Annotated in this window: 50 protein-coding genes (1 of these 50 running past the window's edge); 23 read left to right on the top strand and 27 right to left on the bottom strand. The window is 43.7% G+C overall.

The window, feature by feature from the left end:
- Window positions 1-386: 386 nt before the first annotated feature.
- From ACTRWI_RS08080 to ACTRWI_RS08095, 4 genes are all read left to right on the top strand, one after another.
- A complete protein-coding gene (locus ACTRWI_RS08080; RefSeq protein WP_499130397.1) occupies window positions 387-1,796 on the top strand; it encodes an ATP-binding protein in 1,410 nt (469 codons plus the stop codon).
- The gene (locus tag ACTRWI_RS08085; RefSeq protein WP_499130399.1) at window positions 1,774-2,424 is read left to right on the top strand and encodes a response regulator transcription factor; all 651 of its coding nucleotides are present in this window, start codon (window positions 1,774-1,776) and stop codon (window positions 2,422-2,424) included. The genes ACTRWI_RS08080 and ACTRWI_RS08085 overlap by 23 nt, the downstream gene beginning before the upstream one ends.
- A complete protein-coding gene (locus tag ACTRWI_RS08090; RefSeq protein WP_499130400.1) occupies window positions 2,421-3,239 on the top strand; it encodes a DUF2861 family protein in 819 nt (272 codons plus the stop codon). The genes ACTRWI_RS08085 and ACTRWI_RS08090 overlap by 4 nt, the downstream gene beginning before the upstream one ends.
- Window positions 3,240-3,381: 142 nt before the next feature.
- Window positions 3,382-5,703 carry a glycoside hydrolase gene (locus ACTRWI_RS08095; protein ID WP_499130402.1) on the top strand — a complete coding sequence of 774 codons (2,322 nt, stop codon included), beginning with the start codon at window positions 3,382-3,384 and terminating at the stop codon, window positions 5,701-5,703.
- A gap of 86 nt (window positions 5,704-5,789) precedes the next feature.
- On the opposite strand, the gene ACTRWI_RS08100 is transcribed toward ACTRWI_RS08095, so the two are convergent.
- Window positions 5,790-6,692 carry a LysR family transcriptional regulator gene (locus ACTRWI_RS08100; RefSeq protein WP_499130403.1) on the bottom strand — a complete coding sequence of 301 codons (903 nt, stop codon included), beginning with the start codon at window positions 6,690-6,692 and terminating at the stop codon, window positions 5,790-5,792.
- 127 nt (window positions 6,693-6,819) lie between these two features.
- On the opposite strand from ACTRWI_RS08100, the gene ACTRWI_RS08105 reads away from it, so the two are divergent.
- From ACTRWI_RS08105 to ACTRWI_RS08125, 5 genes are all read left to right on the top strand, one after another.
- A complete protein-coding gene (locus tag ACTRWI_RS08105) occupies window positions 6,820-7,884 on the top strand; it encodes an HlyD family secretion protein (protein WP_499130405.1) in 1,065 nt (354 codons plus the stop codon).
- Window positions 7,885-7,887: 3 nt separating this feature from the next.
- Window positions 7,888-9,438, top strand: coding sequence for a DHA2 family efflux MFS transporter permease subunit (locus ACTRWI_RS08110; RefSeq protein ID WP_499130407.1), 1,551 nt, complete (start codon window positions 7,888-7,890; stop codon window positions 9,436-9,438).
- Between the two features lie 299 nt (window positions 9,439-9,737).
- Window positions 9,738-11,297: a response regulator gene (locus tag ACTRWI_RS08115; protein ID WP_499130409.1), complete on the top strand. Its 1,560-nt coding sequence runs from the start codon at window positions 9,738-9,740 to the stop codon at window positions 11,295-11,297.
- On the top strand, window positions 11,291-11,623 hold the full coding sequence (locus tag ACTRWI_RS08120; RefSeq protein ID WP_499130410.1) for an Hpt domain-containing protein: 333 nt from the start codon (window positions 11,291-11,293) through the stop codon (window positions 11,621-11,623). Before ACTRWI_RS08115 ends, ACTRWI_RS08120 begins: the two co-directional genes overlap by 7 nt.
- A gap of 564 nt (window positions 11,624-12,187) precedes the next feature.
- Window positions 12,188-12,358 carry a hypothetical protein gene (locus tag ACTRWI_RS08125; protein WP_499130412.1) on the top strand — a complete coding sequence of 57 codons (171 nt, stop codon included), beginning with the start codon at window positions 12,188-12,190 and terminating at the stop codon, window positions 12,356-12,358.
- 85 nt (window positions 12,359-12,443) lie between these two features.
- Here ACTRWI_RS08125 and ACTRWI_RS08130 read toward each other — a convergent pair whose 3' ends face one another.
- The 3 genes from ACTRWI_RS08130 to ACTRWI_RS08140 form a co-directional block, all read right to left on the bottom strand.
- Complete coding sequence (locus ACTRWI_RS08130) at window positions 12,444-12,854, bottom strand: phosphate ABC transporter substrate-binding protein (protein WP_499130414.1); 411 nt, start codon at window positions 12,852-12,854, stop codon at window positions 12,444-12,446.
- 9 nt (window positions 12,855-12,863) lie between these two features.
- Window positions 12,864-14,006, bottom strand: a complete 1,143-nt coding sequence (locus ACTRWI_RS08135; protein ID WP_499130415.1) for a hypothetical protein — start codon at window positions 14,004-14,006, stop codon at window positions 12,864-12,866.
- A gap of 116 nt (window positions 14,007-14,122) precedes the next feature.
- Window positions 14,123-15,736, bottom strand: coding sequence for a methyl-accepting chemotaxis protein (locus ACTRWI_RS08140; RefSeq protein WP_499130416.1), 1,614 nt, complete (start codon window positions 15,734-15,736; stop codon window positions 14,123-14,125).
- 703 nt (window positions 15,737-16,439) lie between these two features.
- Between ACTRWI_RS08140 and ACTRWI_RS08145 the strand changes: the two genes are divergently transcribed.
- The 3 genes from ACTRWI_RS08145 to ACTRWI_RS08155 all read left to right on the top strand — a co-directional run bounded on the left by ACTRWI_RS08145 (window position 16,440) and on the right by ACTRWI_RS08155 (window position 18,664).
- Window positions 16,440-17,162: a diguanylate cyclase domain-containing protein gene (locus ACTRWI_RS08145; protein WP_499130480.1), complete on the top strand. Its 723-nt coding sequence runs from the start codon at window positions 16,440-16,442 to the stop codon at window positions 17,160-17,162.
- Between the two features lie 65 nt (window positions 17,163-17,227).
- Window positions 17,228-17,794 carry an EAL domain-containing protein gene (locus ACTRWI_RS08150; RefSeq protein ID WP_499130418.1) on the top strand — a complete coding sequence of 189 codons (567 nt, stop codon included), beginning with the start codon at window positions 17,228-17,230 and terminating at the stop codon, window positions 17,792-17,794.
- Between the two features lie 213 nt (window positions 17,795-18,007).
- A complete protein-coding gene (locus ACTRWI_RS08155; protein WP_499130419.1) occupies window positions 18,008-18,664 on the top strand; it encodes a DUF2057 family protein in 657 nt (218 codons plus the stop codon).
- Window positions 18,665-18,902: 238 nt separating this feature from the next.
- Here ACTRWI_RS08155 and ACTRWI_RS08160 read toward each other — a convergent pair whose 3' ends face one another.
- Complete coding sequence (locus ACTRWI_RS08160) at window positions 18,903-19,403, bottom strand: GNAT family N-acetyltransferase (protein WP_499130420.1); 501 nt, start codon at window positions 19,401-19,403, stop codon at window positions 18,903-18,905.
- Window positions 19,404-19,542: 139 nt separating this feature from the next.
- Entirely contained in the window at window positions 19,543-20,526 is a 984-nt protein-coding gene (locus tag ACTRWI_RS08165) for a DUF2860 family protein (protein WP_499130422.1), read from the bottom strand.
- 287 nt (window positions 20,527-20,813) lie between these two features.
- Here ACTRWI_RS08165 and ACTRWI_RS08170 point away from each other — a divergent pair, with 287 nt between their 5' ends.
- On the top strand, window positions 20,814-20,927 hold the full coding sequence (locus ACTRWI_RS08170; RefSeq protein ID WP_499130481.1) for a fasciclin domain-containing protein: 114 nt from the start codon (window positions 20,814-20,816) through the stop codon (window positions 20,925-20,927).
- Window positions 20,928-21,730: 803 nt separating this feature from the next.
- Here ACTRWI_RS08170 and ACTRWI_RS08175 read toward each other — a convergent pair.
- The 7 genes from ACTRWI_RS08175 to ACTRWI_RS08205 all read right to left on the bottom strand — a co-directional run bounded on the left by ACTRWI_RS08175 (window position 21,731) and on the right by ACTRWI_RS08205 (window position 28,884).
- Window positions 21,731-22,264 (bottom strand): GNAT family N-acetyltransferase, encoded by a 534-nt coding sequence (locus tag ACTRWI_RS08175; RefSeq protein WP_499130423.1) that lies wholly within the window; start codon window positions 22,262-22,264, stop codon window positions 21,731-21,733.
- Between the two features lie 66 nt (window positions 22,265-22,330).
- Entirely contained in the window at window positions 22,331-22,495 is a 165-nt protein-coding gene (locus ACTRWI_RS08180) for a DUF7661 family protein (protein WP_499130482.1), read from the bottom strand.
- A gap of 114 nt (window positions 22,496-22,609) precedes the next feature.
- Window positions 22,610-22,924, bottom strand: a complete 315-nt coding sequence (locus tag ACTRWI_RS08185; protein WP_499130424.1) for a cupin domain-containing protein — start codon at window positions 22,922-22,924, stop codon at window positions 22,610-22,612.
- 50 nt (window positions 22,925-22,974) lie between these two features.
- Complete coding sequence (locus ACTRWI_RS08190) at window positions 22,975-23,478, bottom strand: YgjV family protein (RefSeq protein ID WP_499130426.1); 504 nt, start codon at window positions 23,476-23,478, stop codon at window positions 22,975-22,977.
- 104 nt (window positions 23,479-23,582) lie between these two features.
- Window positions 23,583-24,380 (bottom strand): PhzF family phenazine biosynthesis protein, encoded by a 798-nt coding sequence (locus ACTRWI_RS08195; protein ID WP_499130427.1) that lies wholly within the window; start codon window positions 24,378-24,380, stop codon window positions 23,583-23,585.
- A gap of 723 nt (window positions 24,381-25,103) precedes the next feature.
- On the bottom strand, window positions 25,104-28,112 hold the full coding sequence (locus ACTRWI_RS08200; RefSeq protein WP_499130429.1) for an efflux RND transporter permease subunit: 3,009 nt from the start codon (window positions 28,110-28,112) through the stop codon (window positions 25,104-25,106).
- Window positions 28,113-28,122: 10 nt separating this feature from the next.
- Complete coding sequence (locus ACTRWI_RS08205) at window positions 28,123-28,884, bottom strand: efflux RND transporter periplasmic adaptor subunit (RefSeq protein WP_499130430.1); 762 nt, start codon at window positions 28,882-28,884, stop codon at window positions 28,123-28,125.
- Window positions 28,885-29,067: 183 nt separating this feature from the next.
- On the opposite strand from ACTRWI_RS08205, the gene ACTRWI_RS08210 reads away from it, so the two are divergent.
- The 3 genes from ACTRWI_RS08210 to ACTRWI_RS08220 all read left to right on the top strand — a co-directional run bounded on the left by ACTRWI_RS08210 (window position 29,068) and on the right by ACTRWI_RS08220 (window position 32,177).
- The gene (locus ACTRWI_RS08210; RefSeq protein WP_499130431.1) at window positions 29,068-29,748 is read left to right on the top strand and encodes a response regulator transcription factor; all 681 of its coding nucleotides are present in this window, start codon (window positions 29,068-29,070) and stop codon (window positions 29,746-29,748) included.
- On the top strand, window positions 29,748-31,016 hold the full coding sequence (locus ACTRWI_RS08215) for a histidine kinase dimerization/phospho-acceptor domain-containing protein (protein ID WP_499130432.1): 1,269 nt from the start codon (window positions 29,748-29,750) through the stop codon (window positions 31,014-31,016). The genes ACTRWI_RS08210 and ACTRWI_RS08215 overlap by 1 nt, the downstream gene beginning before the upstream one ends.
- A gap of 219 nt (window positions 31,017-31,235) precedes the next feature.
- Window positions 31,236-32,177, top strand: a complete 942-nt coding sequence (locus ACTRWI_RS08220) for a DUF2860 domain-containing protein (RefSeq protein ID WP_499130434.1) — start codon at window positions 31,236-31,238, stop codon at window positions 32,175-32,177.
- 226 nt (window positions 32,178-32,403) lie between these two features.
- Here ACTRWI_RS08220 and ACTRWI_RS08225 read toward each other — a convergent pair whose 3' ends face one another.
- Complete coding sequence (locus ACTRWI_RS08225; protein ID WP_499130435.1) at window positions 32,404-32,883, bottom strand: hypothetical protein; 480 nt, start codon at window positions 32,881-32,883, stop codon at window positions 32,404-32,406.
- A gap of 791 nt (window positions 32,884-33,674) precedes the next feature.
- On the opposite strand from ACTRWI_RS08225, the gene ACTRWI_RS08230 reads away from it, so the two are divergent.
- The 6 genes from ACTRWI_RS08230 (at window position 33,675) to ACTRWI_RS08255 (ending at window position 39,185) form a co-directional block, all read left to right on the top strand.
- Window positions 33,675-34,061 carry a c-type cytochrome gene (locus ACTRWI_RS08230; RefSeq protein ID WP_499130437.1) on the top strand — a complete coding sequence of 129 codons (387 nt, stop codon included), beginning with the start codon at window positions 33,675-33,677 and terminating at the stop codon, window positions 34,059-34,061.
- A gap of 23 nt (window positions 34,062-34,084) precedes the next feature.
- Window positions 34,085-35,509: a cytochrome-c oxidase, cbb3-type subunit I gene (gene ccoN / locus ACTRWI_RS08235; protein WP_499130439.1), complete on the top strand. Its 1,425-nt coding sequence runs from the start codon at window positions 34,085-34,087 to the stop codon at window positions 35,507-35,509.
- Between the two features lie 3 nt (window positions 35,510-35,512).
- A complete protein-coding gene (locus ACTRWI_RS08240) occupies window positions 35,513-36,124 on the top strand; it encodes a cbb3-type cytochrome c oxidase subunit II (protein ID WP_499130440.1) in 612 nt (203 codons plus the stop codon).
- Complete coding sequence (locus ACTRWI_RS08245) at window positions 36,121-38,277, top strand: c-type cytochrome (RefSeq protein ID WP_499130442.1); 2,157 nt, start codon at window positions 36,121-36,123, stop codon at window positions 38,275-38,277. The genes ACTRWI_RS08240 and ACTRWI_RS08245 overlap by 4 nt, the downstream gene beginning before the upstream one ends.
- A gap of 210 nt (window positions 38,278-38,487) precedes the next feature.
- The gene (locus ACTRWI_RS08250; protein ID WP_499130444.1) at window positions 38,488-38,715 is read left to right on the top strand and encodes a PAS factor family protein; all 228 of its coding nucleotides are present in this window, start codon (window positions 38,488-38,490) and stop codon (window positions 38,713-38,715) included.
- A 284-nt stretch (window positions 38,716-38,999) separates the two neighbouring features.
- Window positions 39,000-39,185, top strand: a complete 186-nt coding sequence (locus tag ACTRWI_RS08255; protein WP_499130446.1) for a hypothetical protein — start codon at window positions 39,000-39,002, stop codon at window positions 39,183-39,185.
- 139 nt (window positions 39,186-39,324) lie between these two features.
- Here the strand turns inward: ACTRWI_RS08255 and ACTRWI_RS08260 are convergent, their stop codons facing one another.
- The 7 genes from ACTRWI_RS08260 to ACTRWI_RS08290 all read right to left on the bottom strand — a co-directional run bounded on the left by ACTRWI_RS08260 (window position 39,325) and on the right by ACTRWI_RS08290 (window position 48,820).
- Entirely contained in the window at window positions 39,325-40,617 is a 1,293-nt protein-coding gene (locus ACTRWI_RS08260; protein WP_499130448.1) for an alpha/beta fold hydrolase, read from the bottom strand.
- A 316-nt stretch (window positions 40,618-40,933) separates the two neighbouring features.
- Window positions 40,934-41,671 (bottom strand): DUF3726 domain-containing protein, encoded by a 738-nt coding sequence (locus ACTRWI_RS08265; RefSeq protein ID WP_499130450.1) that lies wholly within the window; start codon window positions 41,669-41,671, stop codon window positions 40,934-40,936.
- A complete protein-coding gene (locus ACTRWI_RS08270; RefSeq protein WP_499130452.1) occupies window positions 41,668-43,407 on the bottom strand; it encodes a hypothetical protein in 1,740 nt (579 codons plus the stop codon). The genes ACTRWI_RS08265 and ACTRWI_RS08270 overlap by 4 nt, the downstream gene beginning before the upstream one ends.
- A 330-nt stretch (window positions 43,408-43,737) precedes the next feature.
- A complete protein-coding gene (locus tag ACTRWI_RS08275) occupies window positions 43,738-45,345 on the bottom strand; it encodes a BCCT family transporter (protein ID WP_499130453.1) in 1,608 nt (535 codons plus the stop codon).
- Window positions 45,346-45,577: 232 nt separating this feature from the next.
- Complete coding sequence (locus ACTRWI_RS08280; protein WP_499130455.1) at window positions 45,578-46,573, bottom strand: membrane dipeptidase; 996 nt, start codon at window positions 46,571-46,573, stop codon at window positions 45,578-45,580.
- Between the two features lie 201 nt (window positions 46,574-46,774).
- A complete protein-coding gene (locus ACTRWI_RS08285; protein WP_499130456.1) occupies window positions 46,775-48,235 on the bottom strand; it encodes an aldehyde dehydrogenase family protein in 1,461 nt (486 codons plus the stop codon).
- A gap of 186 nt (window positions 48,236-48,421) precedes the next feature.
- Window positions 48,422-48,820: a RidA family protein gene (locus ACTRWI_RS08290; protein ID WP_499130457.1), complete on the bottom strand. Its 399-nt coding sequence runs from the start codon at window positions 48,818-48,820 to the stop codon at window positions 48,422-48,424.
- 157 nt (window positions 48,821-48,977) lie between these two features.
- On the opposite strand from ACTRWI_RS08290, the gene ACTRWI_RS08295 reads away from it, so the two are divergent.
- On the top strand, window positions 48,978-49,862 hold the full coding sequence (locus ACTRWI_RS08295) for a LysR family transcriptional regulator (protein ID WP_499130459.1): 885 nt from the start codon (window positions 48,978-48,980) through the stop codon (window positions 49,860-49,862).
- Between the two features lie 397 nt (window positions 49,863-50,259).
- Here ACTRWI_RS08295 and ACTRWI_RS08300 read toward each other — a convergent pair whose 3' ends face one another.
- The 6 genes from ACTRWI_RS08300 to bla form a co-directional block, all read right to left on the bottom strand.
- Window positions 50,260-50,799: an RNA-binding S4 domain-containing protein gene (locus ACTRWI_RS08300; protein ID WP_499130460.1), complete on the bottom strand. Its 540-nt coding sequence runs from the start codon at window positions 50,797-50,799 to the stop codon at window positions 50,260-50,262.
- 125 nt (window positions 50,800-50,924) lie between these two features.
- Window positions 50,925-52,544 carry a microcin C ABC transporter ATP-binding protein YejF gene (gene yejF, locus ACTRWI_RS08305; protein WP_499130461.1) on the bottom strand — a complete coding sequence of 540 codons (1,620 nt, stop codon included), beginning with the start codon at window positions 52,542-52,544 and terminating at the stop codon, window positions 50,925-50,927.
- Between the two features lie 9 nt (window positions 52,545-52,553).
- Window positions 52,554-53,576 (bottom strand): ABC transporter permease, encoded by a 1,023-nt coding sequence (locus ACTRWI_RS08310; protein WP_499130463.1) that lies wholly within the window; start codon window positions 53,574-53,576, stop codon window positions 52,554-52,556.
- Between the two features lie 32 nt (window positions 53,577-53,608).
- On the bottom strand, window positions 53,609-54,697 hold the full coding sequence (locus ACTRWI_RS08315) for a microcin C ABC transporter permease YejB (RefSeq protein ID WP_061031098.1): 1,089 nt from the start codon (window positions 54,695-54,697) through the stop codon (window positions 53,609-53,611).
- A 12-nt stretch (window positions 54,698-54,709) separates the two neighbouring features.
- Window positions 54,710-56,605 carry an extracellular solute-binding protein gene (locus ACTRWI_RS08320; RefSeq protein ID WP_499130465.1) on the bottom strand — a complete coding sequence of 632 codons (1,896 nt, stop codon included), beginning with the start codon at window positions 56,603-56,605 and terminating at the stop codon, window positions 54,710-54,712.
- Window positions 56,606-56,850: 245 nt separating this feature from the next.
- Window positions 56,851-57,671 carry the 3' portion of a class A beta-lactamase gene (gene bla, locus ACTRWI_RS08325; RefSeq protein WP_499130467.1) on the bottom strand. The gene runs 43 nt beyond the window's last position, so 821 of the gene's 864 nt are visible here — the last part of the coding sequence; its start codon lies off the right edge, out of view — the gene reads right to left on this strand; it ends in the stop codon at window positions 56,851-56,853.

Here is a 57,671-nt window from a genome sequence, read left to right on the forward strand (position 1 = left end):
GTCTTTGCCATTGGGTGGCCTTCTTGAATATCGTTACTCGTTAGTTCAAAAGCGTGAGCTGTCCCTGATGCTACGAAGCTTATTGCCAATACTGATTTAATAATTGTTTTCATGATGGTTCCTCTTATTGGTTTGAATCCAGTATATTCAGCCCCATCGTTTTAAAAGCAACAGTAAGTACACAATTATCTAATATAAACCAAATAACTGATACTTATTGCACTTTTGAGTTTATAGTTAATGAAAACGTCAGTTAAAATGCAATACGCGTTTCGCGACTCTCGGTCACAATTTGATAAAGTGGGGACACTTGTTGACATTGAGGTTACAAATCTCGAGCAAAACTCTTTAGACTCCCGTGAATGACTTTTAATGAGAATAACTGGATGCGCAGGTTCACCTTAGCCCTTTGTTTTTTGTTTTGGCTCCCTACGTTAGCCAATGCACAGAGCTTGCAGGACAAATGGCAAGCACTCTATCAATCGAGCTGGCAAGCATCCCCGATCTTTGTTTCTCAACAAGAGTTGTCCCATTACCCGAAGGCTCTGCTTAAAGAGCGTAGCCGTTACCCAAATTTCAACAAATTCAGTTGGCAAGATATTGCGTCGTTAGCCGTGATACAGCAAACATGCCACGCGATTGAACCTTCTAATTCAGCGTTAAACGATGCCATCGAGTTTGAGCTTGCTTTGTGTCAGCAACAAACCTTAGATTCAATCTGGTTTGCCGATCATTCTAAACAACACCCTGCTGGTGGAAGTTTTGCAGACCGTTATGTGGCGAATTATTCAGAGACAAGCGAACAGATTCACCCATTTTTAACGATTAACAACCCACTGCACCCGCTATACACCAAACTGCAGCCCTTAACTGCAGAAGGAAGAGAAGCGCTGCTTGATGGATACCGAGCCTGGCAACAAGGTGATGTAATATGGTTAAGTGGGGAACAAGGCTGGAAGGCCGTCCCGTCAGACATTTGGGAACCCATTGCACGACAACAAGGCGTAAGCTTATCTGGAGAGAACTGTTCTTTTCGTTACAGTAACCTGTGTCTTAGTGAAACAAGCAATGACACACTCTTGATGAAAGCGATGATCTTTTTATTGCTGATTGTTCTGTGTTCTATACTAGGGCGCTCACTGTATTTAAAAACGAAGCAAAGGAAAGAGAGACAGTTTGTGTTGCAACTTCTGACTCATGAATTGCGTACACCGATCACCAGTTTGGGGTTAACAGTCGAAATGTTCAGAAATCGCTACGATGAGTTCCCAGATGAAACTCAAGGTGCGGTTTGGCGTTTAATATCTGACTATCAAAGGCTGTCTCAGCTTACTGAAAACAGTAAGGTCTACTTAAGCACTGAACAATCTGAACCTTTATTGAAGCAAAACGCTTCGCTTGAAGAGTGGCTTGAACATGTATGTGAGAAGCACAACATAAGCTATCAATATGAGTCCGGAGAAGTCGAGCTTAACCTGCCCTATTACTGGCTAACGATTTGCCTAGATAATTTGGTCAAAAACGCTAAGCAACACGGTCAAGGTGAGGTATTGGTTAAAGTAACGCTCGCGGACAAACTGAGGATCGAAGTGCAAGATCAAGGGCATTTCCCTTCATTATTACAACGTACTTTGTCCCGAGTAACTCCAAACGCCCCACATAAACACGATAACATGGGTATTGGACTCACCATTGTGGAACATTTAATGAAACAGGCAAATGGACGCCTCATTATTCTTCGTAATCCAACCAGATGTATTTTGGAAATAGCTTATGAACACCCTCCTACTGATTGAAGATGACCCGTTACTTGGGCAAGGCCTTGTCAGTTTCTTTGAGTCTAACGGTTATCAATGTCTTTGGGCGCAAGATTCAAGCAACGCCAATAAACTTTGGTTACGCGCCGATCTTGTCGTACTCGATAGACAACTAGAAGACGGTGACAGCTTACAACACCTTCCAAACTGGTTGCTCCTTAAAGCGCTACCCGTGATTGTATTAACCGCGAAAGTGGAAGTTCAGCAGCGCGTAGAAGGCTTAATGGCAGGCGCCAAAGATTATGTGACTAAGCCATTTTCAAATGAAGAGTTGCTGGCGCGGGTCATCACTCAATTGCGTCCACTGGGTGTAAGTCATCTAAATTACGCCAACATACAGATCAATCTATCAGAAAGAATTGCCTATCTGGAAGAAAGCCCAATCGCTCTGAAACCGAAGGAGTTCCAACTACTGGTTCTGTTTATCCAAAACCAAGGTCGAGTATTTCATCGAGACGAACTGCTCAACAAGATTTGGGGTTATCAAGCCTTTCCAAGCACCCGAACCGTGGACAATCACATACTCCGTTTGCGGCAGAAACTGCCGACACTCCACTTAGAAACTCACCGCGGTGTTGGTTATCGTTTAGTTGGAGATTCAAAATGAAATTAATATCGTTAACTGCTTTGCTGTGTGCGTTGCCGTTTGCGAGTCATGCGACTTGGTTTGCAGAGACACCTTTACAGCGCTCCTATCAATCTTTACTTGATGAGCAACCGCACCTTGCATGGCAAGAGCTTCAGATCGCGCTCAATCAAGAAACTCTTGATAGTCAGTTTTGGTTGCCCGTAAAACAAGAAATACTCACTAGAACTCAATGTGGAAGAACACTCAAACAAAGTGATGTAACAGCCCACCATATCCAAGTGAGTTTTATTAAACGCTACGGTCTTTCATCACAAGGCTATCAGATTAAAATCTCAGCTGAACCACGCAGCATTGATCTAAATGAACAGGCACAGCCAATAACACTTATCGCTCCAGATGGCCTTACGATGATTGAAGGTCAGTTCAACCCGGGAGTCGACTACCAAGAGATCGAGTCTAATGAGATGTTCATTAAGCCAGAGTCTGGTGTTTATCAATTAACCGTTGGGACAAACAACTACTCCATTGTTGTGGCTTTAGATGACAGCAAGCGCTGGTTAACACTTGAAAGTAAACTTGAGAACGCACACGTTGTGATCACGCCACCAAAGATTATCGATAACTGCCCTAGCACCCACGCAAGTTGGCAATGGTTTGATGAAAACTACCACATGTTAGGTCTCAAAGTGCCGATCAAGGCAAAGCAAGTAGCGGTTCCAGCACAAAGCCCTGCGGGAGAAAAGGCCAAGCACCTGAGCGCATCAGTGGAAATGTTCGAGTACCAAGGCACGGTTGAGGTCCGATACGTTCAACGTGTCGCTGTCCCTTTCTAGGAAACATTTTTGTATAACTTTAGTGGATAGTTTTGATGTATCGCTTTGATGCTTCTTCGAGGCAGAAATAGAGACATATAGATGACAAAACACTAACGCATATTAGATGTAATAGCCGTAATTACCACCACGGAATCTAAACATGCTGAATATCCACCATAAATTAAATGCTTCATCTTGTGCCATATTAGCCCTATTCACCGCTTGTACTTTTTCAACAGAGACACAAGCGAGTAAATTTACACTTCAAGACCACAGTAGTGACAACACCAAGAATACTATTCTAATAAACCCATCAACACTCACGATAGATTGGAATGGCTTGAGCGCTAACAGTGTTGCACTAACCGTTGACGGTATCCCTCAAACAGTTGCCGAGATAACTACGGAAACAACCAGCGCCTTTTGGACGTTAATGCCAAGCAGAATCGCAGTAAAAGCGGAGTTAAACAAAGGTGAGCTAGACCTGCAATTCACCCTACCTTCCGATATAAAAGTAAAGCGCAACCAACCAATCGAACTGGCTTGGTTTAACCTTGCGGAACAAGAAACACAAACACTGCTGCTGCCCTTTAGTGAAGGTATACGCGTACCTACCGACCATAAACTATGGACAAGCTATCTCGCCAATAACCATTCCGGAAGCAACACCACTCAAGACTTAAAGATGCCGTTTTGGACCACGCAACAGAGCGATCAATTCATTAGCTACCATTTGATCAACCCAACCAATAACCAACTGTTTTTTCATGATGTTACTTCTAAGTCGGAATCTAAAAACAAGTCCCTTATTGATATGAGCGCATCGCATCAATTTACCACGCTAAATCAATCACAACCTTTTACTGTCCGCATAACGCTCGGCGATTCAATGCTCGATGGTGCCAAGCAATACCGAGACTGGCGAATCGCGAATGGATTATCAGAATCACTAGTGTCAAAACTAAGACGTAATCCAGATATCAACAAGCTGGTTGGTGCAAGTCATGTCTACCTATTTGGTAAAGATCCTTTGAGTATCCAAGATGTAAAAGACTGGTGGGGACTAAAAGAATGGTACTTTGAACGCTCTAATCTCAGCATATCAGATGAAGCTAAGCGCGAGCTATCACCTTTGTCTAAGGGTAAGGACTGGTTGAGCCAATACCACAAACAATTGCTGTTGGATTCGATTAGCCAGTCACTAAAAAGCTTATACACGGTCGCATCCCCTACAATCGCTGATAACACAATTGAGGCGCAATACATCGCCGCGCAAAGCAGAAAAAAATGGTTATTTGAACATGCGTCTTCGTTTCTAAACTCACCAGACACTTGGGGACAAGCTTTATCATCCGGCATGGTCGATAATCTAAATATCGCCGGATTGAACAAGCTCTGGTTGGGCTTTGATAACTGGATGCCTGCCTTTTATCAGCCAAACGCGGTCGAGTCAGCCAAACAATCTGGTTACTTGGTTGGGACTTACGACTCCTATAACACCGCAATACCGGCTCAATTAAATGACAGCTGGTTAACCGCTCAGCTACCAGATCCAATACGAAAGACATGCGCAATTGAACAAGCTGATGGAGCTTTGAAAAAAGGATTTCGTGGTAACGGCTTCTACTTAAACCCTAATTGCCATTTGGACTACGTAAAACAGCGCGTTAAAGACATCATGAAATTTGGTCACTTCAATAGTTTATTTTTAGATGTCGATGCGACCGCAATGGCACGTGAAGACTACAGTGGCAATACCAGTGAATCGCAGATGCTTTCCGGTTTCAACAATCGACTGCATTGGGTAAGCGAGCAACCGTCACTAATATTGGGTTCCGAAGACGGCAACAGCTTAACCACCAGAGGCATTGCGTTTGCGCACGGCTTGGAGACGATTGGGTTTGGATGGACAGATAAAGAGATGAAACAAGACCGCCTGTCCCCCTACTTTCTGGGTCATTGGTATCCTGGTCATAAACCCGACTTTTTCTTCAAACCAGCAAAGGTTAAAGAACCGTACAAGTCGCTACTGTTTTCGCCTCAATATCGTGTTCCGCTTTACCAGGCTGTATTTCATGATGAAGTGATTAATACGTACCATTGGCACTCAGACAGTCTCAAGTTTACCGATGTGAAAACCAACCGTGACTTAACAGCCATGCTATATAACACGCCCGCGATGGTGCACTTAACCAGAGACGAAGCTCTCAAAAGTACAAGCCCGAGGCTCAGAGCGTTAAAACACTATCAAGATGGGTTTGAGCCGATACATGAACAGTTGTGGAATAAAACGTTGATTGATTTTTCATGGTTAGATACCCACGGTGCCGTCCAACAAACCACGTTCAGTGATGGCAGTAAGATCATCGCCAACTTCTCTGACCAAGCGTTTGATAAAGATGGCATCAATGTGGCTGCGGCTTCTATCAAAGCGATGTTAAGCAATGGAGAAATCATAATGTGGGAAACCAAACTTAACTGAATGTGATTGGTTTAGTCCCTTAGCTGTTAGCAGAAAGCTAAGGGATTGAGCTTTCGGTAATAACGCTCAGGCTCAAGCTAACCAAGCTACTTACGCTTTTGATTCTGAAACGCTGTGAGTAGATAATCGATAAATACCTTCTTGCGTTTCGGCATTAATTGTCTGTCGGCATACACCAAGCTTACCGAGACTTGAGGCATGTTGTATTCCGGCAGCAGATTCACCAGTCGACCAGTCTTAAAATGCTCCCTACAAATAAACTCAGGTAACACAGCCAGCCCTAAGCCATCGACACAGGCCGTTAAACACGCGGTAATCGTGTTTACTCGAAGCTGGCTTGGTAGCTGAATCAATTCAGACTCCCCATCGCCTAACTGTAATTCCCACTTAGGTAAACGTGCGGCTTTGTTTACCACCTCTATCATGCGAAATGGGATTTTTAGATCCTTTGGCGTGTTTATCGGACCAACTTGTTCTAGATATTTAGGGCTCGCCACTAACACACGTTTAGAGGTTGTTAGGTATCGAGAGACTAAACTTGAATCAACCAGCTCACCAATCTGTGCGTACAGGTCGATTCCCTCGCCGATAATGTCAACCTCACGGTTGGTTAGCTCCAAGTTCATCGTCACATTCGGGTACTCAAGCAGAAAGCTATGGATGTACTTAGCAAGCACTTGATGACCCAACTCTACCGGTAGTACTACATTCAATGGACCGCGAATCAGGTCTTGGTTTGCAGAGACTTCTAGCTCTGCTTGATTCATGATCTCTTGCATTTGAAGGCTCGACTGATAGAAACGCTCTCCTTCAGGCGTGAGTATCAAACTGCGAGTCGAGCGAGTGATCAGTCTCACACCTAAATGCTGTTCTAGCTCCGCTAATTTTCGACTCACTGTTGATTTCGTCATATTCAACACCTCAGCAGCGTACGTAAAACTCCCACAATCAACGACTTGTGTGAAAACAGTCACAGCATTTAAGTCCATAAGACCTCCGAAAACTACAATTAGTAAGATTTTTGCAACAGTGTTTCCCTTTTTTCCTATCTTATCAATCAATCAGATTCATTTACAATTCGTTACACCCAAATAAAAACAAAATGAGAAAAGAGAAATGGCAGAGAACAATACCGCTTCGCAACCAGTAAGCACAAAAAAACGTAAAAAAGCCCCGCTTATTGCCACTGCGATCATGCTGTCATTGGTTTTAGCTGGTGCTGGATATTGGTACGGTTACGGTCAGTACTTTGAGTCGACCGATAATGCCTACCTACAAGGAGACATTACCAATATCAGCCCTAAGGTATCTGGCTATATCGTTAAGTCCTATGTAACGGACAACCAATCAATTAAGGAAGGCGATCTATTGGTTCAAATCGATGATCGTGACTACCAAGCGGCGCTTGCTCAGGCTAACGCTCACCTAGCCGTCGTCCAGTCTGATGTAAAGAACCTCATCGCCCAACAGACGTTACAACGTAGCAAAATTAGCCAAGCAGAAAGTGGCGTTGACTCGGCCAAAGCAGAGTACGAACGTGCGATTCAACAAGTGCAGCGCTCTCGTACTCTATTAAAACGAAATTATGCTTCGCAAGATGAAGTCGATAGCATGGTCGCTCAACAAAAAGTAGCCCTTGCTGACTTAGAAGAAGCCAAAGCAAACCTGATTGCAAGTCACGACCAATTATCGGTTGTTGCCAGCGAAATAGAACAAGCCAAAGCATCGGTCACTGAAGCCCAAGCACAACAAGAACAGGCACAGCTAAACCTTGAATACACCAAAGTTTATGCGCCAACAGATGGCGTAATTGGTAAGCGAAGTGTTCGTGAAGGCTTATTGATTCAAGCTGGCTCACCGCTCATGAGTTTAGTGCCAAACAATCAAGTATGGATTGAGGCTAACTTCAAAGAAACGCAACTCAGTGGTATTCACAAAGGGCAAACAGTTGAAGTTGAATTGGATGCTTTCCCTGGGCAACCACTTGTAGGTGTTGTCGACAGCTTCTCACCTGCAACTGGCGCGAAGTTCGCACTACTTCCACCAGAAAACGCAACAGGTAACTTCACCAAGATAGTGCAACGTGTACCAGTGAAAATTACGATTCCAGACCAGAAAGAGCTAAAAGGTCGTCTGCTTCCTGGTTTGTCTGTGGTTGCGACCTTCGATAAACGAGGCTAGACCATGAGCAACGCTGGCGCTATCACCCCTACGAATGATGAGAATGAGATATCAACTCGCCATTGGATCGCCCTATTCGGTGGCTTGATTGGTGCGTTTATGGCGATCTTAGATATCCAGATCACCAACTCATCTCTTAAAGATATCCAAGGAGCGCTATCTGCGACCTTGGATGAAAGTTCATGGATATCTACGTCATACCTAGTCGCTGAAATGATCGCGATTCCACTCAGTAGTTGGCTCTCAAAAGCGCTAGGCAAACGTCGCTATCTAACATGGACTACAGCGATCTTCACCGTGTCGTCGTTACTGTGTTCATTCTCTTGGAACATGACCTCGATGATCGTATTCCGTGCGATGCAAGGTTTTAGTGGTGGTGCTTTGATACCACTCGCCTTCTCACTCGTTATTCAACTACTGCCTATCAACAAGCGTGCTATCGGCATGGCTTTGTTTGGTGTTACTGCAACATTTGCTCCATCTATCGGCCCCACGTTTGGTGGCTGGTTAACCGAGAACTTCTCATGGCACTACATTTTCTACATCAACATCCCACCGGCTCTGCTATTAATCACCATGATCCGATATGGCTTGGATGATGAGAAGCTCGACCTCGGCACGCTTAAACAAGCCGATTGGTTTGGCATCGCTACCATGGCTATGGGGCTTGGTTGTTTGGAAGTGGTACTTGAAGAAGGTAACCGTGAAGAGTGGTTCAACTCAAGTTTTATCATTACGTTGAGCATTATTTCTGCGGTGAGTTTGGTTTACTTCGTGATTAACGAGCTCCAACACAAAAAACCATTGGTTAATTTACGGCTCTTGCGTGATGGGCAGTTTGCGATGTCTTGTTTGGCGTACCTGATATTGGGTATGGCACTACTCGGATCTATCTACGTATTGCCGCTGTACCTCACTCAGATTCAGCAATACAACGCGATGGAAATCGGTAAAGTGCTTATGTGGATGGGTTTCCCTCAACTATTAATATTTCCAATCGTGCCTAAGCTAACTCAAGTCATTAAGCCCAAATACCTAGTGACCTTTGGCTTCGCGATGTTTGGTTTCAGTTGTTACGTAAATACCCACATGACCATAGACTTTGGTGGCCAACAGTTGATTTTATCAATGGTACTACGTGCGATTGGTAGCCCGTTCATCATGGTTCCACTTTCTTTAGTGGCAATGAAGAACATCAATAAAATGGATACGCCGGACGCTTCTACGCTAACTAACGTTATGCGTAACTTAGGCGGGGCTTTCAGTATCGCGATTATCGCTACTCTGTTGGACAACAAAACGCGTGAACATCTAGGTCATATTAAAGAGTCATTACCTTCAGTGAACCAATTGGGTTGGCAAACACTGAAGGAGCAACAGGCGTTCTTTATTCAATCAGGAAGTGACGCTGCAACGGCGATGCATCAAGCCCAAGCAAGTTTACTAGGAACCATGCAACGTGACGCGGCAATTATGGCCTACAATGATGTATTTCTTATGATGACCGCATTCTTGGCATTGGCTGCTGTGTTAATTCTTAGTATGCGTGATTAAGGTTGAAGGCTTAAAAACGCCGCTTGAATCGTAGATAAATACGATTCTAATTCAACAAAAAAGCAAGACTAATCACTTGCCTCTTGTGATCAAAAGAGTGTTGACCTTAGAAAGTTAAGGCTTAATCAGTCACCGCAAAGAAATACTCTCGATCATTTATAAATATTCTTTAATTACCAATAACTTACTAACCGCATAGATGTGAACTGAGCACCTTGACAATGTGCAACATGATACCTAAATTAAGAATATCATTAGTATAGAGGAAAATGGGTTTGGCCTTACTAGGAGACCTAAGGGTGTTAATAGTCGACGACTCTAAGAGTGCGACGATTCTGATCAAACAACAGCTTGCTAGTTTAGGCATTGCGCACGAGTGTATTTTCATTGCGACAGATTATCGACAAGCAATTAGAGCTGTCGAAACGCATGCGTTTCATGTTCTTCTCATTGATTATCACTTAGAACAGTCTTTTACCGGCTTTGAGCTACTAAGTATTCTGTATCGTAATCGTCTTATCGACCACACAGTTGCAACAATTTTAGTCTCCGGGGATATGCGCCAAGAAACAGTACTTACCGCCCTATCAGGAGAGGCTCACCATTTTATTTCTAAGCCAATTAACACTCAGGTATTAGGCAAAAAAATCAAAAGTGCTGTATTCGAGTCAAGACAAATTGACCAACTCAACAGCCTATACCCTATTACGACACGGGAATTGCTTAAACAGGCATTAGAAATAACCAGCGAAAAATCTAATGTTCAATTCGAAGCAACACTGATTGAGCACTTGATCGCAGGGAAGAAGTGGCAACTGCTCTCTAGTCTAATCACTCACTCTAAAACTAATATGCACCCAACCAAATTGGTCGCAGAAGCGTTAATTCTAGATAGCTTAGGAAAACCGAACTTGGCGATAGAGAAACTGCACAACTATCTTATCGTTCAACCATTATCCCTGAACGTGATTGATTGCCTCAGCTGTATTTATGAAAAACACAAGATGCTACTGCCCGCTTTAAAATTGGCTATTCGTGCATTTGAGATGACACCAAGTATTAGCCATCGAGCAATCAGAGCTATCGATTTGGCCGAAAACGCTGATAATACACACATGCTCATTAAGCTTGGGGAGATGTACGCAAGCCATATTTCACCCGCCGATATCGACGTAATTCATTCAATTGGAACCCATTTCAATTCCCTAAGAGCGACGTACCAAAGAGAAGCTCAAGTACAAAATAAACGTCTTTTGCTTGAGCACGCTTCCCAATTTACCGAATTGGTCAATTTGAAGCTACCAGCCAAACTCCAACAACAAGTATTAGCAAGCCTAGCACTATTCCAAAGCAATATATTGTTGATTGAAGGCAGCCCGTTAGTTGCGCACAAAAAAGTGATACGAGCGACTAAATTGTTAGCTAATCAGTTTTACAATCAACCGACTTCACTGCTATCGCAATTTTTACCTTTGCTATGCCACTTTGGTGAATACTCTCTGTATCACATCGTTGAGGAATGTTTGAAATTACGCGGTGAGGCAATAAACGATAAACTTGACTCTCGAAAAGACGATCCTTCGAATTGTATCAACATCGGAAGCTCAGGATCGATCCAAGAACTACGCGACTTTATTACCAATTATCCCTATTCAGTCGCCGCTAAGCTAGACTACCTTTACGCTGTCAATAACGCCTGCGCAAAGACAGACCTTTGCGACGAATACGTGGAAGATCTTATTCAGTTAGACCTTCCTCCTAGATGGAATCAATGGATTAGTGACTCATCAAAATATGGTTATTCCATTAAGCCGCCCAGCCCATTTTCAATATGCAGCCGACAGGAGTCTATATGCTAGATTTTGATGCTTTAAATGCCTACCTAGACAATGACAGAAATGTCATTTTTGCCGTGTTATCAACCTACCAAGAAGACCATGGCAATTCGTTACAAGAGATCGAAGAACTGGTACAACAGCAAGATTGGGGTAAGCTTCATTTTACGGTGCATACTTTAAAAGGCATTTTGGCCAGTTTTGGAGAAGAGACAGCAACCGTTGCCCTAGAAAGAGTTGAACAAAACACATTTAACAAAATAGCTCCAGAAGCTGAAGACCTTTCACTGATCTACCGTGAGATGAAAATTATTAATCAACAAGTCGATGAGGTGCTCTGCACCTATTAGTCTGGAAGTCATCCCGCGTATTCCATTTTGTCCTACTACAAGTAATGAAAATGAAAACTGTATACCAATCACCATGTATTAGAAAGAGAGTTTAAAGACCTCAACAAATGTGATTAGAGGTAAGAACTATCCATTCAATCAAAATAAGCATGTGAATCATAAAAACTTATACCCTCCCCACACTTCCCCAAAATTAACCCATACAAAGATTTCATACCACCTCTTTTACTCTATTGATTGTATATAAGAACAGTTGAATGGTACCTTATATGGCGATTACAGTCTGGAATAACCTTTCGGTCAAACATAAACTCTTTGGCTTAGTTCTACTTCCCATTTCACTTTTACTTTTCCTCGCAGGCAGACAAGCATATTTTTGGCGACACAGTTAACTGATTTTAAGGGCACCAATCAGTTATCTGAGTACTCTCGAGTGAAGGACAAATCAGTGACTTCTCTTCATTGATGTATGCAAGTTTAGACTACAGATTGAATTCGTTTACGCCTTATGTCGTTTAAGGTGCAGACTTTTACTCAAAAGAACACCTCACAGGCAAAAGCTATTTGATTGGTATCGATTACGACGTATTGCCGAACGTTTCCCTCAATGGTGAGGTGCAATACTTTGAAGCTGGTAAGACGAACGGCGCATTTGTTGAAGACTTCAATCCACTGACGGACTTTGATGATAAAGACGCAGTACTCTATACTATTATGCTGATTTTCGTGTTCTAACCTCTATCGAGAATACACATCACCAGTAAAACGAAAAGCCCAAAACAACACCTTTGCCTTGGGCTTTTTATCATCTAAAATTGTATTAGTACTTAAACAGTACTTTCACGTCCCCCGTTAGTGCCGACTCATCAACGTAACCAATGGCGTTGGTTTTTGACGCTACCGTTGTGATAGCTTCACTATAGTCTGCAACTTGAATAGGCGCTTCAGCTTTACCTGTAAACACTAGCCTTGACCAAGCAGATTGTAGCTGAGATTCACTACGCCCCGTTGCGACCTCATGGAAGGCAAGTCGCCCTTCTGAACCATCAACTAACTCTATAATTTGCGCCTTATTCCCGTTAGCCAGCTTGCTCTTTTTACCCATAAAGAGCTTTTTGACATCCGACTTCGACAATGAATCCACACCTGCATTGTTACCAATAACAACCATGCCTGCCGATACATTAAATGAAAGGACGGCCAATGTTATCGCTGATAATAAAGTTTTCATGTTGCCTCCTTAAAATACGAAATCTAGACGAGCTGAATAGACAATTGAGCTGTCTTCAAGGAAATTCCCTGTCGCCATAAATGGATTGGCTGCAGACGTCTCAACATTGGCTTGGAAGCCACCACTGGTATCGCGGTAATCCACGTAAGTCACGTCAGCCTTTAACGACATATTCTTAGCAAAGTCCCAACGGTTACCGATAGAGTAAGAGATACGCTCGTAATTCATCGTCTCTTTAACTGCGGTAATCGTCATGTTTTCACGTTCATCGTTATCCGTAGTTTCGACCCAACTTACAGAAAGGTAAGGCGTAAACTCATTAATTCGGTAACCGACCAAGCCTGAAACTGATTGATAGTCGTAGAATTGACCTTCAATTTGAACGTCAGCGGCTTCTACGTTAACCAGTAGATCGCCGTTATCATATTGCGCCCCCAAAGAGATAAACTGACCATCTTGGCTATCAAGTAAAGGAGCTAACTGGCGGCAGTACGGGTCCGTTGATGTATTGAAATCACAAGATGGGTTTGTTTCAGCAACCAAGTAAGAACCACGGAAAGTAAAATCATCAACGTTCCAGTTCGCGCTCAAACCATACAGTTGATCTAACTTAACCTCACCTACGATTGAATCTTCCTCATCGATAGTGCCAATACCAACCAATGGCTGCAGCAACAGACTTGAGTCTTCAAGCTCTATCGGAATCAGCAAGTCTGCGCCGGTATAACCTTTCAAAACAATGTTTTCATAAAGCTCTTGTGACGGTCTGATCATTGGATACGCATAGCCAAGATCTGTGAAGTCTGAATAGAAGAACAGAGGAAGACGAAGCTTACCTGCACGAGCAGTAAACGAATCGAAATCATAAGATGCGTAAGCCATCTCAAACTTTGGATCATAGTCATAGCGGCTATTAGCAACCACCTGCGTTACGAATTTAGCGCGCTCGTTGACTTGAAAGTCAAACTGCACCCCCGCAAGCGTCTCTTGTTCCCAGTCGAGTTTTTCGTCAGTGTAACCCGCATAACCTATGGCGTTATCTGACTTACCAATACCTACAGAACCGAATCCGCTAATACGAATATTGTCCATGCTTGTCGCATTAGCGCTAAACGCCATGCCTACGAGTGCAGCAACCACTGTCTTTCTCATAACTAACTCCATTGTTATGTTATTTTCTTGTTTTTATATCAATCACCCGAATTTCGGGTGTAGACCTCCCTCCTTTATGTTTCACGAACAAGGATAGAGAGGACAATTAGGGGCTTTTAACTCACTTTAAAGTGGCCAGTTAATGTTGATATGTTTCGAGTTACCTCTTGAATATCATGGGCGACAGCATCAACTTGTTTTACACTGTTGCTGGTGCCTTCTGCCATTTTGCGAATTTCTTCTACAAAGGTTTCGATTCGGGTTGAGGTCTGTTCTTGCTGCTCTGTCGCAGCGGCAATACTTTCGTTTCGTTGGCTGATTTCGGTGACATCTGATGTAATTCTTTGTAGTGAACCTTCAGCCACTAAGAACTTCTCTACACAGTCTTCTGCTTTAATAACGCTTTCAGAGATAATGGTCGAAGCCGTTTGTGCTTGTTCTTGAAGTTGTAAAAGTACCGACTGAATTTCTTGGGTTGAAGTTTGTGTCCGTGACGCTAACGTTCGAACCTCATCAGCAACAACAGCAAAACCTCGACCTTGTTCCCCTGCACGCGCCGCTTCAATGGCCGCATTCAGCGCTAACAGGTTGGTTTGTTCTGCTATCGCACTTATCGATTCTAAAATTGAACCTGCACTCTGTGTGTTGTCGTTCAGCTGTTTGACAACTTGCGATGCATTGCTGACATCGTTCGTTAGCTCTTTAACCGCAACGATGGTGCTCTCAACTTGCTGCTCCCCTAAGCTTGCTTGTTCACTGGCACTAGACGCAGAAGATGATGCATCATTTGCATTGGTTGCAATGTCTCGAGCAGCAAGGAATAGATGATTCAATGAGCTAGAAACTTCTTCAATAGAAAGGTGTTGCTTAGTAGAAAGATCGTTTGTAACTTGGCTCGACTTAACAAGAGAGCCAGAAATCGAATCCAGTTGAGTCACGTTGTCTATGGTATGGGTTACGTTCTGTTGTAGATGAGACACGAAGCTATTAAATGACTCTACTAATGGTTTAAGTTCATCATTTTTCTCGTGTTGAAGACGTACTGTTAGGTCTCCGTCTCCCTCAGCGATATCGTGCATCTTGTCGCTAATGTTTGCCAGGTCCGCTCGAATTCCTCTTACGACTAACCACCCGAAGATACACATAGCAAGCATTGCCACTGCACCAGAAACACTCATAATTTGGTTAGCCTGTTTATTATTGGCTTCTAAATCTTCAACAGCATTCTCGAACTCAGTTTGTCGGTCTGCACTGAACTCACGCATGCCGAGGGTTAAGGCATCCAAAATAGCGGTACTTTGTTTTGCCAAACGACCGGCCTCGCTGAGACTGATCTCCTCCTCGATCATTCCTTGGGCAATTTGGTAAGCAAGTTCAAAATATTGGTTGGTTTTATTTTGCAGAAGTGTCGATTCGCTCTGCAGAGAAGGATCCAGCGTGATTTGAATATTGAAGTTACTTTGAATCGCAGCAAGAGTTTGCTTGTTCATTTCCAAAATCTCTTCATCACCAAGCGTTACAGCTAAGTTAAAGCGCTCCGCCAATTGGGAGATCAGCACACTGTTTAACGACGCCGCGTTCATCACGGGATAAGTAACTTGATCAATTCGATTAACCTGCTTGGTATTACTAGTGAGTGTATTCCCACCGACAAATAGAATACTAATAAACCCTACTAACGAAACCAAACATAACGCCAAAATTCGATTTTTAATCGATAGTGTAAACATAAGCTTCCTTACTAAACAGTATGACAAACCGCACTAGTGATTTTTCGCACAATAACAGATCTGACCAGTTATTCAATCGGTCAACACAAAAATAGTGATAAATATATAGATATTGTTTATAAAATGCATCGGCCGACAAAATTAATATACAAATCATTAGCTTTAATTTCCAACCTCATCAAATACCGCTTAATTCCAAAACTTAGCATCCTGTTTAAAACTTAAAGTTTATTCGACCTCATACTCAACCAACATATTTAAACACACGTATTACATAGACTTAATGTCGAGTTGAAATATATAAAAACCGATTATTCAAACACCCTACTAATCATTAAATTCTCCACATGCCCTACACTTTAATAACTGTGTCAACATCGTCAGGTTTATGTAAAAAGGCGACAGGCTCAAGAACTTACTCTTTTTAATTCAGTCAACCTTAGAGCGACTAAATTAAACCTCTAATTGGAGAGCGCATGTGTATAGCAACTATGAGCTAGGCATTACAAACGATAAAAAGCCGCTTTCCTAGTACAGGCACCTGCGTTTATCGACGGTCTAGGCTCTAAACAAGCACGGCTTTGACCGTTCAGAATCTGGCAGCTTAAGAGAACCTATCGCACTTGGCAGGAATGATGAGTGGTCTCATTTGGAAAAAGCCTACAACGACATGGCAGGAAGGTTGTCTTAAGCTTATCTAGAACTGACTGAGGAGAAAAAGAACTTCGACTTTCTCTCCCACCACGACCCATTAACAGGGTTAGCGAACCGACTGTTAGGCACAAAAAAACTGGATGAAGAGAGTAAACGTTCACATGAACAGGATTCCTGTTTCTTGCTCATTTATTTAGATATCGACGAGTTTAAAACCATCAATGACTCTCTCGGTCATGGACAAGGTGACAACCTGCTTATCAATGTATCGAATATTCTAACCACCCTCGTTGGCATTAACGGTTTTGTTGCGCGAATGGGCGGTGATGAGTTTATGGTCGTCTTCTCTAACATCAGCTTGAGCGAAGGCGAACAGCTAGCAGAGCATTTAAACCAATCACTTCGCAAGCCTTACTATACCGAAGACAACTCAATATTTTTTGCGGCCAGTATCGGCGTATTTGAATACCCAACTCATGGCGCTAACGGTGAAACTTTAATTCGATACGCCGACACCGCCATGTATCACGCGAAGCGCAATGCCAGAAACCAGTACCGCGTTTTTCCCGATAAGATGACCCACGAAGTCAACGATCTAATCGAAACCAATATGGGGCTGAATCAAGCGGTTGCCAATGATGAATTAGAAGTGTTTTTCCAACCAAAAATCGATTTAGATTCGCAAGAGATCATTGATGCAGAAGCTCTTGTTCGTTGGCAACACCCGAAGCTAGGTCTGCTTTCACCCGTAGGTTTTCTGGAAGTAGCATAAAAGAGTGACCTAATTATCGACATCGATAAATGGGTATTTAAGAAAGTGGCGAAGCTGATTACTGAATGGCAACGTTCTGGAATCAATTTAGAAGGTTGACTTTCCCTATCAACTTCTCTACACAAATGTTTTACATGACCGATCTTGCGGAACAACTGCAACTCATACTCGACGAAATCCGCTGCAAACCGCATCAGTTACTCCATGAGATAACAGAAAGGGATATAATGCGAGATTTCGAAACCTGTTTGAGAACCATAGAAGTGCTTCATTCTAAGGGGTATAAGATCGCAATTGATGATTTTGGCACCGGTTATTCATCTCTTTCGGTACTAAAAAAACTCTCTGCTGACTGCGTCAAACTAGACCGTATTTTTATTGAAGACGTCAACTCATCCAAGGTCGATTACGAGATCATATGTGCGGTATTAAAACTTGCGCAGATACTTGATTTTTCAGTCATAGCAGAAGGGCTTGAAACACAAAGCCATGTCAAAACGTTAGGTCAGATAGGTTGTAAATGCGCGCAAGGCTATTTCTTTGCTCGACCATTGCCGATTGATGATTGGATCTCTTACTTTATCGGAAATTATAGTTTAACAAGCACACGCCTCTCCAGCACAAAAAGTTAACTTTGAGAAGTTTCTACTCCCCTTCAGGCCCCAGCATAAGTGAGCATCAGGAGCCACATCGCTCTTACATGAGCAAAAAACGCACAGGTGATAGACTCAGAAATTAGGTTTAAGTTAAGTTTCGGTGAATTTTACCAAATAAAGAGAAGGTAACTTGAAAAACTTCGTTTTGCGTGCAATCGTAAAATGTCCCACCCTAATAACTGTATGATTATGAAAATATTTAAATCTATTGCGCTGATCTCTACTATGATCGCAGCTCCACAAGCATTCGCTGACGTAAAAATTGAAGTTCCTTCTAGTGCAGATGCTCTAGTTGAAGTGTTATCGGTTAATGAAGCTAAACCTGATCTTGAGGGTGGTTTTTTCTCTTCAAGCAAAACGATCACCGTACCAGACGGTGTAAACCAAATCGTTTTCCAATATCAGCTTGCTTTTAGTCAAGGTAACGACCGTGAGTTTGTCGATAGTGACGCAATTATTGCTACTTTTGACGCTACAGACACAACAGTAACGTTCGACATGCCAAAGTTCCGCAACGCTAATGAAGCAAGAAAAGGCTTTCAGAACCTAGATTGGAAATTGGTTGATGAGAACCAAAATACAATCAATGTTAAGCAAGACAAATTAACCAAAGAAGGCATGCAGATTGGCCGTAAATACCCTCAAGAAGCGAAAGAATACAACCGTACAGGTGGTATTGCCGCATTAACGACAGGTGCTACAGCCGCTGCAGTTGTTCAGCCAGTAACACTACCAGCAAAAATTGATGGTAACGCATCTAATACGGCCGAAGAAATGTTGTACTTCTGGTATGAAAAAGCCGACGCTAAAACCAAGCAAAAATTCAAAGAGTTCGTGAACAAGTAAGCCCTATTTTTTGATCGTCTTAATGAAAAAGCTGGCATTCAATCACCAGCTTTTTTGTATCAATTTTAAGGTCACTACCTTTCCGCATTCACCCTATTAGTGCGCGTTTACACTATGTGTTCTCAGCAGAAAACACTTATCCGTCGATTTCAATTAACCATCCCATCAATTCATATTCAGCAGTAAGTACGCGTAGTGGCTTGATATTCTCGTTTTTATCCACTCACCTTAAGCGAATTCAAGATGTTAGATATTCAGGCTTTATTCTCGACATCAGCAACATATCAATGTAATTGCCATTTTTGAAGGTACTCAATCGCTTAGTCCCCTCTAACTGGAAACCGACGCGTTCATACAAAGCAATCGCAGCGTGGTTATCGGCATGAACCTCTAACTCTAGGCGGACGAGGTTTAGCCAATTATCCGACTGATTGATGGCTTCTTGCATCAAGGCTTTACCAACCCCTTTTCCGTGAACATCCGGATGAATGGCAATCGCAAGCCCTGCGCAGTGTCGGTCCCTTACTTTAGTCGTCATAAACAAGGTGATATGGCCTACGACTTTCTCGGATAATTCAGCGACTAAAGTAAAATGGTCTGAATGACCAAATAGCCGATCCACTTGATCAGAACTAAGGTATGGCTTTTGTGACGTGTTTTCTGAAACCGAAGGGCGGCGATAAATATCGAATAAATCTTGGCTATCAGTTGCTTCTAAATGCCTAATTTGTATATCCAAATCGCTTCCTTAATAAGTTCCAATGTATCGTCTAGATTTCATATTACGGATAGCAGCAAGCACCTACAACCATAAAAAGTGTAAGTGCCCGAAATAATGAAGTTAACATAGAACTTCACAGCTATGATGACGAGCTGCGTTAAAATTTATAGTCGATGCCGACGCTTGCCAATACCTGTTCAGAGTTATAGAAATCGATATTGGAATCAATGGTTCTTAGACCAAGTAACGTAATAAACGACCAATCTTTGTAACCCAACAATCCACTAATTTCATACGCTAAAAAGGCACCATACTCGTTCTCTTCACGAGTTTTTCCATAGATTGGGTTAGCTTCATCGTACTGACGGTCTTTCACATCTAAGGTAACAACAAAACCGTGTCGGCTAATTCGTTTAGCGTAGTTCAACTCGATACCGTAACTATCAAAGCTCAGAGCCCCCCCTTCCGCATCAGAATTGAAATACACCATAGAAGGTACTAACAAACCGGCCTGATTAGGCAGAATGAAACGATAGCCTGCTTTAGCATATAAATAAGCCCTTTCTCTATCGAGGAGTGCGGCTTCTTGTGAAGACAGACTTTGGGTACCTGATAGTTCATCATCAACATCAGACTCACCAATAGCAAAATCTGTTTGGAAAGCAGTGTCGCCAATGTTAGTCAGTTGTAGTCGTCCTACATTACCTTTCACATCGGTTTCGTTTCGATTGACACCAACGGCGTAAGGATCAGACCAAGCTTTACCAGAGATAAGCGTTGGTAACACGGAAACATCTAATATGGTGCCGCCAGAAAGTTGATGTCGATAACCAATCTCAAAGGCGATGGTACCGGTCGCAATATCTTCTCGGGTGGTACCAGCATAAACTTGGTGAGTAAGGGATTCACCAAAGGTGTATTTAACGGTTCCGAGAAAACCAAGTAACCCTTGATTCTCACCGTCACCTTCCATGGTATTGGTTGCTTGGTTTGAGTCTTGTTCAGTACTCAAATTACTGCTGTCAGAATAGAACCCCGCCAGGACACTAAAGTTACCACTAAAGCCCTCACTAGGAGCAAGTCCACTGTACGCTGGCATAGAAATGGTCGCGGAAAGTACTACGGGTAAAACAGACCTCATATTCAAATCCATTAGTTGAATAATTACTCACTAAATATATGTACAAAATTGGAATTACAACAAGTATTTAAACTTTAAACATACTCACTTTGTTGAGTTTTCAGGATACGACAACGTCTCCAGCGCGACGAAGATATGATCTACCGTACTCGGGTTTTCGTAACGAGCCTCGGAAATAACGAAAAACTGGTCTCAGTACTCATCTATCATTTAGTGGCAGGAAAATTAATGGCTAAAGAGATGGTGAAACTAGGCAGCGCAGTTACCGTACAGGGTGACCAATCAGAATTAGTGCTGACCATGGTGTTGTAATGATCAACAAAGCTCACGACGTAACCGAAGACGTTAAAACGAGCAACGTTGTGATACATGTCATTAAAGCTGTACTATTACCTAAGTAACAAATAATCAATAGGGGTAAAAGAGATTTAGGAGTTGTGACAATGTCATGCCTTTTTTCTATTCGGGCAGTAGATTTGGGCGTGTTACTTTAGATGTAAAATTGATATTGGGTTATACAAACAGTCAGCCAAATATCAGGAACGCGGCCATCGACACCAACTTGGTAAAAACCACCACCCAAATACAATCACCAATACTTGAATGCGTTGCCTTACCAAGTAGAAATACGAATAATATAAGCCCTAGTACCCATCCTACTGTCGGTATCATAGAGACTTAAAATCTGCCACCACAAACGACATTTTAGTTGCAATGTACATACAATATGCCGTGACTAGCGCATCCATAGCAAATGCTAAAGCTTCGATTCCCACGTTTTACTCTCACTCTTTTCAATCGAACCGAATAATACATTGAAATTAAAGAGGAAATCTTAGAAACTTGTAAAAACGTCATCCTGTCCCACAATTGAGACTTAGAGGTGATTTTTAACAATCATTTTCGAGATTTATTCTTTCGCATTCTCATATTTATGCCCGAATAAACAAAGGAATGAATTGATGACAAAAGAAAAGAGTGAAATAACCACAACGAACAGCGGAAACACCCCAGAAACCCCGGCATGCAGAGCTAAAACTCCGATTGCCAAAGAAAACATCGACACTAATGTATATATTTTTAATCTACTCACATGACTCATGAACAACACTCCTTGTATTCATTCAATCTTTTAGATTAGACAAATTGGCTAGCACACAATTTGAACTCATCGACAATTTCAGTAGATCAGCAAAATTTACCCTTAAAAAGGTTTAATATTCCTTTTAGGCCTGTTCCTCTTCACAATCTTCGCTCTTAACGTAAGCTTACTTGTCGACAATTTTTCCATCACGAAATTCGTCAGCGTTACTCCACGTATATCGACTTGCTGATCATTCACTACTTGAAAGCCCATACGCTCATAAAATGGCCTCGCGGTGATACTTACCTCTGAGAAGTAACGTGATACCCCACGAGCTTGCCCAATCGTGAACACATGCTCCATCAACGCTCGGCCAACACCTCGCCCCTGATATTTATGATGGCAAAAAAAATGGTCGACCAAGCCACTTGGCTGTAGGTCAGTATAGCCAACAATATGACCATCTAACTCAGCAACAAAAGGTTTTAACCTGTCCATGCGCTTTTGCCATAACGCAAAGTCAAAGCCACTTGGTGCCCAAGCCTCGACTTGTTCTTGAGAATAATCTCGTATGTTCACGTTGCGAACCGTGTAGAAAAAGATCTCCCATAACGCTTTGGCATCACTTTCTTGATAATTTCGAATTCTAACCACACTCTCTTCCTTTGTTCGCTTTCAAATTCTAACTAGTAGATTTGTTACTCTATAGTCTCGTATCAGTTAATACAGAGCTGAATTGGAACGCTCACTGACCCCGTTAAAAATACGTGTCATTAATGGGTACTTTTCTGAAACAAACTCATGATAAATATCCGCTAAATAACGTGCTAACTCATGCTCTGCTAAATCAGAAGGTATGATCACGTCATAAACTCGAGCACGTATCGATGTTTCTGATTCTCAATAAAGTAGCCACTCTTCGTTGTGCCTCAGTACCGACATTCTCTGATGAAAAACTTGAAATGTTAACCACATAAGCTCTTTATCTCTATCCGAGAATTAACGGTAAAACACCGCTAGCCATATCGTGACAGAATCTTTGTCAGTCCCCAGAACCTTGTGCTTTTCACCGGCGGGAATATTGAGGTAGTCCCCTTTCGACAAAGTAACAATACGACCATCAGAAAATTCGATCACGCCTTGCCCCTCGAGCACCAGAACCCATTCATGCTCCTCTTGATCGTACCAACCCTCCTCAGGAGAACTGTGTCCATGTGAGAGTATTCTCTCTATCCGAATATTGTCATTCACTATCAAGTCACTGAATATTTCATTAGGTATCGACGAAGGGATATCTGCGTAGATATTTGACATAGGCTCTCCTAATTTTTACTGAAACCTAGCGATAATTGGCAGTGCGCACACTAAGCCACGACATTCTTCCTAAAATAAAAACGATAATAACCAAGCAAGTTACTGCCAATAAATAAGGCTTCCATAACAACCGCTGTCGGAGAGCCAACTAAGTAATTATGAACAAGCCAAAAACTGGTGCCGATGATCATCAGTTCTCGAAGTCGACGGTCATCCTTGTTAAAAGCTGAAAATGTTTGGAACATTGATGCAAAGCAACTCAATACGCTGGTTAACCCTGAGAAAGTAAACGCTGTCGCAACAACAGACAGTGAACAAAACAGATATTTGAATTTAGGTGATGTTGAAAACACACTCGTTAAATAACGAATAGTGGCTATCATCATCAAGCATGCTGCAGTCCATTGTTCTAGCAAAACAAAGTGACTTGAAATCAGTACTCCTGCGAAGAATAAGCAGGTTACGATCTTCTTCCTCTCCTTAAATTGGAAAGATATAAGATCAAAGCAAATCGCAATGGCGACTAAAACTTGAGACAAATAAAAAACTGACACTGTGATTCCTTTTACAATATTCGGACAAGTTCAATGCAACCTCGCGAAATAAAACTACCGTAACATCAACAACCTAGCCCTTACCTTTCCTAACGACAAGTCCACTAAATTTTTAGCACGCCGCTGATCACCGTTTTGGCTGAACCCACTAACTTTATACGACCATTCACCAATAACTCAGTCGATACAAAGCCCCCGCGACGAGAAGCTTGGTATGCACGAAAACACGATTTTTTGAGTTTATCAGCCCAATATTGCGTTAAAGCGCAATGTGCCGACCCAGTAACAGGGTCCTCATTGTTCCCGACCCAAGGGGCAAAGTAACGAGAAACAAAATCAAGAGCTGCGCTTGATGATTGGCTCGTCACGAGTACGCCTCTGCCTGCCATTGTTTTTAAAGCGTCAAAATTCGGAGAGAGATCCAAGAGCACTTGCTCATTAGCCACCTCGATAAACTGCTTAGTATCAAATTCCATGAATGACACTACTTGGTCTTGCGCTATGCCTAAATGCTCTAAAAGAACTAAATTAGGCTCTACACTTGATAATTGAGAACCCGGGAAGTCTAACTCGATGGACGATTCACAAACTGTGGCAGTTAAATCACCAGATAAGGTCTGGAATACGATCTTATCACCAGCTTTTGCTAGTCCTTTTTCTTTCATCACATGAACCGTAGCCAAAGTGCCGTGCCCACACAGCTGAACTTCTACTTCCGGCGTGAACCATTTAAGAGTCATAGACTCCAACGCAAGGAAAGCCGTTTCTGGAACCGCCATCTCATCCGCAATAGAAAGCATTAATGCTTCTTCCAACATGTGTTGAGAAATACAAACACCCGCAGGATTGCCTTTAAAAGCTTGGGTAGTGAATGAATCCACTTGATATATTTCTAGATCCACAAGAGCTCCAATTCGTAGTTTACGTTTCAAACAGTGCCCACAATAAGCACAAAGCTCTTGTGCTACAAGTCATTCATCAAAACTTTTCAGTTCAATGGCAAAACCAATAAAGTGCTGATAAAAATAGAATTATATTCATCTCGTAGCTAAACTTCCTGTACGGCCAACTCAATATGACCAAATTCACTATGCCACAGATGTAGGTTTCATCCACTCGCCACGAGTCAGACACCGACATCTTTTTACGCCTCGCTCTTTGCTCTAATACGGGCGCAAATTATATAACTCAACTATTAATGGTGGCATGCTCTACAACAACACGCCGCTTACTCTGAATCTCTTCAATTTCACGATAACTGATTTTTTAGGCGAGATAATAACGTACGGTTTCGAGAATAACTTTAGAGGGGAAATGGCAGCCTTTAAACGTTAATAATCAGTAACATGAATGGAATTCAAGCAGAGCTTAACAGACTGTTCAACTTAAGGTGTGTAGCTATCAGGCCTCACATCATGGTACCGTTCGCTTCAAGAAAAGTTACATCTTATCTAAACGCTAAATTCAACAGCCACAATTTACATGTAAATAAGAGGTTCGGGCTTGTTCAACTCTGAATAAAGCTGTCGGCTACGCGACAGCTATTCGTATTTGGTACAAACTCTTTGGTAGCAAAGAGATTGGAATAAGTTTACTAACTAAAATCTCCCGCCAAACTACCACCCTCACATTTGAGTTTTGCGTCCGAAGCAAAGCGTATACAGGCATGGAATGACAATTAACACGACTGGCAGTGAGAATAAGAGTCCGTAGCCTAAGGTTAGAGACATTGGCCCCATGTACACATCAGTGCCGCCAATGCCATAAGCGAGTGGCAATAGTCCAACTACAGTGGTAATCGACGTTAACAGTATTGGTCTTAGTCGGCTGGCGGCAGCTTTAATTACTGCATCTATAACTTGTAAACCTTCCGCTTTGAGTTCATTAATGCGATTTATCAATACCAATGAATTGTTAACCACCACTCCTGTCATACCCAACACACCTATCAGGGCGAACAAAGATAATGGCTGCATGTGAACAAACAGTGCCATCAACGCAGCAACTACCGCAAACGGGATCACTGCCATGATCAATAGTGGCTGTAATAAAGAGCGAAACATAATCGCGAGTACAAAATAGATCCCGACCATAGCCGCAGGGAAAGCGACAAAAAAGCCAGACATAGTGTCACTTGTATTCTCAGCCTCACCGCCAATATCTAAGCGCACACTTGTTCCTGCTTGCTGTACCAATGCTTCTGAAAGTTGTTGGCTTAATTTACCTGAACTTGTCGCTTCATCCACTATTTGCGCACTTACCAGTACTTGACGGTCGCCGTTGTAGTGTAAAAGTTCACGCGGAGCCTGCACCTCTTGCACTTTGGCAAGACGGTTCAGAGGTACTTTAATCCCACTAGGTGTAGTAATCTTTGTCGTTTTCAGACGTTCAAGATTGCGATATTCCTCATCTAATAAAACACGCAAATTCACTTCTTGATCGCCAATCCAAGTTGAGGTGACACTCTCACCATCGAAAGCGATACGCAGCGTGGTCGCTAGGTCTTGAACCGTCAGGTTGTAACGAGCGAGCCATTCATATTGTGGCAGTATTTGCAGTTGTGGATCGGTAAGCTGTTCGTTATTCGTCACCTTATCTAAGCTTGGTTGCTCTTTCATCCAAGCCATGACGAGGCCAACCGCATGATTGCGCTCTGCTTCATTATTACTGATCACACGAATCTCAATAGGCTCGCCCGGAGGAGGCCCACCAGCGTCGACCGTGAATTTCACAAAGTTAATCGCGGGAACGTCTTTCAATTTCTCGTTTAAACTGTCGGCTATCTGATTGGCGGTTCTATCACGTTGCTCAAAGTTGGTCAGCGTCAGTAAACCATTACTTGCCGGGCTGCCATAAGTCATGCGATAAGAAACTAGCTCATTGTCACCAAGCTGCGCAATCGTCTCTTCAAACACTGAATGCGCTTTACGTACCTGTTTTAGCGATGCTCCCGGCGCTACCTCTGTGTATATTTCTATGTATTTTGCCGTTTCGCTTGGGAAGATATCCAGCTTAAGTGTCGTCAATAGTAAGCCACTCCCGGCAAGTGCGAGAACAGCGACCAGCAATACAGACTTTTTCCATTCTAAACAACGAGCTAAAAGAGACTGGTATTGGTTAATCACACGGTTGAAACGTTGTTCTTTTTGTTTTTTCTTCTCTTCTTTCTTTAATGAATTCGCAAGGTGAGCAGGTAACGTAAAGGTACACTCAATCAACGAGAACAGAAGTGCCGCGATAACGGTAATTGGGATCACCATGATCGCCTTCCCCATTGTTCCGGGGATAAAGAACATAGGGATGAACACAAGCGCGGTGGTGGTTAAGCTCGCAATGATAGGACGAATCACGCTTTGCACACCTGATTTTGCCGCGTCTAACGGTGCTTTACCATTTTCACGCTCTTGGTAAATACTCTCGGCAACGATGACCGAGTCATCCACAATAATGCCGATTACCAATAGCATTGCCGCAAGTGTGATGCTGTCTAGATTCATACCAAGTGCTGGCAACACCGCCATGACACCAAGTACACAAAATGGAATAGAAACCGCAACCCAAAAAGCGACCGCACGTTTTAAAATCATGCTTAATACGATCAGAACAAGAACCAGACCGACACCACCGTTGGTTGTGACGATAGAAAACTTATCACTCATATCGTCTGCAAGATTTAAAGAGATAGGAAACGAGAATTGGCCGTTAAGACGCTCGTTTTCGTTTTCAAGCAGCGCTTTCACTCTGTCGATAGTCGAGATGATATCGGCGTTGGCACTCTTCGCTACGGTAAACACAACCGCCCTTTCGCCATTCACCATGCCTAATTCTGTCGCTTTTTCAAACGAGTCAGAAACGTACGCCACATCGCCTAAACGAACGGTTTCCCCAGTAGGTAGCACCTTAATAATGGTGTTAGATAACTCTTTAATGGAGTGAATTTGAGTGAGCGTTACTATGCGTTGTTCGCTGTTCCAAGATTCAACAACGCCGCCAGACAATGAAAGGTTACGTGTATTGATCGCTGATGTTACATCGGCCAAAGCCAGCTGGTAGCGAGATATTTTGGACGGATCAACTTCAATCCAAAACTCTCGCTCGGTAAAACCAGACATTGAAACCGTGCCAACACCTGCAACATTGCGTACTTTCTTCTCTAAATCACGAACGTAAATTTGCAGCTCTGAATTATCAAGCGCTGTTGTAACGCCAAACGTCATCACTTCGAACGAAGAAGTGCTTTTTTGCGCCACAAGCGGTGGGTTAGATATGTCTTTAGGTAGCCCTTGCACCCTATCAACGGCCTGTTGAATGTCACGGACGGTTTGCTGAATGTCGTACCCTTCGTCCAGTTCAATACTGATGTATGACTGACCATCGAATGATTGAGAATTGTACTTTGTCAGTCCCTGCACTGATTTAAGTTCTTTTTCGATTCGATTCGTAATGTTCAACTCAATATCCTGCGCTGATGCGCCTGGGTACTGGGTTGTAATTTCGACTTCAGCAAAGGCAATATCAGGCAATTCTTGAAGCTTTAATATACTCATCGAACCAACACCAATCAGCAGAACCATGATGGTGATAATACGAGCTAAAAAGCTACGCTCTGCGAAGTAAGCAAGAAAGTTATTCATGGTTCATGCCCTACTTATCTGTCGTTGCGTGAATGGACATACCCGGCTTGAAAAGGTGCTGCGCATTATCGATTTCAACATCGACAAAATAGGCAAACGTTGCAGGGTCAAGTTCGACACTAATGCGGTTAATTTTTGCGTCGATACGCTGAGCTGGCTGAGCCTCTGACCAAACTTGGATCGGTTGACCCACGGATAGCTCTTGCAGGTCAAACTCGCTTGCAAGTAAACGAACGTTCAGTCGTTCAATATTGGTGAGTTTGTATAATAAATCCCCTTGATTGACCCAAGTCCCATCATCAACCGAACGCTCGACGACATAGCCATTTATTGCTACGTACACTTGAGTATTCGCAAGATCTAACTGCGCTTTTTCCAGTTCTATTTGAGCCAATGACAAATTCGCTTTTGCGGCAGAAAAGTCGGCTTCTGCCATATCAAGTTCATTCTGAGACAGGCTGTTTTTTGATCGCAATTCTTGATAGCGAGCATAAACCGACTGTTTAATATCTAAGTCTGCTTTGACTAACGCGAGGTTTGCTTTTTGCTTACGCACCTCAAGTTTAAAATCTTGATCTTTAATTGTGGTTAGCTTTTGGCCTTTAGTGACCATATCTCCGGTTTGCCAATTAACGTGCTCTATGACACCACTGACTTCAGAGACGACGTTTAAAGGAGCGGTACTGGTTGTTTTACCGATAAGGTCAACAGCATTGCTATGGGGTGCAAATACCATTGCACTCATCAAGCAGGGTAATAATTGTTTTTTCATCATGGCCTCCCAATTTGTAATGAGGGTAGCGTAAAGTCATGAATGTCGAGTTTTTGTGAAAGTGGGTTTTACTTAACCATTCAAACGAACGCGATTTCACATAAATTCGACATAAAATAGATATGATGAAAACCCTATAATTGAGCACATAATTTAAAAACGAGAGAACTGAGAGAACTCGCCATGCTTGAGAACAGTCGAATTCTAGTCGTTGAAGATAATGAAGAACTGCAAGGGATCTTAGCCGACTTCTTAGAGGTAAAAGGCGCTGAGGCAGATTTCGCAGATAACGGAGAACTTGGATTAAAACTGGCCTTAGAAAGTGAATTTGATGCCATTATTCTCGATGTCATGATGCCTAATAAAGATGGTATGCAAGTCGCTAAGGAACTTAGAGAAAATGGATGTACGACGCCCATCCTTATGCTGACCGCACTAAATGGCCAAGACGACCTAATTATTGGCTTTGGTAACGGTGTCGATGACTTTGTGAGTAAACCCTTCCAATTTCCCGAATTAGAAGTTCGTTTGTCTGCATTGATTAAACGGTTTCGAGGTCAAGTCGCTCCTGCCACTCTATCATTTGGCTCATTAGTCATTGATGAAAAAACCAAGATTATCCAACGGGAAGGACACAAGTTAGCGACTACTCCAGTTATGTACCAAATACTCCTTGAACTGGTAAAAGCACAAGGTGAACTAGTCTCTCGTGATGCTTTAATCCATCAGATATGGGGCTATGATAGCCCTGATAAAGATGTGCTTCGCAGCCATATTTATTTGTTACGTAACACACTTGATAAACCGTTTAAAAAAGCGATGCTAAAAACCGTTCCTAAATTTGGCTTTCGTTTGGAGAATTGATGTTTTTTACCGGGTCGAAAATAGCAGAAAACAACATAGAGAACGTCAAAAAGCGTTTGATCCGCCGGTTTGCAAGCATCGCATTTTCAACCTCCTTTCTGGTTTTTTTGACCTTCTCGTTGAAACTAGCGAAGGAAGAAGATAACCAGATTGCACGCTATTTAAGCTCCTTTGAGGGTTTCGCTCAACAATATTATCAACGAGCCCCCCAAAGTAGTATAGCTGTTAGCCCTAATGTTACTGCCTATTACGACTCTGCTTTTTTACCAGACAACATAAAAATGGAGATGCCATACGCAAAGGACGAAGTTACAAAAGTTCTTCAATACACTGACGATGGCTTTATGGTATACCACTCTACCTTTTTATCGAATAGAAACGAGATCCCCTTGTATCTCACAATAGATACAGTATCGCTCGATTTTGGCGATGAAAATTGGGATGTCTTATTGAGCATATCCACGTTACTAATGCTATTTCTTGTCGGGGTATTAAGCGTTTCGACTAAGCGAATGTTTGATGAACTCATGTCACCAGTAGTCGAGTTGAGCCAACAGCTAAGAGACGAGGAGCGATCGCAGTTTTCAGTGTCGGAAAATACCATTGACGAGATTAAGCAATTGACCAATCACCTCAATAGCTACACACAAATGAAAGAAAGAGTGGTGAAACAAGAAATGATGTTTGCAAAATACGCGAGCCATGAACTGAAAACACCAATTGCGATTATTTCAGGTGCGGCGAACTTACAAGCCATGAAAGAAGCAGACGCAGAATTTCAGGCTAAACAACGCCATAGAATTATTGATGCAGCGGACAACATGCAATCGACCGTTGAGATTTTACTGAGCATTGTCAAACAAGAGAATGCCGCATCTAGCGATGAAGTATGGGCAGTCAGTGAGCAAGATATTTCTATTTCAGAACTCAGTAAAAAGGCAAAACTCGGTGTGGAAGTAACGCTACGTATTGCAGCAGATACCACACTCAATTTCCCGTTGCCTGTACTTAAAATGATGCTGAAAAACATCGTCAATAATTCAATTCGATTTACAGAAAAAGGCTCGATTAACATCTACGTTGCAAGTGACCAAATTTCCGTTCAAGACACAGGTTCCGGGTTATCCGATAAGAATGAAACCGAGCATGGCTTGGGGCTTTTGATTGTAAGGCGCTTATGTCATCTATATGGCTGGTCCTTCAAGTTGAAAGACAACATGAATAGCAAAGGGTGCACTGCGAGTTTAAATCGAACAACAGATAGCTAAAGCTCATGGTAGTCGTTATAAGTCCTGAAATGTTCTAGGCATTTCAGGGCTCGGTACACGTCATCACTAAGTTCGACTCCCCTTCTCACAAAAAAACGCATCTCCTCCTCTGAAATAGACATTTATTCGACATCCCACTTTTTAAAGTTGAGTTCCAATTAATCAGAGATGTTAATCATGAATAAAACGACCCTTTCACTTTCCATTATAAGCTGTTTTGTGAGTTATTCTTCAATTGCGGAGCTGGCGCCAGAAGCTGGATTTGGTGGTGAAATTTCTCTCAATACTGGCTATATGTCTCAAACGTCTAACTTCAATACTGATGTTAAAGATCCACTATCGGATCTTAATTCTGAAGGTGAATCCAATGGGCAAATGCTTGTCGCACCACTAGGACAAATCAATTACACGTTCGGACATCAGTTAGATAAACAGGTATACATCGGTACTTCGCGTGAAGATATCGCCGTTGGTGATTTCGCTTTTGAAATTGGTTATAAACAAGAACTCGAGTCTGGCATGGTGGTTGACGCATCATTTCTTCCTACTGTGGTATCAGGGGAAACATGGAGCGACCCATACGCCATTACCTCCGCACGCCAAGTAACAGACGAAACAGGCAACGCCTATCGATTAAAGCTGGAATCGATTGCCGGTAGTGACTTCACGTTGGATATGGCCTACGCCAACATTGATGTGAAAGATGAAGCATCTGGCTCCGATTTGAGTGCATCAGAGCAAGCTAAACTTCAGCGCGATGGCAGCGTTATGTTCGTTAAAGGTGAGTATAAATATATGCTCAATCAGACGTCAGGTTTGATTCCATCTTTAAGCTACAAAGTACGCTCTGCTGATGGCGAAGCGATGGCCTATAAAAGCTATGGGACAGACATCACCTACTTTAAAGTTTTAGATCGTCATCAGTTTGCACTAACGGCTGGCTACGAAAATCGCAGCTACGATGGATCTAACCCTATGTTTAACGAGACTCGCAGCGATAATGAAGTAAACCTGTTCGCTGCCTATGAGTATGACCAATTTATGGGCTGGGAAGATGTCTCGTTTATCTCGTTCGCAGGTTACGGAAGCAGTTCTTCAAATATTGATTTCTACAATGAGTCGGAATACTTGCTTTCAGCGGGTGTTAATTATAGGTTTTAAAAACAAAAGTACGGCAAGTTAAAATACAACTAGCTATTTTTCTTAAATCATTTAGTGGCACTTTCGAGCGAGAAAGTGCCACGAGTAAAGATTCAATCTGAGAATTTTGGTAAATTAGCAAACCATCAATTACTCGAGAGGGGGCTCTTCCACGCTTGGATAGTGGTATAAATCACAACTGGTTCATACGGGGGAATGTATTGCATAAGGATGTACATTTGCAATATTACAACTTTTCATCCTTTTTCTGTGTGCAGTTTGTAGCTGGTTCAAGTTGTATTGAACCTTTCGCTAGCCATTTCATTTCACCATTTTCATCTTTAATTAATTGTAGTTCGGCCTCGCCATCGACTAATACAATTTGCACACTACGCCGTCTGATCTCATTCGCTCCACCTTTTGCTAAAATCGCGGGGGCCTCACTGGGCTTAAAATAGAAAATATGTAGTTTTTTATTAGCTGGAAGGGACATAGTGGTACCAGTCATGCTTACCTTTGCTTTTCCGATATACGCAGATGCTCCGGGTAAATCATTGTAACTAGGGCATCCCTCAGATGCATCAAATACTTTAAACCTAGCAAAAGCACTTTCATAATCTGAGCTCTTAAGGTTCAGCTTAACTTCTTGTGAAAATTTATCCGATACACACCCAGATATCATAAATAATAACGTTATGACAACTAGTATGGACAACTTTTTGTGCATGATAGAACTCCTGTATTCTGTGTTTGCTTAAAACCAGATACATCATTAGTTGATTAAACATCTAAATCTGGAGGCTAACATGAATATCGTCCAGATTTACAATGAATACAGCTATTTTCCTACTAAAAGGTTAAGAATTAATTTGTGCCATCGACTCGCCTTTCTTGTGACATATAAACAACTAAAGGTATGGAGAAAGTAAAAACGACCTGCAAAGTAACGCCACCATATACAGACTCTCCTTCACTCGATGGAACCGCTGTTGTGATTTCAGTTTGAGGTAACTGCAGGAGCTACTCTCGGCTTAACTCGTGTTTTTGTCCTAAATGGTCAAAGACCGTTAAATTTGCTGCTGCAAAAATTGGAAATGAGCACAAGTAAAGGAAGGTAAGAAGAGTAGTTCTCATTTAAAACCCCATTTAAAAGGGTCACTAAGTTGAGTCTAGTTTAAATTGTACGTATGACTCACCCAACCATGGCTTGATTTGTCTAGAACATTCACTCATACCCGCCCAAACCGTATTTCGACGATCAACAGAGCCTTTTAAATAAAACAAGCTCTTTTACTCCCTCAGTAATCCATTTCCCCGTGTGAATACGTACTGACTGATAAAATTGACAAGAAAGATTGGTCATTTAGTAGCGATATTCCGTGACACTGCATAACCTTTAATCGAACGTAAGTCATTTTGAGAGCCCAACAAACTGCTGTGAGCCGTTATCAATATCGCTAGCCTGTATTGTTTGGCTCTCTAAGTCACTTACTCAATTCATAATCAAGGGAATCGATAATGAGTTTAAATAATCGAAAGTTAAACCCCATGACGGCACTGTCTCCCCTCTTAATGACGTTGGTCATGTTTCCTGTTTCAGCTGAAATCAACCAAGAACAATTCGAATTAGGTAAACAAAAATCTAAGGTGTGTATGACTTGCCATGGTGATGATGGCATTTCAACACAAGACTCATACCCAAACCTTCGTGGGCAAAAAATGGGCTACCTAATCTCATCGTTAAAAGATTACCAAACAAGAGAACGAACCAGTGGACTGGCGGTTCTTATGCAACAACAAGCTGATATTCTCTCGGACCAAGACATCCGAGATATTTCTTATTTCTATTCGAATCTCGGTAGCGAATCAAATTCAGTGAGCGACTCTAGCGCAATCAGCAATTAAAATCCTAGGCAAGGAGCCTTGTTATGGAACAAGTGACAACGCAGTACAGCATTAAGGTGGTGAAACACTTCATTATTGCCTCCCTAACTTGGGCTATTTTAGGCATGATCATCGGTGTGATTCTCGCCGCACAGCTGTATTGGCCCATCTTAAACTTCGACTCAGAGTACTTTCAATTCGGTAGGCTCCGTCCCTTACACACCTCTGGCGTTATATACGGGTTTGTCGTCAATCTATTGATGGGGACATCGTTGTACATTGCTCAGCGAACTGGGCATTGTGAGCTCTTCAATAAGAGCTTGTCGTGGATGGTGTTCTGGGGCTGGCAGCTCGTGTTACTACTGGCGCTCATCTCTCTGCCTGCTGGTTACACCACGTCAAAAGAGTACGCAGAACTAGAATGGCCAATTGATTTACTTATCGTACTTGTTTGGGTACTTTATGCTGTGTTGTTCTTTGGCACGATAGCCAAACGAAAAGTCGACCACATCTTTGTTGCAAACTGGTTCTTTGCAGCGTTTATTATCGTGATCGCGATGATTTTCATCGTTAACAATCTCGCAATGCCCGTTTCGGCAATAAAGTCCTATTCTGTCTTCGCAGGAGCTCAAGACGCCATTGTACAATGGTGGTGGGGACATAACGCTGTAGGGTTCTTACTGACGGCTGGCGTCATCGGTATGAACTACTATTTTATACCCAAAGCGGCTGACCGCCCTATTTATTCTTACCGATTGTCCGTGATTCACTTCTGGGGCTTAGTTGGCTTCTACACTTGGGCGGGAACTCACCACCTCGTCTACTCTTCCGTTCCGGTGTGGGTACAAAACATTGGTATCGTAATGTCACTGATCCTATGGTTACCATCTTGGGCGGGTGCGTTTAACAGCGCGATGACTCTACTGCAAAACAAAGAGAAACTTAAATCGGACTACATTCTCCTATTCTTCTTTTCGGCGATTCTCTACTACTGCTTAGCGACATTCGAGGGCCCACTGCTCGCGATTCGTTGGTTCAACATGGTTGCACACAACACCGAATGGATCATTGGTCATGTACACTCTGGCGCGCTCGGCTGGGTGGGCATGTCTGGTATCGCTGTCTTCTACTACTTTATTCCGCGATTGTGGGGAAAAACCGACCTCTGGTCACCAAATCTTTTGAAGTGGCATTTCTGGCTCGCACACGCTGGTGTGGCTATCTATGCTATCGCGCTTTGGGTAGCTGGCGTTGGTGAAGGCTTTATGTGGCTCACTCAAAATGACAACGGCGAACTCGTATATAGCTTTGTGCAAGCTATGGACTTCAAAGCACCTTGGCTATTCCTGCGCTTCTTTGGTGGCACTCTATTCGTTCTTGGCTTGTTCTTAATGGCACTGAACCTTTACAAAACGGTGCGTATGCCAGCAGAGATTGATGTTAAACGCACAGCAAATGGGGAGGCATAAATCATGAGTAAAGACTTTACCCACTCGTTGGTCATTCTAATTTTGACCACCGTAGTCGTCGCCTCTTTCTCACTGGTAGTTTGGGTGGTCCCAAACATCGTTCGAGGTGATGATATTGCTAAAAACAGCCTCGCTGTACCGTTAACCGCTATTGAGCTAGCCGGTCGAGATATTTACATCAGCGAAGGCTGTCACGTCTGTCATACACAGATGGTGCGTCCTCTTGATCCAGAAATAAAACGTAACGGACGTCCAAACAAAGAAGCAGACGATATCTATGAATTTCCTAACTTGTGGGGTTCTAAACGTACCGGACCTGACCTAACCAATTTAGCAAGAAAGTACTCTGACCAATGGCACGTGTTACACCTAATCAACCCTCGACAAGTCGTGCCTACTTCTATTATGCCATCATACCCTTGGCTGTTTGAACAAACGCTCACAGGAGATGAAATCAGCGCGAAAATGGAGGTATTACGTACGCTAGGTGTTCCGTATACCGACCAAGAAATTGGTGATGCAAGACTACAAGTTAGAGGAAAAACCAAAGGCGAAGCCTTAATCCGATACCTGCAAAGCCTAGGTAAAGATACGTCACAGGAGGTATCACAATGAGCACATTTTGGAACTTATGGGCGGCAATTTTAACCGTAATATTCTTTGTTCTAATGGTATCCGTTGTCATTAAATATTGGCGTAGTAATCACAAGGCCGACGAAGACCACACCGTTGGCACCTTCGACGGTATTGAAGAGAAAGATGCACCGCCACCTAAATTACTGTTTGTCAGTTATGCCGTCGCTTTCTCGCTCTCCGCAGGCTACCTCGTGCTATACCCTGGGGTCGGAGAATGGAAAGGCTTAGTCAATTGGCAGCAAAGCGACGATAAACTCAGTTCGCCTACCACAACCCTTGAGGAGCAGTTTGCACAAACAAGTGAAACCACTTTAGCTGGGTTAGCAGAGGTACCTGAGATCGTAAACAGTGGTAAGATCTTATTCCAAACCCATTGTGCTGCTTGTCACCGAGACAACGCTCAAGGGCAAAAGCACTTCCCTAACTTGATCGACCAAGAATGGTTATATGGTGGCAGTGACGAGGCCCTTATTCATTCAATTGCCAAAGGGCGAAATGGCGCGATGCCAGGTTGGAGTGAAATCATGCGCCCGGATGAAGTGGCAAAAGTCTCTTACTACCTAGCGTCCTTGAATCAACGCCACACCGATGTCCCTGAGGTTAAGGTCGAATTGGGTAAAAACTTGTTCGTCCAATACTGTTCTTCTTGTCACGCTGATGGCACGGTTGCCAATCCTGAGCTTGGCATTCCTGATCTATCCGATGATAAATGGTTACACGGGGGCAGCATTGAAGAGATTCAACATACTATCAACTATGGCTTAAATAACCTGATGCCAGCGTTTGATAACCAACTTACCGAAAACGAGATACTGGCTTTAGGCGCCTACATCCGACATGCAGGAGATGCTGAACAACAAAGGGTTGCAAGCTTAAACGCAGAGTCTGTTGAGCGCGGGGAGTACTTGGCGCATGCTGGCGACTGTGTCGCTTGTCACAGCGCAGAAGGTGGTGAACCCTTTGCGGGAGGTCTACCCTTTGTCACTCCTTTCGGCACAGTTTATTCAACCAACATAACGCCTCACACTACCGAAGGTATCGGAACCTATGATTTCGATGACTTCAGAGCCGCTTTGGTTGATGGCAAAGGTAAAGATGGATACTTGTACCCTGCTATGCCTTACACCTCGTATCAATATCTGACCGATCAAGACATGGTCGATTTATGGGAGTACATGCAATCCATCACAGCTGTACCAAGACGCAATGACGACAACAGCATGATGTTCCCGTCTAATATTCGCCTAGGCCTGCTTGGTTGGAATATCGTATTCATGGATACCGATCCGGTCGACTATCAAGTACCAGAGGAACTCAGAGATAAGGTTGATGACGTCAATAAATGGCAACAAGGTAAATATTGGGTTGCAGGGCTCGGTCACTGTTCTGAATGTCACACGCCGCGTAATATTGCCCAGGCATTGATACCAGAGCGTATTTTCCAAGGTAACTTAATCGATGGTTGGAATGCTCCTGATATCACTGCAAACGAGCTGTACATCGATGGTTGGGATGAGAAAACACTTACCGACTTCCTACACACAGGTCACTCAGACAAAGGCACGGCTTTCGCTGGTATGGCTGACGTAGTAAAAAACAGCCTAAGTTTGATGACGCGCGAAGATATTGAATCAATGTCGTACTACTTACTTAGTGGTGATACCAACAACACCATAAGTAGTGACGCGGTACCGTTGGAGCCGAAAGGCTTTGATGAAGAGTCATACGCCGCCGAAATCTACACGACTTATCGTCAAACTTGTGGTGCATGTCATGGTGATGATGGTAAAGGGCGAGACCCTATCGCTCCTACTCTGTTGAACAATGGTATCATCATGCACAGCGATCCATTCAACACCATTGCGGTAACGGTCAGGGGCTTACAACCTACGTATCTCGACAAAGACAGAAACTTCATGCCAATGGCGAGCTTTGAAGATGTCTTATCGGATCAAAGACTCTCCGAGCTAATCACTTTCGTCCGATTGCATTTAGGTAATAGAGACGAACCAGTCACAGCAGAGCATGTTCGAGAAGTGAGGGAAACTCTAGAAGCGGCGGGTTACGCTGGCGGCTTACATACTACACCAGACATGTATGACCGAAGAGATAACACCATCCACATCCGTTAGCATTAGCTCAATTTATCGAATCTTAAAAAAGGAGACCTTAGTGTCTCCTTTTATTTTGCGTTTCAAGTGCCCGTTGTCACTACAACACAATTGTAACTAGCTGATTACACGATTAAGTAGACTTGCACATAATGAGATCAATCTCGCAGAACAAAAATGACACCAAGTGCATAATACGCAAAATTTTATAGTGAGTTACTAAGGACTGATATGGATACAACTACACTCATCTACGAGACGTTGGAAGGTCTATCGAGCGCGAAGCCACAGCAACACGCTCAAATCCGCCAAAATCTATATAACCATCTAGATCTATCATTTGAGAAGCAGTTGGCCTTGTATTCATCCGTTCTTGGCCCAGCAAGTGCTGGTAGATTGACCGATTTAGACAGTGCGGTAATGTCTGCGCGCAAGATTGTTGGCTTAGGTGACAACTAATCTGTCTTCCAAGTGAATTTTGAAAAAACGCTGCCTTATGCAGCGTTTTTTATGCTTCAATTTGCCGCAGGTACAACTTACCACTGCTACCCATTCTCAACGCTCTATCCGGACGAATAGCAATTTAGAGTAATAACCTCGAGCGTTGATAAGTGCAATTTGTCGAAATTTTCAAGTTGCGACCATTCTCATTTGGTTAATCTTATGTTCCATTTTTAACAGGTGTGTAACGACAATAATGGCGCTAATGTTAGTAGCACGTTAACCACACAGCGGATGGAAGAATGATGAGAGTACTTATTGAATACACACAGACAGGCAAATATCGTGATCAAGCTTGGGAAGCACTAACCATTCGCTCGAAAGGCGAGATTCAAGCTGTGACCCCATCTTACGCGGCTCAACTAATCGAACAAAATCGCGCCTGCTTAACCACAACAGAACATCAAGATATCGTCATCCAACCTTAATGGCTTATTGAGCTACCCCTCCTAGTTCCTTAAATCGAATAGTTCGATGACCTAGCAAAAACGCTACACGGATGCAGCGTTTTCTTTTTTCTAACGTCGCTTATTTTTAACGCCTTTATTTCAGATAAGGCTAGCGAAATTACTTTGGCAGATTCTCTAATGCTTCAACCATGGTCATCAGTTTGTCTACGATTCTTTCACCGTCTGCTCGTAAGCCGTTGTGCTCGTATTCATTAGTGATCCACGCTTTTGAGTTTGGAATGTTCGCCAGTGTTTCACGGCTGTAATCCAGTTCAACGTACATATCGTCGGCATAAACAGCACACGCCATTGGCACAGTATTCTTGCCAAGCAGCTCTGCGTTGTACAAAGTACCCCAATCTGACTTCTCAGCTAAGATATTCGCAGCTTCACGCAGTGGCTTCAAAGTTTCTAGTTGATCAAACATCCATGGGTAGACCATCTCGCCAGTAAACCAGAACTCACCATCCGATTGATAGTTAAAGTGTGGATACTGCTCGCGAACTCGGTGAGCCGACCAATTTGATGCAGTCCCTTGGCAATAGATCGATTCATGCAAAATCGCATAGATTGGGTTGGTTAAGTAACCCTGCTCTTGTTGCATTTGATTTAAGAAGCTGTAGCTCAGCTGCTTTTTACCATTTGCTTCAACAAACGCACTCTCTAATGTGAAGTACATAGGAAGGTTTGCTGCGCCAGCACCAAGGTTAATACCAATCAATTGGAATTGTTCAACAGTAAATACCTGACCATTTGGTAACTTCACCTCATTGTTAAGCAGGTAATCAGAGATCTCACGGCACATGGCTTGTGCTTGTGGGAATTGGGCAAAGAAGGCTCTGTTTTTATCTTCAACACGCTTATAGGTCGCGCGGTAGACATCGTCAGCTTCACGTTCAATCGACGGAATACCACCCGTCACATAGCAGCGCTGTAAGCTTTGTGGGAACAACGATAGGTAGCTCAGTGTACAGAAACCACCAAAACTCTGGCCAATTGTCGACCACTGCTGCACACCAAATTGCTCACGAATCGCTTCGGCATCACGAACAATGTTGTCAGCTCTAAAATGCGTTAGATATTCAGCTTGTTGTTCTGGAGAAAGATGCGCCAAGGTTTCATGGCTGATTACCGTGCTATTGCCGGTGCCGCGCTGATCGAGAAGCAGAACGCGGTAGTTTTGTAACGCACGTTTCATCCAACCGGATTCTCCATTCACACGTGGTGAAGGAAAGCCTGGGCCACCCTGAAAGTAAATAAGCCACGGCAGCTCTTGGCTGTCTTTTACTAGATCGACCACTTCACGAGCAAAGACTTGAATCTGCTGTCCATCTTTCGCTTGGTAATCGAGCGGTAGTTCAAAATAGTGCTGACGATACAGGGTGGTTCCATCTATAAACTTAGCTTGCACGCTTCATTCCTTTTTATCTGATTCTAATGTCATCGGTACGAATAAAAGTGTCGCCCTATGGCACACATAGGTAGCAAGATACGCATAGTAGGCCGTAAATAAAACCGTTTGTTTATCATGAATGTGAATGTGCTTCAGTTGATCGCTCAAGGAGTGTTCATATCGTTACAACCTGTGTCAAAACAGCGTGTTTTTGAGGCTTTATCAAGGGATGAGTAAATAAAGAAGCAGAAAAATAAAAAGAGCTTAACGAGGTGAGGATACGTTAAGCTCTTTTGGTGTTATCTGATGTTTATGTTGCGCTAAATTCAATCCGCTATGAGGCTACTAGCTCTCCTGCCCCTTGAATTGAACGCTGGCTATTTTCAACGAGAATCGCTGTGGCGGTTTCTTTTAATGTCGCCCACTCTGCGTCGTTGACCTCAATGCCATCACGCCACGCCTCTTCTTGTGTCTTAAATAGCGACTCGGACGTGACATGCGTTTGGTAGCCATCTGACAAGCGTTCGATATCGAAATCCTGGAGGGAAAGTTCGATGGTCATATTATGGATATATTCGTCCGATGTCAGAGGCAAATCTGATAAAAACAGCTCTGGAGCAACGCAACCACGGTTAAGCACATACAAGGTGCTCTTAGGGTTTGAGCCATTGTCCCAACGTGCAGTGCACGCAATACCTTTCGCTGCTAGTTTTACAAGCTCACTGTAAGCTAACCAGCGGTTGTGGCAGTTGTTTAGCTCAATCTTAAGCGATTTGTTACCGACCATTTTTTCAATCGCGTAATCCATCACGACAGGAAGGTGACACGCCAAGCTTGCCTTATGTAAGTCAACTTCGACCGTGTTATCGCTTGTCAATTGAATATCAACTGGACAGTCGTCCTCTAGGCCGATAAAGTTGCTCGCATTATTAAAATGACGCACACCATCCAAGCCTACCATTTGCAAATCAGCCACCATGTTGGCTATCACATCGGCTTCACCACATGTACGGCGCATCCCTAAAAAGGCTTTGTTGACGGCCGCGACCAATTCATTGTGAGAAACGATCATAGCGATTTATCTCCATGTTGAGCATTGATATGTGTAGGAACGTTGTGTGAGCCAGCAAGCTCCGCTTCACTCGGCAACAGTGGGAATACCCACTCGTCCTGATGAATTTCGTCAAGCAACGGCGCCCCTTGGAAGAAGGTCACGCGAACCCAACGATCTGAGCGCGGATCAAACTTAGTTGCACCAAACATCGCTAACTTGCAACGTAACAAATGCATCGGCAGCGACTCTTTATGAAGCACATTCATTTGAATGTCGCCCATCGCTTTGTTGCCAAGCGTCCATACGCGGCGCGCTATAGCACGATGCTGCGGCTGTTTTACCAAGAACTCAGCTAATGAGAGCTCTGGGGGAAACTGCAGTAAAGCATGGTACAAGCGATAAGCTTGACGACCGATATCCAACGGTAACTCACGCTCTTCACCCAGTTCTTCACCTCGAACACCGAGCCTTGGCTCTTCTTTATCTTGAGAGCGATACCAGAACCAGTAGTTGTTTTCTGCTTTAGTAAAGTCGGTTGTGATTGCCCAGCGGTACTTCTCTTCTAAGATCACCAACAGATCTTGTATTTTCTTACCACTAGGAAGTGACAGTGTCTCGCTACAGTTCATCTGCTCCTGATGGGCGTCCACTAAATCCGGGTACAACTCCATCAAGCATGAGATAAGGATTTCTTGGGCTTCCATACTCATGTGCTTAGATTGCTCGACAAATTCACCCCATGTTTCACATCGGTTGACTAAAACATCTAACGTTTGTTCTGCATTTTTCAACTCAGTGACAGCAGCTTTGTTAATCCCTTGCTGATTTTCATTGATAGTAACGACTTGTTCTAAATGACAAATCGCTTTTTTAACTAATGTACGTAGTGGCTCGATGAACGTCGTATCCGTGTGATTAGCCAACACGTCAGATAGTGCATGTTCACGGGTTGTCATCCATTGGTCGACAATACTTGGGTGGTTAATCAAATATGGCGCCATGCCTAAACCAGTAGCATTTCCCACACCTAGATAGCGTTGTAAACCTCTATGCAAGGTAATTGCTTGTTCACCACCTTGTTGCTCTGCTAGGTAATGAACCCAATCTAGGCTGAATTCACGCAGCATGTATACCGCACACATTTGAGCGCTAAACGACTGATTGAAATCTGGATTGGTCTCTAAAATCTTGAAGTCAGCAATACCGAACTTACCATTGCCATAAACCGCAGTCGTTCTCAGGATGTAGCCCACTTCCGCTAACTCTTTTGGCGTTGGTTGAGCCCCTTTAGCCAAGTGACTCACTATGTGTTCAAACACACGTACGCTTTTGTTAGCACGCGCTAAAACAAGCACATTGTTAGGGTTACGGCCTGCTTCTTGTAGCGGTACATTCGCACGAAGTCTCTCAAGTAGAGCGACATCCACATCACCAAGAACCAGAGCAAATGTTACGTCCCACTTTTCAGCAATTACACGGTCATTTCGCTCGTCGTCTGCAATCTCATCGCAGAACACAACCAAATGATAAACATGGTTTGACGTCTGTAGCTTATAGATAGCATGACCATACCCTTGAGAGTCTAATTGCCACTCATGCTTGGTCACTTTCCATTGTTGTTGCGCCATTTTACGAATCAAAGTTCTTACGAAGCTGATGCGTGTTTGGTGCATAGCACCTAGTCTTTCCGGTGCCATGACGACCGTTGCGTCACGTAGTGCTGATTCAGTGTAAATAGAACGATGTGCATCCATTTTGCTCACCACCTTTGTAGTTATAAGGGTTTTGCTAGCCATTCAGAACCGATCGTTGCTGTCTTTTGAAGCATTTCAAGCGACAGTATGTTGGTTAGCTTTCACGTTTTTAATCGTTATTGATGTTATCGAGGCAAGCGAACTCACCCCCTTATTATTTGTCCTGACTAGATCTCTTGACCTAAATAGTTTGCCGTCCGATGTATCTTCACCAGTACGTGGTTTCTCTTCCTTTCGGAATCTGGTATCAGCCTAATTTCAAAGGCTGATACCTTGTTTCTCTTGAATTTTTAGAGAGCTTTTCTCAGCAGCTTCAAAGACTCTGCTCTTCTACAAACCCTGCTCTTTCGCCATCTTGATTGCGATTTGAGGCGCATTCCAAAGCGATGGCAGTAAGATCAAAGACACCGGAACCGCTGTAATCACGATGAAAGATTGCAGTGCTGAAATACCACCAGAGCCTAGAGAAATCAGAATCAATGCAGTTATGCCCATCATCACGCCCCAGAAAGTACGGATGATTGCATTCGGTTCTGTCTCACCACTGATCACAACACTGATGGTGTAAGTCATTGAGTCGCCCGTCGTTACGATGAAAATCGTGGTTAAGATCAGGAACAAGATAGAGATAAGCATCGGCATTGGTAGTTGCTGAGTTACCGCTAGTAGAACTCCTGGTAAATTAAAGCCTTCAAACGCTTTACTTACGCTGCCTGGATCTGCGATTTCAAACGCAAGACCAGAGCCACCAACAATCGTGAACCAGAAACAAGTAACAAACGGTGCAACTAAGCTTATGGTTGAAACCAGTTGACGAATACTCCGACCGCGTGAGATACGTGCGATGAAGATTGCCATCATTGGGCCATAACCTAAGAACCAACCCCAGAAGAACACGGTCCACCAGCTCAACCAACCTTCGTCACCACGGTATGTCGCCATTGGGATGAAGTTATCGATCATGCTACCTACACCTTGAATGTAGCTGTTAAAGATAAAGTTTGTAGGACCGAAGATCAGGATGTAGACCATCAATGCCATTGCCAAAATCACGTTGTAACGGCTTAGCATTTGCATTCCGCGGTTTAGACCGCTAAGTGCCGACATTGTGTATAGAACGATAGCGAACAAGATGATGATCAGCTGCGTCGTGAAGCCATCTGGAATCTCGAACAATGCATTCAGTGCATAGCTCACCTGCAAGCCCAAGAACCCGATAGGACCAATGGTGCCCGCCGCTACAGCGACAATACAACATGCATCAATCAGAGCACCTGTGTGACCTTTAAGTGCACGCTCGCCCAATACCGGGTAAAGCAAAATACGAGGTTTAAGCGGCAAGCTCTTGTCATAGTGAAGGTGCATAACCACAATAGACGTTAAGCTACCTACGATTGCCCATGCTAGGAAACCCCAGTGCATGAAAGATTGTGATAAAGCGTTCACAGCACCTTGCTGTGCGTTCTCTTGTGCACCGTACAATGGTGGTGGACTAACGTAGTGAGCAATCGGCTCTGCTGCAGCCCAAAATACGCCGCCACCCGCAAGTAACGTACAGAAGATGATCGCCATCCAACGGAAACCGCCCATTTCAGGTTTCGCGATGCCGCCAAGGATAACCTTACCTGTTCGCCCTGCCGCTAGGCCAAGACCAATAATAAAGGTCAGAAGAAGAAGCATTTGCCAGTAAGGACCAAATACTTTTACCGACCACGCAAAGCCCGTGTTTACCAGGCTTGATAATAGCTCGCCGTCAAATAAAGCAAGTGTCACGAACAGAGCGATAAAGCCGCCGCTGTACCAAAGTGCTGGGTTGGATAACCCTAATTTGTCTGACGTAGATTCAGACTGGTTTGTGTTGCTCTTTGCATTACTTGTTGTGTGTGCTTGACCCGCATTTACGCTTGGAGATTCCACGCTATTGGTTAAATCAGACATACTCTGACTCCAGAGGTTTCTTTGCAGCTGTCATAAAAATGATGACTACAAGGGTGTATTTAACACCTACCCTATTATTTTTTGTGTCGGGCAGGCTAATCCATGTTTGGGTTACCGCGTTGCGAAATAGACCGTTGTTCCTTTTAAATAGTGAAGTTAGTTGAAGCAGTTCTCGCTAATTGAACGTGTTTAGCAGACTGCTCGTTAGATGCTTATTAGTAAGAAGCGCAGCTTAACTTTGGCTTTGAGGCTCTAAGCCATCTTTCAAAAAGTTAAACCAGTTTTCTCCTAAGACTTGCCCAGCGTCAGACTCGCTAAAGCCATGACGCATCAATCCGTTATATAAGTTTTCCATACCTGAACTACCACAGAACCAAGGTAGGGCATCAGGCCAACCAGAATTACTCGCAGAGCCTTCACCGTAGTCCATCGCTTTAGACCAACGACCATTTCTCATCCATTCAAGAACGGCTTGAGGTTGGTTTAAACACAGGTCACTACCAATACCCAGGTGTTCTACGCCGACCATGTCAGCGGTAGTTGCAACCATCTGGCAGAAGTCTTCCAAGGTACATTGGCTACCATTAGGTAGGTGGAATGGGTATAAACTGAATCCGATTAAGCCACCACGTGCGGTGAGTGCTTTAATCACATCGTTTGATTTGTTACGCAGTGCATCATGAGCAAATGTTGGGTTTGCGTGGCTGATACAAATAGGACGAGAAGACAAGTCAATCGCTTCAAGTGTTGAGCGTTCTGCACTGTGAGACATATCGATGATCATGCCCACTCGGTTCATCTCCTCGATAGCTTGTTTACCGAAACGTGTGATACCAGTGTCGTTCTTCTCGTAACAACCTGTCGCCAGTAAACTTTGGTTGTTGTACGTCAGCTGCATGATCAAAAGACCCTGCTTACGCATCACTTCAATAAGACCAATCTCATCGTCGATTGGAGAACAGTTTTGAGCGCCTAGGAAAATACCGACTTTGCCGGTCGCTTTTGCAGTCTCAACATCAGCCATTGAGTGAATCGGCATGATAAGGTCTGCGTTTTGCTCGAATCTTAAGTTCCACTCTGCAAAGCGAGATAAGGTTTCACGAGCCGTCTCGTGGTAAACCGCGGTAGCGTGAACTGCTGTAATGCCGCTCGCCTTTAGTGTTTGGAAATACTCTCTGTTCCAATTGCAGTATTGCAATCCATCTATAACAATCCGTTGCTGGTACATAACCACTCCTATTGAAAGCTCAGTGTTCTAGCTCGGTTTTGAAAACACGCTCAAGTAACATGTTTTCAAAAATGAGTTAAATCACTTATCTACTGTTATTTATGATTAGGTTTGAATGTTGACCTGACTATGAGAATCAGGCCAATTGGATAGCTAGGGACTAAATGCCTTCAGCTATCCAATTTTTATATAGAGAACAGATTAGTAAGGACGTTGGTAAGTCGTCTTCACTACTGTGTAGAACTCTTTTGCGTATTGACCTTGCTCACGAGGACCAAAGCTAGACTCTTTACGACCGCCAAACGGTACGTGGTAGTCGGTACCAGCGGTTGGTAGGTTAACCATCACACAACCAGTTTGCGCTTGTTGCTTGAACAGTGCGCTCGTACGTAGGCTTTGAGTGATGATGCCGCCAGTTAGGCCAAAGCGAGTATCGTTAGTTGTTGCAATCGCTTCGTCCAAGTCAGCCACTCGAATCACGCTTGCCATTGGTGCGAACACTTCCTCTTGGTTCACTTCCCAACCGTTCTTAGTGTTCAAGAACAACGTTGGAGACATATAGAAACCTTCGTGTTGCATGCTCAAGCGTTCACCACCAAATGCCAGCTCACCGCCGCTTTGACGTGCTTTCTCAACCCAACCAAGGTTCGCTTCAAGCTGGTTGCCATCGACAACTGGGCCCATGAACACGCCCTCTTCTAATGCGTGCCCCACTTTCAGTTCGCTCATACGTTTAATCAGAGCTTCAACGTACTGGTCGTGAATGCTATCCATAACCACAAGGCGAGAAGACGCGGTACATTTTTGACCTGCACCAGAGAAAGAGCCGGCAATGGTCGCTTCAACTGCGGTATGAATGTCTGCATCATCAGCAATAACCAGCGCGTTCTTACTGCCCATTTCCAATTGGCAACGAACGAAGTTTGGCGCGGTAGCTGCTGCTACTTTTCGACCCGTATCAACAGAACCGGTAAAGCTGACACCGTTCACTTCTTTAGAGTTGATCAGTGCATCACCAACCGTTGAACCGCTACCAAGAACAAGGTTGAACGTACCTGCTGGGATACCTTGGCGGTGGATGATCTCAGTAAGCGCAACGGCACTTGCTGGTGTTAGGTTTGCTGGCTTCCAGATAACGCTGTTCCCAAAAGCAAGCGCTGGAGCAATTTTCCAAGCTGCTGTTGCTGTCGGGAAGTTCCAAGGAGAGATAATGCCGATAACCCCAACGGCTTCACGAGTCACTTCAACAGAAACGCCAGGGCGAACTGAGTCTGCGTTGTCACCAATTTGGCGAAGCACTTCAGCCGCAAAGTATTGGAAGAACTGACCTGCGCGGTAAATCTCACCACGACCTTCAGCAAAAGGCTTACCTTCTTCACGAGAAAGCAAAGTCCCCAACTCATCACAACGGGCAATCAGCTCAACACCAATGGCTTGAAGCACGGCTTGCTTGCGTTCAATCGGTGTTTTTTCCCATTCTGGTTGAGCGTATTTTGCCGCTGAAATCGCTTGTTGAACTTGCTCTGCACTTGCTTGTGCAAAGTTGCCAATGTTTTCAGAAATGTCTGATGGGTTAATGTTCGCAACGGTGCTTACACCCGCTTGCCATTCGCCGCCGATATATAGTGAGGTTTCTGCTTGAACATTCTGTAAGTGAGTCATCATTCTGTCCTTGTAACGTTAGGTTGCGGTTGAGTCTGGCAACCATCGGATTAATTAATAAACTGTTAATTTATATAGAAATAAGTATTAATTTTGTATCTAGTCGTAAAGCCATTCGCTTGTATCAATAAAGATCTGCATAGACAAACAGCTTTGATTGGCAAATTGTCTCAGTTCACAGTCTATTTATTCAGGTTGAGACGCCGATGCATAAACCACGAACTCAACCAACATCTCTTCTCTAGCTAGCCCTGCAACAACGACTGCTGCACGGTTTGGATAAGGTGCGTTGAAGTATTCTCCGTATACGCTGTTTACCGTTTTCAGGTACTCACGGTCGGTCACGTAGATAAGAACCTGCAGCACAGAATCCATCGATTCGCCTGCACACTCCAAGGTATGAACAAGGTTGTTTAAAGTCTGACGCGTTTGCGCTTCAATACCGCCTTCTACTACTGCGCCCGTTTCATCAATTGGAATCTGAGCCGTGTATAGAGTGCCGTTATTAACGATTGCCCACTCTAGTGGTGCTTTTGAAGCAAAAAGAGCGGTTTTTACTGGGTGTTTTTTAGTTTGTGCGTTCACGATTCCATCCAACTTTGTAACAACTATGTTTCAAGATGGTTAAATACTGCACCTTGACGTCTGATAGATCTAACGGTAAATTTTGTGCATTTGATAAATAAAATCTATCACCTTGCAAAAAGTAAGATATAGCAAGGGTTAGAGAGGGATTTAAGTCATGAGTATTAAGCTACAGCAGTTAAAACATTTTGTTTTAGTCGTCGAAGAAGGTGGATTTCGAGCTGCTTCTCACCGAGCCAATCGCTCTCAGGCGGCACTGTCTACTTCGATAAAAGAGCTTGAGAAAATACTCGGTCAGCCACTGTTTGAAACAGGCAATAAATCTACGCTGACACCTTTCGGTGAAATATGCCTACCAAAAATCATCCAATTCTTGAATGTTTACAAGGCTTTAGACAATGACTTACGTGCAGCGGCGGCTGGGCAACAAGGAAGGGTTCGAATAGCGTGCGTGCCTTCGGTGGCAGCCAAATTGATCCCTAGCGTGTTAGGGGCCTTTTGTGAACAGTACCCAAATGTTGAGGTGAGCCTGATTGATGATAATGCGGCAGGTGTAGAAGCAAGATTACTTTCTGGAGAAGTAGATGTCGCCCTTGGCAATACTTCCCATTTAGATGAAGAGAGTATCGACTTCACCCCGCTTCTTTCGGATCCTATCGGTGTGGTCTGCTTAAAGGACAACCCTATTGTCGCTCAATCCGAAGGCATAGAATGGCAAACTTTGTTAAAACAGCCGTTCATTCGCAACGGGACTTGCACCCTACTCGATCCAACACCTGCACGTATGCTCAGTGAACAAGCCCTGTATTCGGTAGAAAACATCACTTCTCTATTTTCTGTTTTGGAATTAGGCATTGGGGTAACGACACTGCCTAAGCTTGCTTTCCCAACCAATGAAACACGTTTAGTGTGGATTCCTTTGAGCGACCCGCCGTTACAGCGTCAAATTGGAATATTCCGACTGTCTGACCGTACTATCTCACCCCAAGCGCAAGCTTTTCATGATTTGTGTATTCAATATCTGAGCTATGAAGCTCCATAAGCAAGATTTAACAAATGGCAGTGCATCACTGCCATGTTATTCTTACATTGCTTGCGTTAATCTCAGCCAATATCGGCTTCACCATAATACTGAGCAGCGCACAGCAGATAAGTAACACCGAAGTTGAATTCATTGCATTGCAAGACGAACACGCCATTTGGCCAGTCGGATTGATATGGAATGGAGATAGTGAGAATTCACTTGGGATAGGTTTGTAGTGTTTGTGGCGAAGCAGAGCGAAATTCAAGCCAAAGGCTGAATTTCAAACCCCAGAAGGCTCACTATCACAGTGAGCCTTTTACTATCTGGCGAACGCTAAAGACACATTCAGCGCTGCTAATAAGCTATAGAAGAGTCGTTTTAGACCAATAGTTAAGCAGCAATTTAGAACGGTAAATTAGAAGAACTCAATCGAATTACGGCCGCTTTTCTCATCTCGTTGAGGCTTTGGCGTGTCCGCTTTCTTTTTCGCTTTGTTTTCTTTCTTTTTCTCTTTCTTGGGTTCTGCTTTAGCACTCAACATTTCAGCGGTGCTTTTCTTAGATTCTTTCTTCTTAGAATCCTTTTTAGACTGGCCTTTCTTCGCCTTGTTGTCTTTCTTAGCCGCTTCTTTTGTCTTTGGTTTATCTTCTACTTCTTGTACTGGCTGATCACAGCACACTACATAGTACTCTTGGTTGAATTCAAAGAAGTCACCATCGTACATTTTACGACGCTTACGTGTTTCCAGCTCACCATTTACCGCAACGTAACCTTCAGAGATGACATGCTTAGCTTCGCCACCGCCACTCACTAGGTTCGCGATCTTAAACACCTTATAAAGCTCAATCGGCTGAGATGAAACATCGACACCAATCGCCTCGATTTCAATCTCTTCGCCTTCTTCGCCGTGCTCGTAACCTTCGTAGTCAGCGTCTTCGTAATGTTCTTGGTCCATGGTGACCTCTACCTAAATATGTACTTCTGAAATATTGGGCGCAGTGTAATAGTAAAACCACTAAATGACCATGTTGAATTCAACATGATCGCCCCTGTTATAAAAATAGTGCCTCTATTGGCGACTTACACGCCACCCACGTTCGAGAGGCTCACCAACTGCTTGGTGTATTCGTGTTGAGGAGCGCTAAACAGCGTCTCGGTGTCGCCCTTCTCTATCACTTCCCCCGCTTTCATCACGATGGTGTAATGACATAGGGATTTCACGACGTTCAGATCGTGGCTTATGAACAAGTAAGTCAGGTCATATTTTTCTTGGAGTGACTTGAGTAGATCCAGTACTTGCGCTTGTACCGTTCTGTCTAATGAAGAGGTCGGCTCATCGAGTAGGATAAACTCTGGCTTGAGAATCAGTGCTCTTGCAATCGCAATACGCTGCCTTTGACCGCCCGAAAATTCATTTGGATAACGGTGACGAGTTTCAGGATCAAGATCAACCTCCTTCATCACATCACAGATACGCTGGTCCAGTTCGCTCTCATCAAGCTGCTGATGAACGCGTAAGCCTTCACCAATCACTTGTGCCACCGACATTCTTGGGTTCAACGCTGAGAATGGGTCTTGAAAAACAACTTGCATACGGCTTCGAAATGGCAGCATTTGCTGGCGGTTTAGCCCTTGAAGCTGCTCGTTTTCATAAGTGATCGAACCTTCACTCTCCACCAGCTTTAATATCGCCATACCTGTAGTCGACTTACCAGAGCCACTCTCACCCACCAAGCCAATGGAATGCCCTTTCTTAAGGGTGAACTCCATATCAGTGACGGCTTTTATATGCGAAATGGTACGCTTAAATAAGCCACCCGTAATTGGGAACCAAACACGGAGTTGATTTACGTCGAGTAGTGGTTTGCTGTCGGGTGACACAGGGACAGGCAAACCTTTAGGGTCAGAATTGATGAGCTTTTGCGTGTAAGGGTGAGCTGGCGCATTAAACAGTGTTTGGCAGTCGTTGCTTTCCACAAGGCGACCATCCTTCATCACCGCAACTCTATCGGCAATCTTACGAACGATACTCAAGTCATGAGTGATAAACAGCATCGCCATGCCAAGCTCTTGTTGCAGATCTTTCAACAAATCGAGGATCTGGGCTTGTACCGACACATCCAACGCAGTCGTTGGCTCGTCAGCAATAAGCAGTTCAGGCTCGTTAATCAGTGCCATCGCGATCATTACGCGCTGACGCTCACCGCCAGATAACTCATGCGGATAAGCTGAAATTTTTTGCTCTGGATGACGGATGCCAACTTTAGATAACCACTCTATCGCCAAGGCTTGTGCTTTGTTAGTGCGCATACCACGATGTATCGCGAGGGTTTCAACCAACTGCTTGCCTATTCGATGAAGCGGATTCAATGACACCATCGGTTCTTGGAAGATCATCCCAATACGACCACCACGAATGACGCGCAGTTGCCTCTCAGAACAACTCAAAATGTCACTACCAGAGAAGTTAATCGTCCCGTTCAAGTAATGCGACGAGCCTTTAGGCAGTAGCTTTAAGATAGAGTTAGCCGTCACCGATTTACCCGAGCCACTCTCGCCCACCAGCGCCAGTGTTTCACCTTTGTATATTTCGAGCGAAACATCGTGTGTTACCTGCTCTATCGCTTTCTTTCTTCCAAAACCGACAGACAGTTTATCTATGGTTAGCACTGGAGAAGCAGGAGCTGTATTTGAAGTCATAACCTATCCTTACTTCTGTTGGTGTGGGTCGAAGGCATCACGTACCGCTTCACCGACGAAGACAAGTAACGTAAGCATCAAAGAAAGTACAACGAATGCAGAAATGCCAAGCCAAGGCGCTTGTAAGTTGGCTTTACCTTGCGCCAGAAGCTCACCTAATGAAGGCGAACCCGCAGGAAGACCAAAGCCCAAGAAATCTAACGACGTTAATGTGGTCACCGAACCAGAAAGGATAAACGGCATCATGGTTAGCGACGCAACCATAGCGTTTGGCAACATGTGACGAAGCATAATGCGCTTGTCATCCACGCCCATCGCTTGTGCCGCACGTACATAGTCGAAGTTACGACAACGTAAGAACTCGGCGCGAACAATCCCCACCAGACTCATCCAACTGAACAGCACCATAATACCTAGCAACCACCAGAAATTCGGTTCAATAAAACTAGATAAGATAATCAGTAAGAACAAGGTCGGCATTCCGGACCACACCTCGATGAAACGTTGCCCAAACAGGTCAACCCAACCGCCGTAGTAACCTTGTGTAACCCCAACGATCACGCCTATGATACTCGAGACGATCGTCAGAACAAAACCAAAGAGCACTGAGATACGAAAGCCATAAATAATCCTCGCCAACACATCTCGCCCTTTATCATCCGTACCTAACCAGTTCACCGAGTCAGGCTCCGATGGCACCGCGCCTGCGATGTCAAAGTTTATAGTGTCGTAACTGAAAGGAATGATAGGCCAAACGATATAGCCACTCTCTTCAATGAGGTCGATGACATACGGGTCTTTATAGTCAGCCTCGGTTTCAAACTCCCCACCGAATTCTGTTTCTGCGTATTCATTAATGACAGGCACAAACCATTGATTGTCATAAGAAACCAATAATGGCTTATCGTTCGCGATGATCTCTGCAAACAGGCTCAAGCCAAACAACAAGGTGAATATCCACAAAGAGATAAAACCACGCTTGTTTGCTTTAAAACGTAACCAACGAGCTTCAGCTAAAGGGTTGCTAAACATTTTTAATCAATACCTTTGTTATTCATTCGCCATTAACGCGCTTCAAAATCAATTCGAGGATCAACCCAGGTATAAGTCAGGTCAGAGATAATGCTCAATACCAAACCCAGTAAGGTCATAATATAGAGAGAGCTAAATACCACTGGGTAATCACGTTGAATCGTCGACTCAAAGCCAAGCAAGCCAATGCCTTCGAGTGAAAACATCACTTCAATCAACATAGAACCCGTGAAGAAAATACTAATAAATGCACTTGGGAAACCAGCAATAATAATCAGCATCGCATTACGGAAAACATGCTTGTAGAGAATACTGTTCTCGTCCAAACCTTTCGCTCGTGCCGTTACCACATATTGCTTGTTGATTTCATCCAGGAAGGAGTTTTTGGTCAGCATGCTGAGTGTGGCAAAACCACCGATCACCATAGCAAAAATAGGCAAAGCTAAATGCCAGAAGTAATCGCCAATTTGCTGATACCAATTGAGTTGGTCAAAGTTACTCGACACCAAGCCTCGCAAAGGGAACCAACTGAAGTAGTTACCACTCGCGAATAAGATAATCAAAATGATAGCAAACAAGAAGCCAGGGACCGCATAGCCGACAATCACCACCGCGCTCGACCAAATATCAAAACGAGAGCCATGGTGTATCGCCTTCATAATACCCAGGGGTATCGAAATCACGTAAATGATTAACGTACTCCAAAGCCCCAGAGAAATAGAAACAGGCAAGCGCTCGATGATTAAATCGATAACATTACCGCCCTTAAATAGGCTTTCACCAAAGTTAAAGGTCGCGTAATTTTTCAACATCTCAAAGTAGCGAACGTGAATCGGCTTATCAAAACCAAACTGCTTTTTGATCTCTTCAACCACTTCCGGATCCAGTCCGCGTGAGCCTTTATAGCCACTGGCAGACGCTTGATCACTCTCGCTTAAATCAACCTCTTGTCCACCGCCAGAAAAGCGCTCCATAATACCGGAGTTGTGCCCTTCTAACTGCGCCACAGCCTGCTCTACTGGGCCCCCCGGCGCAATCTGAATGATGAAAAAGTTAATTGTGATGATCGCCCACAACGTGGGAATCACCAACAACAAACGTCGAAATATATACGCAGCCATGCTAACTAACTCCTAGCGACGTTTTTCAGGAAGCAATGCCGCCTTCTCTTCTGAAATCCACCATGTATCGATACCTAAATCGTATTTAGGCAGTACATCCGGACGCTCAAACTTGTCCCACATAGCCACTCGGTATTCACCAACGTGCCATTGAGGAATGTTGTAGAAGTTCCACTGCAACACACGGTCAAGAGAGCGACCTAGTGTAAGCAGCTTTTCTGGGTTCTGTTGGTTACGCGCGATTTCTTCAGTTAACGCATCCACCACAGGATCCATCACACCTGCTGTATTGTAAGTAGAATCAATGTAGTTAGAGTTCCAAACAATCATTAAGTTCGGGCTTGGATAAGGGTTTGGCGAAAACGATGAAGAGACCATATCGAAGTCTCGGTCGCGAAGACGCTTAATATATTGTGTAGTATCGACCGTACGGATCTTCATCTCGATACCCATTCGTTTAAGGTTCTTTTGAAAAGGTGTAGCAATACGCTCGGTCGTTGGGCTGTAAATCAGCAACTCAAATGACATAGGCTTGCCAGTCTTTTCGTTGGTCATTACTTTGTCTTTTAATACCCAACCCGCTTCCTTAAGTAGTTTAAATGCCGTGCGCATTTGGCTACGAATGCGACCACTACCATCGGTGACTGGAGGTTGGTATTCTTCCGTAAATACTCGAGGTGGGATCTGGTCTTTGTACTGAGACAGCAACGCCACTTCGTCTTCACTTGGCAAACCTTTCGCTTCATAGTCGGTGTTTTGGAAATAACTACGAGTTCGCTTGTACTGGCCGTAGAACATATTCTTATTCATCCACTCAAAATCCATCGCGTGCGTCAACGCTTCACGAACTTTAGGGTCTGAGAACACCGGAGATTGAATATTGTAGACAAAGCCTTGGGTCGACTCTGGCTTCTCATGGTTGATCTCTTCTTTGACGATATAGCCTTTGTCGAAGTTTGCGCCTGTGTAAGAGTTAGCCCAGAACTTGGCTGAATTCTCTGTGCGAAGGTCGAACTCCCCTGCTTTAAAGGCTTCTAACATCACAGTGTCATCACGATAGTAGTCGTACTGCACTTCCTTGAAGTTATTGCGACCCACGTTAACGGGCAGATCTGCCGCCCAATAGTTTTCATCAAGGCCATAAGTAACACTTTGACCCGACTTATAACTGATGATCTTATAAGGACCGCTGCCGACTGGCGGTTCACTTAGCGGCTCAGAGAGTTTTCTGTCTTTCCAGAAATGCTTAGGTAACACGCGAGTGCTTTGCGCAAAGCTAAACAATTTCTCACGATTCGGATTATTCATCTCGATACGAACAACCAAATCAGAAATCGCGGTAACGGATTCGATGTCTTTGTAATACACACGATATTGAGGCACACCTTCTGTCGAAAACTTCATGAAGGTAAATGCCACATCATGAGCCGTGATCGGTTGTCCATCTTGGAATTTAGCATTTGAGTTGATATCGATTTCCATCCAAGAGAAATCACTCGCATAACGAACTTTAGAAGCAATCAATGGATAGTAAGCATCAATTTCATCACTCGGTGAAAACATTAACGTATCGTAAATTTCACCTGAATAACTGGCTGCAACGCCGCGGGAACCGAATCGATTAAAGCTATCGTAGGTACCAATGCTACCGTAAGTCACTTTGCCAATTTTAGGAGCATTCGGGTTAACGTAATCGAAGTGAGTAAAATTTGCTGGGTATTTTGCTTCACCAAAACCAACCAGTTGTGTGGTTTCAATAACGGTGACAGCGGGAGTAGATTCGGTATCGGATGCGTAAGAAACGGAGGTTTGTAGAGCAATAAGCGGCAGCATAACTGCACATGAGGCTAACTTTAACCTGAAAAACTGAGTGCGCTGCGAGGCATTGCGTCGAAGATCTGTTCCCATTTGACTCTCCCTTCAAATGTCATGAATTCAATATTCAGCTTGATTTTTCGGCTTTGAGTGCATGCCGTTAAAACAAGTATAGAATCAAATCTAACATCATGTAATAACTAATAAAACCATCAGCACCATAAGTCTTACGCTTTATTTACAAATTACTCGGGACTGTTCTAAGAAATGTCACGCGCTAGCGCCATGGCTGAACCTGTGGCTAGCGCGTGATTGTGTAGGATTAACTGTGCTATTAGCTACTGCACCAGATACGCGTCAAAGATAAGTTGACCTACTTCGTTGATCACCTTGTCACGTTGTTGGAGAGTGAATTCAGATTCTGTAAGAGAGACGCTGATGATCAATGGAGCGCGATGTTCATTCCACACGATAGCCGTAATAGCGCGAGAGCCATACGCTCCAGCACCCGATCTATCGGCAATATTCCAACCACCAGGCAAGATAGAGCGGAACATTCCGTCAGACACTTTATTGCCCATCATCCACCCTGTTAACGTCGATGTGGACGCTTGTGACAACGTATCGCCATACATCAACTCATTCAGCGTCATCACAATGCTATTCGGTGTCGTGGTATCGCGAGCATCACCCGGTCGAGCATGATTCAATTCTGGCTCTAAGTGGTCAAGGCGAGTATGGCTGTCTCCAATAGAACGTAGGAACTGAGTTAAGCCGTTGGGACCTTCGATTCCACCAAGCACAATGTTTGCGGCAGTATTGTCACTCATCGTCATGGTTGCGCTACATGCATCTCTCAGTGAAATACCTTTGCCGACCAGCTCTTTAGTCACCGGAGACCAAACAATGAGGTCCTCAGACTTAATGCTGACCTTTGAATCCAAATCTAGCCCTTTGTGTTCAGTATCGTAGAGAAGGTTCGCACAAGCCAGAGTTTTAAAGGTGCTCATCATAGGAAATCGCTCATCCCCCTTATAGCTCCATGTCTGCTTGGTTGCAGAATCATAGACAGCCACACCAATGCGTGCCGAAACACGAGATTCAATTTGCCCAATCGATTCCGGTTTAAGGGATTGACTCAATGATGATGAAGAAAAAA

The organism is Pseudoalteromonas sp. G5_S1_14_S5 (genome assembly GCF_054968605.1).

Excerpts from the sequence above, each read along its gene's own strand:
- ACTRWI_RS08080 (WP_499130397.1), top strand. The coding sequence starts at position 387 with ATGCGCAGGTTCACCTTAGCCCTTTGTTTTTTGTTTTGGCTCCCTACG.
- ACTRWI_RS08085 (WP_499130399.1), top strand. The coding sequence starts at position 1,774 with ATGAACACCCTCCTACTGATTGAAGATGACCCGTTACTTGGGCAAGGC.
- ACTRWI_RS08090 (WP_499130400.1), top strand. The coding sequence starts at position 2,421 with ATGAAATTAATATCGTTAACTGCTTTGCTGTGTGCGTTGCCGTTTGCG.
- ACTRWI_RS08095 (WP_499130402.1), top strand. The coding sequence starts at position 3,382 with ATGCTGAATATCCACCATAAATTAAATGCTTCATCTTGTGCCATATTA.
- ACTRWI_RS08100 (WP_499130403.1), bottom strand. The coding sequence starts at position 6,692 with ATGGACTTAAATGCTGTGACTGTTTTCACACAAGTCGTTGATTGTGGG.
- ACTRWI_RS08105 (WP_499130405.1), top strand. The coding sequence starts at position 6,820 with ATGGCAGAGAACAATACCGCTTCGCAACCAGTAAGCACAAAAAAACGT.
- ACTRWI_RS08110 (WP_499130407.1), top strand. The coding sequence starts at position 7,888 with ATGAGCAACGCTGGCGCTATCACCCCTACGAATGATGAGAATGAGATA.
- ACTRWI_RS08120 (WP_499130410.1), top strand. The coding sequence starts at position 11,291 with ATGCTAGATTTTGATGCTTTAAATGCCTACCTAGACAATGACAGAAAT.
- ACTRWI_RS08130 (WP_499130414.1), bottom strand. The coding sequence starts at position 12,854 with ATGAAAACTTTATTATCAGCGATAACATTGGCCGTCCTTTCATTTAAT.
- ACTRWI_RS08135 (WP_499130415.1), bottom strand. The coding sequence starts at position 14,006 with ATGAGAAAGACAGTGGTTGCTGCACTCGTAGGCATGGCGTTTAGCGCT.
- ACTRWI_RS08140 (WP_499130416.1), bottom strand. The coding sequence starts at position 15,736 with ATGTTTACACTATCGATTAAAAATCGAATTTTGGCGTTATGTTTGGTT.
- ACTRWI_RS08150 (WP_499130418.1), top strand. The coding sequence starts at position 17,228 with ATGGCAACGTTCTGGAATCAATTTAGAAGGTTGACTTTCCCTATCAAC.
- ACTRWI_RS08155 (WP_499130419.1), top strand. The coding sequence starts at position 18,008 with ATGAAAATATTTAAATCTATTGCGCTGATCTCTACTATGATCGCAGCT.
- ACTRWI_RS08165 (WP_499130422.1), bottom strand. The coding sequence starts at position 20,526 with ATGAGGTCTGTTTTACCCGTAGTACTTTCCGCGACCATTTCTATGCCA.
- ACTRWI_RS08185 (WP_499130424.1), bottom strand. The coding sequence starts at position 22,924 with ATGTCAAATATCTACGCAGATATCCCTTCGTCGATACCTAATGAAATA.
- ACTRWI_RS08200 (WP_499130429.1), bottom strand. The coding sequence starts at position 28,112 with ATGAATAACTTTCTTGCTTACTTCGCAGAGCGTAGCTTTTTAGCTCGT.
- ACTRWI_RS08205 (WP_499130430.1), bottom strand. The coding sequence starts at position 28,884 with ATGAAAAAACAATTATTACCCTGCTTGATGAGTGCAATGGTATTTGCA.
- ACTRWI_RS08210 (WP_499130431.1), top strand. The coding sequence starts at position 29,068 with ATGCTTGAGAACAGTCGAATTCTAGTCGTTGAAGATAATGAAGAACTG.
- ACTRWI_RS08215 (WP_499130432.1), top strand. The coding sequence starts at position 29,748 with ATGTTTTTTACCGGGTCGAAAATAGCAGAAAACAACATAGAGAACGTC.
- ACTRWI_RS08225 (WP_499130435.1), bottom strand. The coding sequence starts at position 32,883 with ATGCACAAAAAGTTGTCCATACTAGTTGTCATAACGTTATTATTTATG.
- ACTRWI_RS08230 (WP_499130437.1), top strand. The coding sequence starts at position 33,675 with ATGAGTTTAAATAATCGAAAGTTAAACCCCATGACGGCACTGTCTCCC.
- ccoN (WP_499130439.1), top strand. The coding sequence starts at position 34,085 with ATGGAACAAGTGACAACGCAGTACAGCATTAAGGTGGTGAAACACTTC.
- ACTRWI_RS08240 (WP_499130440.1), top strand. The coding sequence starts at position 35,513 with ATGAGTAAAGACTTTACCCACTCGTTGGTCATTCTAATTTTGACCACC.
- ACTRWI_RS08245 (WP_499130442.1), top strand. The coding sequence starts at position 36,121 with ATGAGCACATTTTGGAACTTATGGGCGGCAATTTTAACCGTAATATTC.
- ACTRWI_RS08250 (WP_499130444.1), top strand. The coding sequence starts at position 38,488 with ATGGATACAACTACACTCATCTACGAGACGTTGGAAGGTCTATCGAGC.
- ACTRWI_RS08255 (WP_499130446.1), top strand. The coding sequence starts at position 39,000 with ATGATGAGAGTACTTATTGAATACACACAGACAGGCAAATATCGTGAT.
- ACTRWI_RS08265 (WP_499130450.1), bottom strand. The coding sequence starts at position 41,671 with ATGATCGTTTCTCACAATGAATTGGTCGCGGCCGTCAACAAAGCCTTT.
- ACTRWI_RS08270 (WP_499130452.1), bottom strand. The coding sequence starts at position 43,407 with ATGGATGCACATCGTTCTATTTACACTGAATCAGCACTACGTGACGCA.
- ACTRWI_RS08275 (WP_499130453.1), bottom strand. The coding sequence starts at position 45,345 with ATGTCTGATTTAACCAATAGCGTGGAATCTCCAAGCGTAAATGCGGGT.
- ACTRWI_RS08280 (WP_499130455.1), bottom strand. The coding sequence starts at position 46,573 with ATGTACCAGCAACGGATTGTTATAGATGGATTGCAATACTGCAATTGG.
- ACTRWI_RS08285 (WP_499130456.1), bottom strand. The coding sequence starts at position 48,235 with ATGACTCACTTACAGAATGTTCAAGCAGAAACCTCACTATATATCGGC.
- ACTRWI_RS08295 (WP_499130459.1), top strand. The coding sequence starts at position 48,978 with ATGAGTATTAAGCTACAGCAGTTAAAACATTTTGTTTTAGTCGTCGAA.
- ACTRWI_RS08300 (WP_499130460.1), bottom strand. The coding sequence starts at position 50,799 with ATGGACCAAGAACATTACGAAGACGCTGACTACGAAGGTTACGAGCAC.
- yejF (WP_499130461.1), bottom strand. The coding sequence starts at position 52,544 with ATGACTTCAAATACAGCTCCTGCTTCTCCAGTGCTAACCATAGATAAA.
- ACTRWI_RS08310 (WP_499130463.1), bottom strand. The coding sequence starts at position 53,576 with ATGTTTAGCAACCCTTTAGCTGAAGCTCGTTGGTTACGTTTTAAAGCA.
- ACTRWI_RS08315 (WP_061031098.1), bottom strand. The coding sequence starts at position 54,697 with ATGGCTGCGTATATATTTCGACGTTTGTTGTTGGTGATTCCCACGTTG.
- ACTRWI_RS08320 (WP_499130465.1), bottom strand. The coding sequence starts at position 56,605 with ATGGGAACAGATCTTCGACGCAATGCCTCGCAGCGCACTCAGTTTTTC.